At 34.9% G+C, this 43,464-nt stretch carries 35 protein-coding genes, 1 tRNA gene, 1 other RNA gene and 1 pseudogene; 24 read left to right on the forward strand and 14 right to left on the reverse strand.

The features are described 5' to 3' along the window. Positions 1–240: 240 nt before the first annotated feature. From KUA55_RS18455 to fghA, 3 genes and pseudogenes are all read left to right on the forward strand, one after another. Positions 241–707 (forward strand): annotated as a pseudogene (locus KUA55_RS18455) (DDE-type integrase/transposase/recombinase); the annotation flags it as partial. A gap of 264 nt (positions 708–971) precedes the next feature. Further along, positions 972–2,087, forward strand: a complete 1,116-nt coding sequence (locus tag KUA55_RS17370; RefSeq protein WP_218327645.1) for an S-(hydroxymethyl)glutathione dehydrogenase/class III alcohol dehydrogenase — start codon at positions 972–974, stop codon at positions 2,085–2,087. Between the two features lie 4 nt (positions 2,088–2,091). Then, positions 2,092–2,931 carry an S-formylglutathione hydrolase gene (gene fghA, locus KUA55_RS17375; RefSeq protein ID WP_218327677.1) on the forward strand — a complete coding sequence of 280 codons (840 nt, stop codon included), beginning with the start codon at positions 2,092–2,094 and terminating at the stop codon, positions 2,929–2,931. A gap of 960 nt (positions 2,932–3,891) precedes the next feature. Here the strand turns inward: fghA and ssrA are convergent. Both ssrA and KUA55_RS17385 read right to left on the reverse strand, forming a co-directional pair. Beyond that, positions 3,892–4,258: a transfer-messenger RNA gene (gene ssrA / locus KUA55_RS17380) on the reverse strand. A 63-nt stretch (positions 4,259–4,321) separates the two neighbouring features. Continuing rightward, complete coding sequence (locus KUA55_RS17385; protein ID WP_218327646.1) at positions 4,322–5,089, reverse strand: Cof-type HAD-IIB family hydrolase; 768 nt, start codon at positions 5,087–5,089, stop codon at positions 4,322–4,324. Between the two features lie 156 nt (positions 5,090–5,245). Here KUA55_RS17385 and KUA55_RS17390 point away from each other — a divergent pair, with 156 nt between their 5' ends. Then, a complete protein-coding gene (locus KUA55_RS17390; protein WP_218327647.1) occupies positions 5,246–5,965 on the forward strand; it encodes a response regulator transcription factor in 720 nt (239 codons plus the stop codon). After that, positions 5,965–7,425 (forward strand): sensor histidine kinase, encoded by a 1,461-nt coding sequence (locus KUA55_RS17395; RefSeq protein ID WP_218327648.1) that lies wholly within the window; start codon positions 5,965–5,967, stop codon positions 7,423–7,425. The genes KUA55_RS17390 and KUA55_RS17395 overlap by 1 nt, the downstream gene beginning before the upstream one ends. 39 nt (positions 7,426–7,464) lie before the next feature. Here KUA55_RS17395 and KUA55_RS17400 read toward each other — a convergent pair whose 3' ends face one another. From KUA55_RS17400 to KUA55_RS17410, 3 genes are all read right to left on the reverse strand, one after another. Further along, positions 7,465–8,907 (reverse strand): NCS2 family permease, encoded by a 1,443-nt coding sequence (locus KUA55_RS17400; protein WP_218327649.1) that lies wholly within the window; start codon positions 8,905–8,907, stop codon positions 7,465–7,467. A gap of 130 nt (positions 8,908–9,037) precedes the next feature. Continuing rightward, complete coding sequence (locus KUA55_RS17405; RefSeq protein ID WP_218327650.1) at positions 9,038–9,583, reverse strand: hypothetical protein; 546 nt, start codon at positions 9,581–9,583, stop codon at positions 9,038–9,040. Positions 9,584–9,805: 222 nt separating this feature from the next. Then, the gene (locus KUA55_RS17410) at positions 9,806–11,944 is read right to left on the reverse strand and encodes an LTA synthase family protein (RefSeq protein ID WP_218327651.1); all 2,139 of its coding nucleotides are present in this window, start codon (positions 11,942–11,944) and stop codon (positions 9,806–9,808) included. A gap of 187 nt (positions 11,945–12,131) precedes the next feature. Here KUA55_RS17410 and KUA55_RS17415 point away from each other — a divergent pair, with 187 nt between their 5' ends. Genes KUA55_RS17415 through ybaK form a run of 3 tightly spaced genes read left to right on the forward strand, consistent with a single transcriptional unit; the run spans position 12,132 to position 14,576 of the window. Further along, positions 12,132–13,301, forward strand: coding sequence for a class I SAM-dependent rRNA methyltransferase (locus KUA55_RS17415; protein ID WP_218327652.1), 1,170 nt, complete (start codon positions 12,132–12,134; stop codon positions 13,299–13,301). Between the two features lie 28 nt (positions 13,302–13,329). Beyond that, on the forward strand, positions 13,330–14,076 hold the full coding sequence (gene aroD, locus KUA55_RS17420; protein WP_246601601.1) for a type I 3-dehydroquinate dehydratase: 747 nt from the start codon (positions 13,330–13,332) through the stop codon (positions 14,074–14,076). A gap of 11 nt (positions 14,077–14,087) precedes the next feature. After that, complete coding sequence (ybaK, locus tag KUA55_RS17425) at positions 14,088–14,576, forward strand: Cys-tRNA(Pro) deacylase (RefSeq protein ID WP_218327678.1); 489 nt, start codon at positions 14,088–14,090, stop codon at positions 14,574–14,576. Here the strand turns inward: ybaK and KUA55_RS17430 are convergent. Further along, entirely contained in the window at positions 14,573–15,829 is a 1,257-nt protein-coding gene (locus KUA55_RS17430) for a BaiN/RdsA family NAD(P)/FAD-dependent oxidoreductase (protein WP_218327653.1), read from the reverse strand. The two genes, ybaK and KUA55_RS17430, sit on opposite strands and share 4 nt — an antisense overlap. Positions 15,830–15,924: 95 nt before the next feature. On the opposite strand from KUA55_RS17430, the gene gdhA reads away from it, so the two are divergent. The 3 genes from gdhA to KUA55_RS17445 all read left to right on the forward strand — a co-directional run bounded on the left by gdhA (position 15,925) and on the right by KUA55_RS17445 (position 19,165). Further along, entirely contained in the window at positions 15,925–17,274 is a 1,350-nt protein-coding gene (gene gdhA / locus KUA55_RS17435) for an NADP-specific glutamate dehydrogenase (RefSeq protein ID WP_218327654.1), read from the forward strand. A gap of 79 nt (positions 17,275–17,353) precedes the next feature. Then, positions 17,354–18,700, forward strand: coding sequence for a glucose-6-phosphate isomerase (locus KUA55_RS17440; RefSeq protein WP_218327655.1), 1,347 nt, complete (start codon positions 17,354–17,356; stop codon positions 18,698–18,700). A gap of 243 nt (positions 18,701–18,943) precedes the next feature. Continuing rightward, positions 18,944–19,165 (forward strand): hypothetical protein, encoded by a 222-nt coding sequence (locus KUA55_RS17445; protein WP_218327656.1) that lies wholly within the window; start codon positions 18,944–18,946, stop codon positions 19,163–19,165. Positions 19,166–19,198: 33 nt separating this feature from the next. Here the strand turns inward: KUA55_RS17445 and KUA55_RS17450 are convergent, their stop codons facing one another. Both KUA55_RS17450 and KUA55_RS17455 read right to left on the reverse strand, forming a co-directional pair. After that, on the reverse strand, positions 19,199–20,422 hold the full coding sequence (locus tag KUA55_RS17450; protein WP_218327657.1) for a glycerophosphodiester phosphodiesterase family protein: 1,224 nt from the start codon (positions 20,420–20,422) through the stop codon (positions 19,199–19,201). 341 nt (positions 20,423–20,763) lie between these two features. Next, the gene (locus tag KUA55_RS17455) at positions 20,764–21,363 is read right to left on the reverse strand and encodes a TVP38/TMEM64 family protein (RefSeq protein ID WP_218327658.1); all 600 of its coding nucleotides are present in this window, start codon (positions 21,361–21,363) and stop codon (positions 20,764–20,766) included. A gap of 160 nt (positions 21,364–21,523) precedes the next feature. On the opposite strand from KUA55_RS17455, the gene KUA55_RS17460 reads away from it, so the two are divergent. Both KUA55_RS17460 and KUA55_RS17465 read left to right on the forward strand, forming a co-directional pair. Next, positions 21,524–22,867 (forward strand): Nramp family divalent metal transporter, encoded by a 1,344-nt coding sequence (locus tag KUA55_RS17460; protein ID WP_218327659.1) that lies wholly within the window; start codon positions 21,524–21,526, stop codon positions 22,865–22,867. A gap of 16 nt (positions 22,868–22,883) precedes the next feature. Beyond that, a complete protein-coding gene (locus KUA55_RS17465; RefSeq protein ID WP_218327660.1) occupies positions 22,884–23,297 on the forward strand; it encodes a universal stress protein in 414 nt (137 codons plus the stop codon). A gap of 28 nt (positions 23,298–23,325) precedes the next feature. On the opposite strand, the gene KUA55_RS17470 is transcribed toward KUA55_RS17465, so the two are convergent. Both KUA55_RS17470 and KUA55_RS17475 read right to left on the reverse strand, forming a co-directional pair. Then, a complete protein-coding gene (locus tag KUA55_RS17470) occupies positions 23,326–23,784 on the reverse strand; it encodes a threonine/serine exporter family protein (RefSeq protein ID WP_218327661.1) in 459 nt (152 codons plus the stop codon). A 12-nt stretch (positions 23,785–23,796) separates the two neighbouring features. Then, positions 23,797–24,549, reverse strand: a complete 753-nt coding sequence (locus KUA55_RS17475; RefSeq protein WP_218327662.1) for a threonine/serine exporter family protein — start codon at positions 24,547–24,549, stop codon at positions 23,797–23,799. Positions 24,550–24,933: 384 nt separating this feature from the next. Here KUA55_RS17475 and KUA55_RS17480 point away from each other — a divergent pair, with 384 nt between their 5' ends. Further along, positions 24,934–25,506 carry a TetR/AcrR family transcriptional regulator gene (locus KUA55_RS17480; RefSeq protein WP_218327663.1) on the forward strand — a complete coding sequence of 191 codons (573 nt, stop codon included), beginning with the start codon at positions 24,934–24,936 and terminating at the stop codon, positions 25,504–25,506. A gap of 40 nt (positions 25,507–25,546) precedes the next feature. Continuing rightward, positions 25,547–25,634, forward strand: a tRNA-Ser gene (locus tag KUA55_RS17485). A 312-nt stretch (positions 25,635–25,946) separates the two neighbouring features. Here KUA55_RS17485 and KUA55_RS17490 read toward each other — a convergent pair. Beyond that, a complete protein-coding gene (locus KUA55_RS17490; protein ID WP_218327664.1) occupies positions 25,947–26,957 on the reverse strand; it encodes an LptM family lipoprotein in 1,011 nt (336 codons plus the stop codon). A gap of 1,294 nt (positions 26,958–28,251) precedes the next feature. Continuing rightward, positions 28,252–29,058, reverse strand: coding sequence for a Cof-type HAD-IIB family hydrolase (locus KUA55_RS17495; RefSeq protein ID WP_218327665.1), 807 nt, complete (start codon positions 29,056–29,058; stop codon positions 28,252–28,254). Positions 29,059–29,226: 168 nt separating this feature from the next. On the opposite strand from KUA55_RS17495, the gene KUA55_RS17500 reads away from it, so the two are divergent. Beyond that, on the forward strand, positions 29,227–30,429 hold the full coding sequence (locus KUA55_RS17500) for a multidrug efflux MFS transporter (protein ID WP_218327666.1): 1,203 nt from the start codon (positions 29,227–29,229) through the stop codon (positions 30,427–30,429). Positions 30,430–30,787: 358 nt separating this feature from the next. Here KUA55_RS17500 and KUA55_RS17505 read toward each other — a convergent pair whose 3' ends face one another. Continuing rightward, a complete protein-coding gene (locus KUA55_RS17505; protein ID WP_218327667.1) occupies positions 30,788–30,976 on the reverse strand; it encodes a YjzD family protein in 189 nt (62 codons plus the stop codon). 105 nt (positions 30,977–31,081) lie between these two features. On the opposite strand from KUA55_RS17505, the gene KUA55_RS17510 reads away from it, so the two are divergent. From KUA55_RS17510 to pyk, 3 genes are all read left to right on the forward strand, one after another. Continuing rightward, on the forward strand, positions 31,082–34,318 hold the full coding sequence (locus tag KUA55_RS17510; protein WP_218327668.1) for a DNA polymerase III subunit alpha: 3,237 nt from the start codon (positions 31,082–31,084) through the stop codon (positions 34,316–34,318). Positions 34,319–34,460: 142 nt separating this feature from the next. Beyond that, the gene (gene pfkA / locus KUA55_RS17515; protein ID WP_218327669.1) at positions 34,461–35,423 is read left to right on the forward strand and encodes a 6-phosphofructokinase; all 963 of its coding nucleotides are present in this window, start codon (positions 34,461–34,463) and stop codon (positions 35,421–35,423) included. A gap of 62 nt (positions 35,424–35,485) precedes the next feature. Then, complete coding sequence (gene pyk, locus KUA55_RS17520; RefSeq protein WP_218327670.1) at positions 35,486–37,270, forward strand: pyruvate kinase; 1,785 nt, start codon at positions 35,486–35,488, stop codon at positions 37,268–37,270. 116 nt (positions 37,271–37,386) lie between these two features. Here pyk and KUA55_RS17525 read toward each other — a convergent pair whose 3' ends face one another. After that, positions 37,387–38,166: an ABC transporter ATP-binding protein gene (locus KUA55_RS17525; protein ID WP_218327671.1), complete on the reverse strand. Its 780-nt coding sequence runs from the start codon at positions 38,164–38,166 to the stop codon at positions 37,387–37,389. 148 nt (positions 38,167–38,314) lie between these two features. On the opposite strand from KUA55_RS17525, the gene KUA55_RS17530 reads away from it, so the two are divergent. The 5 genes from KUA55_RS17530 (at position 38,315) to KUA55_RS17550 (ending at position 43,016) form a co-directional block, all read left to right on the forward strand. After that, positions 38,315–38,854 (forward strand): YceD family protein, encoded by a 540-nt coding sequence (locus KUA55_RS17530; protein WP_218327672.1) that lies wholly within the window; start codon positions 38,315–38,317, stop codon positions 38,852–38,854. Positions 38,855–38,913: 59 nt separating this feature from the next. Further along, positions 38,914–39,093, forward strand: coding sequence for a 50S ribosomal protein L32 (gene rpmF / locus KUA55_RS17535; protein WP_218327673.1), 180 nt, complete (start codon positions 38,914–38,916; stop codon positions 39,091–39,093). A 144-nt stretch (positions 39,094–39,237) separates the two neighbouring features. Next, positions 39,238–40,662, forward strand: coding sequence for an NADP-dependent phosphogluconate dehydrogenase (gndA, locus tag KUA55_RS17540; protein ID WP_218327674.1), 1,425 nt, complete (start codon positions 39,238–39,240; stop codon positions 40,660–40,662). 153 nt (positions 40,663–40,815) lie between these two features. Then, complete coding sequence (locus KUA55_RS17545; protein WP_218327675.1) at positions 40,816–41,502, forward strand: response regulator transcription factor; 687 nt, start codon at positions 40,816–40,818, stop codon at positions 41,500–41,502. Then, positions 41,499–43,016, forward strand: coding sequence for a HAMP domain-containing sensor histidine kinase (locus KUA55_RS17550; protein ID WP_218327676.1), 1,518 nt, complete (start codon positions 41,499–41,501; stop codon positions 43,014–43,016). The genes KUA55_RS17545 and KUA55_RS17550 overlap by 4 nt, the downstream gene beginning before the upstream one ends. Positions 43,017–43,464: the final 448 nt, after the last annotated feature.

Here is a 43,464-nt window from a genome sequence, read left to right on the forward strand (position 1 = left end):
TAATAGCAGTAAAAACAAAGAAAAAAGGAGTGGATTTCTCCACTCCAAAAAAGTCTAACTATTTGGGGTCACTACAAAAGTTGGAGAGTCTTTTTTTGGAGAATAGTTCTTAATACTTAATCTTAGTAGAAAATATAGCTAATAATTGATCAATTTTACAGTTTTTTATCCTAATCTATGCTATATGAGTAATCGAATATGAGAAGAATCATAATATATTTTTATAAAATCACTTATTTTTACCTTTCTTATCGTGGAACTATTGGTCCAATCGGAAAAAATCGCCTGCATCGTCATTTTTATACTAGTGTTTGTCATCAAAAAATTACGATAGATACGACTGAATTTAAGTATTTTGAAACAGATAATAAAGGAAATATACTTAAAAAAATTACTATTTAGAAACATTTATGGATATGTATAATAACGAAATTATTTCTTAGCGTATTTCTAAAAAAAAAATGCCAACGATGTCATGGAAGGATTAGGGAAAAGAATCCAGAAAACTAATGACTGTCTTTATCACGCATTTTTCACACAGATCAAGATTGAACCTATCAAATGAAAGCTTAGGGTTACAAACTAAAAGAACACAATATTTTTCAAAGCATGTCACGAAAAAAAACTGTTTAGATAAATCGATGATGGGAAATTTCTTCGATTTATTAAAACAAGAAGTCTTTCATGGCATAATTTACCGCTTATTTACACATGCAAATCTAATTATTTGAATTTATTAATACTGAATAATTTATCAGTATGAAACAATAATTTGTACTTAAATTGAGATTAAAAAAAATAATAATGAACTAAAACGTTGATATAGGCGAGAAAAATTAGATACTGATAAAAAAAGCAGTATTGTAATGACTTTTTGAGATGATATAGTAATCTAAGTAATAGATACAACCTTGTTAACTGTTACGAACTATAAGTAATAAATTTAAAAAAAAAGAAAGTTGGTAGTATAAATGAAAAGTAGAGCAGCAGTAGCATTTAGCCCAGGGCAATCGCTTGAAATCGTCGAAATTGATGTAGCAGATCCAAAAGCAAAAGAAGTCATGGTTAAAATTTTGTATACGTCTGTTTGTCACACAGATGCTTTTACCTTATCAGGTGATGATCCTGAAGGCGTTTTTCCAGTTGTCTTAGGACATGAAGGCGCGGGAGTAGTTGTAAAAGTTGGCGACGAAGTAACCTCAGTAAAAGTTGGCGATCACGTTATTCCTTTATATACACCAGAATGTGGTGAATGTGAATTTTGCTTATCTGGGAAAACCAATCTATGTTCAGCCGTTCGTGAAACCCAAGGCAAAGGGTTAATGCCTGATGGAACCACAAGATTTTCTTACAACGGAGAACCAATTTATCATTACATGGGAACGAGTACTTTCAGCGAATACACAGTAGTCAACGAAATCAATTTAGTAAAAATTGATGAAGCAGCTCCTTTAGATAAAGTGGGTTTACTTGGCTGTGGCGTGACAACTGGTTTAGGGGCCGTAAAAAATACTGCAGCTGTTGAAGAAGATGCAGTCACAGCAGTTTTTGGACTTGGAGCAATTGGTTTAGCAGTCATCCAAGGCTTAAAGAAAGCCAATGCTAAAAGAATCATTGCAATTGACATGAATCCTGATAAGTGGGAATTAGCGAAAAAAATGGGCGCAACTGATTTTGTTAATCCAGCTGATTACAATCGTCCGATTCAAGAAGTTCTTGTTGAGATGACTAACGGCGGCGTAGACTATAGTTTTGAATGTATCGGTAATGTTGAAGTCATGCGTTCTGCTTTAGAAGCTTGCCATAAAGGTTGGGGAGAAAGTATTATTATTGGTGTTGCAGGAGCAGGTAAAGAAATTCATACTCGTCCATTCCAATTGGTGACGGGACGTGTTTGGAAAGGTTCAGCCTTTGGAGGGGTCAAGGGACGGACGCAATTACCTGGCATGGTAGAAGACTTTATGCAAGGTGAGATTGACCTAGATTCATTTATTACCCATCATTTAAACTTTTCTCAAATCAATCAATCATTAGACTTACTTCATCGTGGAGAATCTATTCGGACAATGTTGACCTATGGAGAATAAGCAAATAGGTCTAAAAATATTAGAGCAACATCAGTCTTTTGGAGGACAACAAATAAAATACAGTCATGAATCTGCTATTTTGCAGTGTGAAATGACTTTTAGCTTATTTATCCCAAAAAAAACTGAAGAACAGAAAGCTGTACCGTTAATCTGGTTTTTAGCGGGATTAACTTGTACAGATGATAATTTTAGCCAAAAAAGTGGATTTCAAAAGTATGCCTCAGAAAATGGGGTGGCTTTTGTGATGCCTGACACTTCTCCGAGGAAAATCGAAGAAGACAGCCCTGATTGGGACTTAGGGCAAGGGGCTAGTTTTTATCTTAATGCGACACAGGAGCCATGGAAACGGCACTATCAGATGTATGACTACTTAACTAAAGAATTACCAGAGATTGTCTATAGTCTTGTTCCGAATTTTTCAGGACAAGAAAGTATTATGGGTCATTCCATGGGAGGACACGGCGCTTTAGTGATTGGACTTAAAAATCCTGAGCGCTTTCAAGCCATCTCAGCTTTTGCACCAATTTCTAATCCCATGAATGTACCGTGGGGACAAAAAGCCTTTGAAAATTATTTGGGATCAGATCAAAGCAATTGGGAGAACTGGGATGCAGCTAAATTAGTTGAGAAAACGGGATTTAAAAATTCTCCAATCCTGATTACTCAAGGATCAAAAGATAACTTTTATGAAATCCAATTGAATGAGGCAGCATTTTTAGCAGGGGCAAAAAAATCGCATACTTGTGTAACCTACCAGATTGAAAAAGAGTATGACCATAGCTACTTTATGATAGCAACCTTTATTGAAGAACATATCAAGCACCATGTAAATATCATTAAATAACGTTTAGGTGAAATGAGAATATCAAAAATTTCATTACATCCACATAAAGAAACAGGCGATTTTTCTGGTAGCATTTTACAGTGTCAATGGAAGAAAATCTAGTTCAAGACAAATCTTAGATTAGATGCCCATAACCATGATTTTTAATATCTAACTCTTGTTCATACTGAACTTTTAATGGTTGGTCAACACTGAGATTTGAAGTGTATGTCTCTTCATTAATTGAAGCAGGTATATCAATTTCATTCAATAAAAGGTATCAGAACTTCATTGATTGAAAAAAGATTACCCACTTACGATGTATTATCTCCTGACTTAATGGATTTAATTGCAACGTTACTAGCTATAATGATTATGTTGGTATTCACTTCTTTAATGATTTATTTCGATTAAAGTTGCGTCAATCATACTAAGTCCAAAAATCGAAGCTATTTTAGGAGCGATTTTTGGGCTTTTTAGTATCTTTAGAGCAATGTTTATTCTCCAATAATTTGGGATGTAAAAGCATTTTATCCTAAACATTATGAAATTGGTTTGCAAGAGTTGAATTGGAAATTCTTAAAGAGAAGAAATAGAGTTATCGAAAGATAAAGCTATTTCATTGATGCTTTATTTTATTAATATGGAAGATACTAGATATAGCAAGTAAAGTTATGAGGAAATAACCATATAAAAAATATTTGATCGTGCAAACACTGGAAGAGGTACTTTTATTCTTGCTTTAAAACAAGGGTGGACTTGTTAGAATTGATATGTGTAGACTTTCTTGAACATATGGAGTAGTTCTGCCAGGACTTGTATCGGTGGCACCTTGTACATATTTCAATATAGTAGAAGTTTTTAACTTCATATTCCAAAGATATTTGGCGTACTGGTTTCCTTTTGTATCAAATCAGTAAAATTTAAGAAAAAAAGAGCTAAAACCTATTAAATCAAGGTTTTAACTCTTAGAAAAACTACAGATGGAGACGGCGGGAGTTGAACCCGCGTCCAAACATTTTGCCACTTAAGACTCTACGCTCATAGTTATACCATTTAAAATTCGCTTAGTTTTCTGCCGTATAACAGGCCGCAAACTTTGCTAGTCTGATGATCTCTTTTTCAACTTACAGACGGAAAGTTAAAACGTATCCCACTTAGAATAGGACCCTTACCCGAGCACATGGGCGATACCGGGAGGATCTACGCTAACTGTTTTTAGGCAGCTAAAGCGTAAGAATTGTTGTTATCTTTTGCAGTTATATTTAACTGTAACGTTTTAACGTAGCCGTAACCTACGAAGCGCAACTCAAGCTCAAACAATGCCTGTCGAATCCTTAACGTCCCCGATAAGACAAATTTAGTGCAATAGTTATTATATCACTACAATAAAAAAAGTACAATCTAAATACTAAATCAAGTCGTAATGTTTAAGACCATTGATAATTCCGTGCTCGGTATTCTTAGTGGAAATAAAACTAGCGGCTGATTTGACTTCAGGTAGTGCATTTCCCATGGCAATTTGATAATTGGAAGATTCAAACATAGGCAAATCATTTAAGCCGTCACCAAAGGTAAAAGTCGGGATATCTTGTTGTAGGAAGTTTTTCACTTCATCAATCGCGGTTCCTTTTGAAATACCCTTATTTACAACATCAATACATTTGGGTCCATTTCTGAAAAAAGTTAACTCATCGGCAAAAGCTTCATGATAAAGTTCATCTAATTCATCAGTCAATACTAAAAGCATGTTGGTTTCATATTCTAAGAAAGCATCTGTTTTAATGGGGGGAACCACATTGTTAAAATATTGGTAGGAGTCTTTGACCAATTGATTGACGCCAGAAATGAACATTGTTTCATGAGAGTAAAAGGCCACTTCATGTTTGAGTTTGCGTGTGAAATCTAACATTTTTTGACAAGTTGCGATGTCAATTTTATTGGAAAATATCGTATCATTTTCATAAATTCCATACATACCATTCATTGTAATACTAGCATCGATATGAGCGGCCTTTTTAATCGCCTGTATTTCAAATTCACAACGACCTGTAGAAATAATTGGTAAGATATTATTTTCTTTTAAGCGAAGCATTGTTTGGCTAATTTCAGGTGTAACTTCTGATTGATCATTTAATAAAGTACCGTCTAAATCAAAAAAAGCAATGGCTTGATACATATTGGACACTCCTTCTCATTTTCTTCTTATATTCTACCAAATCATGAAGAAAATCCAAATACTTATCGAAACAATTCAGTAGTTTATAGCTGATAAACGGCTTTTAGAGTATACTAAGGTTATAAAAGTAAAAATTTGATAAGTGAGGAATTAAAAATGAATATATTAATGATTGAAGATAATGAATCAGTTTCAGAAATGATGCAAATGTTTTTCTTAAATGAAGGCTGGGAAGCAACTTTCAAATATGATGGTAAGGAAGGTCTGGATACTTTTCTAACTGATCCTGAAAAATGGGACATGATTACTTTGGATCTAAATTTACCAACAATGGATGGAATGGAAATCGGTCGTGAGATTCGTAAAGTCTCTAGTAGTGTGCCTATTATTATGTTGACTGCGAGAGATTCCGAGAGTGACCAAGTGATCGGTTTAGAAATGGGTGCTGATGATTATGTGACAAAACCATTTTCACCGTTGACTTTGATTGCACGGATTAAGGCTTTACACCGCCGCAGTGAATTAGGTTCTGAGGGAGAAGATGATGCAAAACAATCTGACAATTCTTTTGATATTCAGACAGATCACTTCAAAATGAATTTAAAAACGCGGGAAGCTTATCTAGAAGATAAACCGGTGGAAGGTCTGACGCCAAAAGAATTTGATTTATTGTATACGATGGCAAAAAAACCACGGCAAGTTTTCACTCGTGAGCAACTATTAGAATTGGTTTGGGATTATCAATATTTTGGTGATGAACGGACGGTGGATGCCCATATTAAAAAATTGCGCCAGAAGATTGAAAAGGTAGGCCCGCAAGTAATTCAAACTGTTTGGGGAGTGGGCTACAAATTTGATGATTCTGGAGTAGCCTAATGAAGTATCTTTACCAACAGTTATTGGCTTTTGCGGGAGTTATCTTATTGATGGTCATTACATTAGGCTTTTCTTTCACGCAGTTTACTCGTCAAACTCTGGAACAAGATAATTACAATCAGTTGGCTCGTTACGCGGAGGCAGTTGACCAGATGAGCCGAAAACTAAGTGAAGAGTCTCAATTCTCCAGTTTGACCGACGATGAACAATTTTTAGCTGCTTTAAGCTTAACGGAGCAAACATTAGATCAAGAAGGTGTTTCTTTAGTTTTTTACGATACCAACGGTAAGATTAAGTATCCATTAAGTTCCAGTACAATTTCTGACAAATTGATTTCCAGTAAGCAATGGCAGGCGTTAAAAAATGGTGAAAGCCAAAAAATGACCACTGAAAACAATGAGTATGGCGAATCACAGACAACTTCATATGCGATGGTTTCCTTTAATAAAAAGGGAAGTGGTTTTTATGGAGTATTAGTAATTAGTCAGCCAGCGACTAATGTTGAAAATAGTATCAACGCAATTCGCAGTAATTTGTTCAAAGGTTTCATTATTGCTTCGATTTTAGCAATTATAGTGAGTTATTTCTTTGCTACACGACAGTTAAAAAGAATTAAGAGTATTCGATCGGCTACTGATGAAATTGCTAAAGGGAACTTTGATATCCAAATTCCAGATCATGGGAAAGATGAGTTTGACGATTTGGCGAGTGATTTTAATTCAATGACGGAATCTTTAAAAGAATCAAATGAAGAAATTGAAAGGCAAGAGGAACGACGGCGACAGTTTATGGCGGATGCTTCTCATGAAATGCGAACGCCTTTGACCACAATCAATGGTCTGTTGGAAGGATTGCAATATGACGCTATCCCTGAAGATCAAAAGGCAAAAGCTATTAGTCTAATGCAAAATGAGACAGCTCGATTGATTCGTTTGGTTAACGAAAACTTGGATTATGAAAAAATCCGAACCAATCAAATCAGTATTATAATTAAAAAATTCGATGCAACAGAAACGTTGAGCACCTTAGTTACACAATTGGAACAAAAAGCTGCAGCCGCAGGAGATCAATTGATTTTAGAAACACAAGAACCTGTTACGATCTACGCTGATTATGATCGTTTTGTTCAAGTTATGGTGAACATTATGCAAAATGCGATTCAGTTTACTCAAGATGGTGAAATCAGGGTCAGCGTGTTCAAAAAAGACAAGCAAACGATTGTAAAAATCGCTGATACAGGAATTGGCATGAATGAAGAACAAGTAAAAAATATTTGGGATCGTTATTACAAAGTTGATCCATCGAGGAAAAATACTAAGTATGGGGAATCTGGCTTGGGTTTGTCGATTGTTCAAGAGCTAGTTCGTTTGCATAATGGGACAGTTGATGTAGAAAGTACGTTAAACGAAGGAACAACCTTTACTATAAGTTTTCCAGATGAAGAAATAAATAATGACTAAAAAAGGCTCGTAAGATAATTTTCTTACGAACCTTTTTTCTTATAATAAAGCTAAAATTGCAAAGTTTGCGATGAACAATGCATCTACCACCCATAAAACAGGTGAAATTTCTTTACTTTTAGAATTGATAACTTTGATTAATGTATAAGTTATGAAGCCTGCTGCGATTCCGTAAGAGATACTATAACATAACCCCATAAAAATACTTGCGAAGAAAGCTGGAATGGCTTCTTCTAAATCTAGCCAGTTAATATCAGCAAATGAAGCCAACATCATCACACCAACAATAATTAAAGCGGACGAGGTAGCTTGTGCGGGTACAACAGCAATAACTGGAGATAGTAAACTACTTAGCGCAAATAGAATGGCTACAAAAACTGAAGTTAAACCTGTTCGACCACCAGCACCAATTCCGGCAGCTGATTCCACATAAGTTGTTGTATTAGATGTCCCAAAGATTGCTCCGATTGAAGTTGCAATTGCATCAGCGAATAATGCTTTATCCATTTTTGTTTTAAAGCCTAAGGTATTTGCATTTTCAATGGCCATTTCATCTTCTTTAGAAAAGATACCTGTGCGACGCCCAGTACCAATAAAGGTTCCGATTGTATCAAAAGTATCAGATAAACTGAAAGCCAAAATAGTCATTAGAACTTGTGGCAATTTACTACTGTCGGAAAATAGTGAGCCAAGTCCTTCTGCACCAAAAGCTGCACCAAAAGTAGTTCCTAATGCGCCAATTGAGCTACTTAAGGAATTTGCTTGCCAATCGATGCTGCTAAATTGAACAACGCCCATAGGAATACCTAATAAAGTAGTTAATATAATTCCAATTAAAATAGCGCCACGAACTTTTTTGATTACTAAGATGATGGTGATAAATAATCCTAAAACCGCTAATAATACGGGTGCATTGTTGAAGTTAGCTAAAGCTGGAACAACACCTGATCCCATTGCTACACTTTGAATTTGGTTATCCGTAACGATGCTGCTTGTTACATCTGCTCCGGTAGCAGAAAAGGCTAATAACCCAGCATTTTTTAAACCAACGTAGGCAACAAAAATACCAATTCCTCCGCCAATAGCTTGTTGCATACTTTCAGGAATAGCGCGAATAATCATTTTACGAATTTTTGTTACAGTAATTAAAATATTAATAAGTCCACAAATAAAAACCATCGCCAAAGCTTCTTGCCAACTATAACCAAGACCAGCGACAACTGTGTAAGTGAAGAAAGCATTCAAGCCCATACCTGGTGCTTGCGCGTAAGGAACATTTGCAAATAACCCCATGACTAAAGTTCCGATGACTGAAGCAATAATTGTTGCTAAAAAGACTGCTTGAAACGGCATACCAGCTGAAGATAGTATGCTTGGATTAACAAATAAAATATAGCTCATCGCAAAGAATGTAGTAACGCCCGCCATTAATTCAGTGGAAACAGTTGTACCATTTTCCTTGAGTTTAAACAGTTTTTCCATTTATATGAAACGCTCCTTTTATATAATTGCATCGTTTAAGTAACGAATACTTTAAAAGTATATGCAAGGACTAGAGGTAGTTCAAGGAATATTTGAATAATAGAACAAAAAAAAAGATAAATGTTCGTGATTAGCGAACTTTTATCTTTTTTCTTTGGTAATTGATAAAAGAATAAACGGAAATGAGCAACAAAAGAAAAAGCAATAATATTCCAACTGTCTTACCGAGGGATTTAAAAAAAAGGTTTAACAAAGTAACTGAAGAAAGACTATAAGAAAGAGAGTTATCTATTGAGTAAGCAATGCCGCTTGTTCCATTACTAAGTACGTATGTTGGCAAATCATGAAACTGAGTCAAACCATATTGATAAATATTTTGTAGAATTTTTTCATAAAATGGTTCAAATAAAGCGAATAAAGTTGTTAATGCCAGGGCAGCAGCAAGAATGCAGAAAATTAATTCAATCCCGGTCGTATATATTGAAAGTCTCATATCCATCTTTTTTTGATGGGATTTTAATAATTTTATACTGAAAATCATCACTAATAATAAGCTTCCTAACAAAATGAAAACAAAAAACCAAAAGGAATAAAAGGTTTGAATTTCTGATAATTCATTAGCTGTAAATAATTGAACATTGCTAGCTTGATCAATTTGATTCAAGATTAATTTCATAATTAAGACGCTGGTTAGTAAAAACAGTAAGGTTAAGGTAGTTAGAAAAAGAATTGAGGCCTCTGCTTTACGGTTTTTTATCGTAGATACAACATTGTTAAGATAGCTCATACTTTTCACCTCACAAAATAGTATAAAAGAATAGTTTGAAAGAAGTATGAAGCTGATAAGAAAAAAAGGCGTAAAAAAAACTACCCAATCGAAATTGAGTAGTTTACAGATCTATTCTTCAGCGTTATCAGATGTTTCGCTGGAGCCATTTTCTTGTTGATATTGTTGGAAAGTTTTCGTGCTGTACAAACTTTGTGTCGTCTTACCACCATTTTTTGAGAAGATGCTAGTCGATTCAGCACCTAAGTCTGATTCGATTTGCTCCATTTTGCTGACGCTATCTTTATAATTATATTGGGATGAATCAATTGGTTCCAATCCACTTTCTGTGTAGAATCGTAAAAGGTCACCATTATTAATATCATCGGAGGTAGATAGTTGTTTGTCGACAGCAAGTTCCCATGTATCTAACTGTTGTTGCAGCTCATCATCTGGCTCTAAAATCATTTGGCCATTTGAATTGGAATAAACACTGCCACTATAACTTGTATATTCTGGTGTCATATAATCACCGTTACGGAAAGCAACTAGTTGATCATTTTCAGGAGATAATAAATCTTGACCCATTTGAATATATTTGCTTGTGTCAACGCCCAATAAGTGAAGTAAGGTTGGTAAAGCATCAACTTCACCACCATAAGTATGATTAATTCCACCATTTGTTTGGCCAGGAACATGAATCATGTATGGGACTCTTTGCATTTGTGCATTGTCATAATTCGTCCAAGTGTCAGAAGTTTTTCCGACTAACTCAGCTAAATCAGGATTACGGGATTCAGAAATACCATAGTGATCACCGTACATTACAATAATTGAGTTATCGTATAAACCAGTTTCTTTTAAGTAAGTGAAGAACTCTTCAACTGCTTTATCTAAATAATTCGCTGTTGCAAAGTAGCCATTAATTGTTTCATCACTTGTGTTCGCCATTGGGAAACCAGCTTCATCACCAGTTAACTGGCTATATGGATAGTGGTTTGTAACAGCAATAAACTTAGAATAGAATGGTTGTTGTAAATGTTCTAAATATTGAACAGATTGATTAAAGAAAGGTTTATCATGTAAACCATACTGGAATGAGTTATCATCGTTGACATCATAATAAGATGAGTCAAAGAAGTAATCATAGCCTAAATTTTTATAAGTTTCTGTTCGATTCCAGAAGTTCCCTGAGTTTCCGTGGAAAGCCGCTGAAGTGTAACCTTTTGTTTGATTTAAAATGCTTGGCGCAGCTTGGAAAGTATTTTCACTACCAAGTTGAGTAAATAATGATCCTTGATTTAAACCAAATAATGAAGTTTCCATCAAAGTTTCGGCATCAGATGTTTTCCCAGCCTTTACTTGGTGGAAGAAATTATCAAAACTGAAAGTACTATTTTCATGGTAGATACTGTTGATAAACGGCGTTACTTCGTGTTCCACACCATTTTCATCTTTTAATTTATAATCAATTAAGAATTGTTGGAAGCTTTCTAAATGGATAGTAATGACATTCCGTCCATCAGCAAGTCCATAATAGTCAGCATTTGGTGCTGCATAATGTTCGTTTACGTAAGCTTCAACGTCTGTTAAATCGTTGGCACTGGCTTCTGCTTTTACCTGATTAGTACGGTAAGTTTGAACGCCATCATAAACTGTAAAAGCATTAATTCCTAAATACTTAACTAAATAATCCCGTGAGAAGGTTCTAGTTAGTAAACCAGTTCGGTCAGCTTCAGCTAAAAATAAGTTTCCAGAAAAGATCATAACTGATAAGGCAGTTACGGCTAATGCCATTCTAGCTCTCACTGGTCTTTCTTCTTCTTTAATTATTTTCTTCCATAAAAGAATTGGAAGGATTAAAATATCAATCATGAAGATGAAATCATAAGGACGGAAAAGTCTTATGGCACTTTCGCCAAGTCCGCTAGCTACTTTACCAGCACCTAGCATTGTGTTAATAGTGATAAAATCAGTAAATTCGCGATAGTAGACAACATTTGAAAACAAAAGCAGAGTTGCTAAAGCATAGATAACGATCATCGTTCGATAGGCTGCTTTAGGCCGTCTAACATATAATGCAATCGACAATAGAAACATTGTTGTTGCAAATGGATTGATAAAGAGGATGAAATATTGCATTAAGCTTTCAATCCCCAAATTGAATTCAAATAGATAAGCAAATATACTTTTGGCCCATAGTAATAAGGTTAATAGACCAAAGAAACCTAATCGCTTATTTAAGATTGATGAAATTTTAAATTTTCTCAAAGTTAACTTCCTTCCTAATAAAAGGTTTGTTTAAATTTTTCATTTAAAGCACTTCCCTAGAGTTTACATGGATTTTATAATGTCGTCAATCTAATTTAAGTTGATCTAAAGCCGACTTAAAAAAAACTTTATAAGCGTATTCACTTAAATATTTTGTTATACTTGAAAAGAAACGAGGGAAACAAATTTGAAAATACAATTAACAAAAAAGGCGAGTCAAAAAATTAGAAAGAAAAATCCACTGATTCAACCTGAAGATTTGCAAACAAAAATAAGCGATATACCTAAAGAATATCTGACTTTTTTAGACGAAAGAGGAGAGATTTTAGGTACAGGCTATTTAGGAAAACAAAACAAAGGAATCGGCTGGTTAATTAGTTACGAAGCTTTGAAAATTAATAAAACGTTCTTACATGAGTTATTTCAGACAGCAGTTACTAAGCGAAAGAAATTTTTTCAAAACAATGAAACGACAGCCTTTCGTTTATTTAATGGTGAAGGTGATGGCTTTGGTGGTATCACTATCGATTATTATGCCGGTTATTTAGTGATATCGTGGTATAACGAAACGATTTATGCCTTGAAAGAAGAATTATTGCTAACAATTTCGGAAGTCTTATCAGATAATCTTGGCATTGTCGAAAAAATTCGTTTTCAATCGGATTTACCGGAAAGTAATTGGTACATCGGAGAGAAACCTGCAGAACCTTGGCTAGTTAAAGAAAATGGTATTAATTATGCTACTTACTTAGATGAGGGATATATGACAGGAATTTTTCTTGATCAAAAAGAAGTTCGCAAACGTTTGGCTTCAGGACTTGCAAAAGAAAAAAAAGTCTTAAATATGTTTAGCTACACCGGTGCTTTTTCTGTTGCAGCAGCTGTTGGCGGGGCAGCAGGAACAACCAGTGTTGATTTAGCTAAACGCAGTTTAGATAAAACCAGAGAACAGTTTGAAGTGAATCAAATTTCTTTGGAAAAGCAAAAAATAGTAGTGATGGATACTTTTGAATATTTTAAGTATGCTAAAAGAAAAGGTTTTAGTTATGATTTAATCATCTTAGACCCACCAAGTTTTGCTAGAAATAAAAAGAAGACATTTTCAGTGACAAAAGATTATGGCCGCTTGATTGCTGAAAGCTTAGAAATATTAAATCCAAAAGGGCAAATTATTGCTTCCACTAATGCGTCAAATTTAACATTAAAGAAATTTCGACAAAGTATTGAAAAGAGTTTGGACGAACAGGGTGTAACCTACCAACTAAAAGAAACGTTTCGTTTGCCTCAAGATTTTCCAGTAGCGGCGTTTGAAGAAAGCAATTATTTAAAAGTACTATTTTACGAAATTAAAAAATAAAAAATGATCGTGGGGAATGAGTAAGATGATGGCTGTTCAAATAAGAGATATGCGATTGGATGCAGGAAAACCAAAAATTTGTGTACCAATTATTGGTGAAACATTTGATGAAATTATGTCACAGGCTAGTCAAGCAAAAGTCAATGGAGATATAGTTGAGTGGCGGGCAGATTATTATAAAAATCTGCAAGATGATGAAGAATTATTGTTGACATTATTGGCTTTAAGAGAAGAGCTGCGCAACATTCCGTTGATTTTTAATTTGCGAACTGTTGAAGAGGGTGGACAGGCAGATCTGCCATTAAGTGAGTATCGCAGAATTAATGAATTTGCAGTGACTTCTCGGTCCATTGATGTGGCGGACATTGAGTTAACCCACGTAGATACGTTGGGAACAACCTTTATTCGCTGGATGCAAGCATTAGATGTAAAAGTAATTCTAAGTGATCATAATTATTCTGAAACACCGGAAGATGCGGTTTTATTATTCCGTTTAAATATGATGGAACATTGGGGGGCAGACATTGCCAAACTTGTAGTAGTTCCGCAAAATCAATCCGATGTGATTCGATTAATGAGAACGACGTTAAAGGCACAAACCTTTGTAAACTTACCGATTGTGAGTGTATCACAAGGAAATCTTGGAAAGCTATCGCGAGTGGCTGGCTATTTAGATGGCTCTTGCATGACTTATGGACATTTACCTGGCTTAGCTTCTGCACCAGGTCAATTAGAAGTTGAAAAGTTAAAACTATTTTTAGATGAATTTAGTTAGAGGTGGAAAAAATCGCTAAGAAAAAACAAGTAAAAACAAATGCGATTCGTTTGATTGAACAGAAAAAAATTTCTTATGTAGAACATCAATATGAGTGGTCTGAGAATGATTTAAGTGCCCGCCATGTACCTGAACAAGTTGGGATAGAGGCGGCGCGTATTTTTAAAACACTAGTGGCGGTTGGAAATGCCAGCGGACCAATCGTTGCAGTGATACCTAGTGATCACGAGCTAGACTTAAAAAAGTTAGCCAAAGCATCAGGTAATAAAAAAGTTGAAATGCTTCATGTAAAAGATTTAGAAAGTTTGACTGGTTACATTCGAGGAGGCTGTTCACCAATCGGGATGAAAAAACTATTTCCGACTTTTATGGCAGTAGAAGCTGCAAGTTATGACACAATAACTGTCTCGGCAGGCAAACGTGGCTTACAGATAGAAATTGCCCCAAATGCTATTCTGGAAATAACAAAGGGGCAAACAGTAGATTTAATTCAAAATTAAGCAAAACTCTGATAAGCGGCATGGGTACCAGCAACATGTCCCGTGCAAAAAGCAGCAGTAATGTTAAAACCACCTGTATAACCATTAACATCGAGCACTTCACCGGCAAAAAACAAGCCGGTGATTTTTTTGCTTTCAAGAGTTTTAGGTGAAATCTCTTTTAGTTCGATACCACCGCCAGTTACGAAAGATTTTTCTAGACCTAATGTTTTTGTGGCGGTCATTTGAAAGTTTTTGATTAAGTTGATGAGCTCAATCAATTCATGTTCGTTTACTTCGCGATAAGTTTTGTTAGTTAGCATTGCTTTTTGAAGGAAAAAATTTAGTAAACGCTCAGGAAGTAAAATACTTAGAGCATTATTTAGCTGTTTATTAGAGGTTTCACCCAATTCAGCTATTTTTTCTTTCACTGCTTCCTCAGATAGTTCTGGTAAACAATCTAATGACAAAGTTACTGTAGATTGTTCTCGTAATAATTGATTTACAAATCCTGAACAGCGTAGGGCAGCCGGACCGGAAACACCAAAATGAGTAAATAATAAATCCATTTTATGGGCGGTAACTTCTTTATTATATTGATTTAGAACGGTTAAACGAACGTCTCTTAAAGATAGTCCTTGCAATGTTTTATCAGTAATAAAAGAATCATTTAAAAAGATAGCAGACTCAGTCGGATAAAGTGGAGTGACGTGGTGACCCAGAGTTTTTGCCATTTTATATCCATCACCGGTAGCTCCTGTGTTTGGATAAGTCATGCCGCCTGTGGTGACAACAACACATTTTCCGCCAAAATCACCCTTTTCAGTTCTAACACCTTGAATTTTTTCCCCGTCAGAAATAATCTTTTCGATAGCTGTGTTAAAGAAGATGGTCACATTTAGATTTTCTAATTCGGCTAGCAGCGTTTGAACAATGGTTTTAGCTGAGTTACTGACTGGAAACATTCGGCCGTGGTCTTCTTCTTTTAAAGCAACACCATGTTCAATAAAAAAAGTCATAATGTCTTGATTGTCCCATTGGCTAAAAGTACTATATAAAAACTTCCCATTTCCAGGAATGTGGGTAATTAAGTCATCGACAGGACGATTGTTGGTAACATTACAACGACCGCCGCCAGTCATGAGTAGTTTTCGACCTGGTTTTTTATTTTTTTCAAACAAAGCGACTTGAGCGCCATTTTCTGCTGCAGCGATGGCGGCCATCATACCACTTGTCCCAGCACCGATGACAATCACATCAAATTTTTTCTTCATATTTTTCCTCCGTATTGTGAATTTTTTTAATCTTTAAAAAATTGCTATACAAGCCCACTATATTAAGCTAAACTTATTATTATTTTGAAAGGATGATGCACGTGAATACCCAAGAATACATTGATAAGTTAATAAATGATTTAAAAGCCAAAGATTCTCATGAAATTGAGTTCATTCAGGCAGTTGAAGAGTTTCTGCCTACTATTATACCTTTTTTAGAAGACAATCCTACATTTATTGAGAAAAATATTTTGTCACTTATTTTAGAACCTGAGCGTGTAATTCAATTTAGAGTCCCTTGGCAAGCAGATAATGGTGATTGGCATGTGAATCGTGGCTATCGAGTACAATTTAATTCAGCCATCGGTCCATATAAAGGCGGGTTAAGATTTCACCCTAGTGTAAACCTGAGTATTTTAAAATTTTTAGGTTTTGAACAAATTTTTAAAAATAGTTTAACTAACCAACCAATTGGTGGTGGTAAAGGCGGTTCCGACTTTGATCCTAAAGGTCGATCAGATAGTGAAATTATGCGTTTTTGTCAAAGTTTCATGACTGAATTGCAAAAGCATATTGGTCCTGATTTAGATGTACCTGCTGGTGATATTGGTGTGGGTGCTAGAGAAATTGGTTTTTTATATGGTCAGTATAAACGTTTGCGACAATCAGATATGGGTATTTTAACCGGTAAACCAGTCGGTTTTAACGGAAGTTTGATCCGAACAGAAGCAACGGGCTATGGTTTAGTCTACTTGGTTCATCACCTATTGAAAGATAAAGGAGATTCTTTAAAAGATAAGACAGTTAAATTATCAGGTAGTGGAAATGTCGCGATTTACACTATTGAAAAAATTCAAGAATTAGGTGGAAAAGTGCTAACTGCTTCAGATTCTAGTGGTTTTATTTATGACTCAGAAGGCATTGATTTAAAACTTTTAAAAGAAATAAAAGAAGTTCGGCGAGGCAGATTAACCGAATATATCGAGCAAAGACCAAATGCTAGTTATCAAACAGGTAGTGTCTGGGATTTCTCTGTTCAAGCGGATATTGCATTACCATGTGCAACACAAAATGAAATTAATGCGGTTCAAGCGGAAATTTTAGTAAAAGATGGTATAAGAATTGTTGCTGAAGGTGCAAATATGCCTTCAACTAATCAAGCTCTTGAAGTTTATCAGGCTGGAAATATTTGTTACTTGCCAGCCAAAGCAGCAAATGCCGGTGGTGTAGCTGTTTCAGCTTTGGAAATGAGTCAAAATTCACAACGACTTTCTTGGACTCGTCATGCGGTAGACGAAAATCTTAATTTAATTATGAAAGATATTTATGAAACAATTTCTGAAACAGCTAAACGTTACGCAACTGCTGGAGATTATGCTGCAGGTGCTAATATAGCTGGTTTTGCTAAAGTTGCTGAAGCGATGTATGCACAAGGTTTGGTATAAAAAAGTTCTGGCTTGAAAAATTATGAAAATAAACGTAAAGTAATAGCTGTATAATAGTAATCATCAAGGAGGAAACAAAATGGCACACATTCATTTCGATCATTCGAAAGTAACACCTTTTATTAACGACCATGAAGTTGAATTTATCAAGAGTCAAGTGGCATTAGCTCACAAAGAACTACACGAAGGTACTGGAGCTGGCAATGACTTTTTAGGCTGGATTGATTTACCAGTAAATTATGATAAAGATGAGTTTGCTCGTATTAAAAAAGCCGCTGAAAAAATCCAATCTGATTCTGAAGTTTTAGTGGTTATCGGAATTGGTGGTTCTTATTTAGGTGCTCGTGCAGCGATTGAATTTTTACATCAATCATTTTTCAATGCACAAACAAAAGAAGACCGTAAAGCACCACAAGTATTCTTTGCTGGAAATTCAATTAGCTCAACATACATTGCTGATTTAATCGAAGTAATTGGGGACCGAGATTTTTCAGTTAACGTAATCTCGAAATCTGGTACAACTACTGAACCAGCGATTGCTTTCCGCGTATTTAAAGAATTATTAATTAAAAAATATGGCGAAGCAGAAGCAAATAAACGAATCTATGCAACAACTGACAAAGCGCGTGGTGCAGTGAAAATTGAAGCCGATGCAGCTGGTTGGGAAACTTTTGTAATTCCTGATGATGTTGGTGGACGTTTTTCTGTATTGACTGCAGTTGGTTTATTACCAATCGCTGCCAGTGGTGCGGATATTGACGCCTTGATGCAAGGTGCGGCAGATGCACGAACAGCTTATTCAAGTGATAACCTGGACGAAAATGAAGCTTATCAATATGCTGCATTGAGAAATATCTTATACCGTAAAGGAAAAGTAACTGAAATTTTAGTTAACTATGAACCAGGAATGCAGTATTTAAATGAATGGTGGAAACAACTTTACGGTGAATCTGAAGGAAAAGATTTGAAGGGCATTTATCCATCAAGTGCGAACTTCTCAACAGATTTACATTCATTTGGTCAATACATTCAAGATGGTCGTCGCAATATATTTGAAACGATTGTTAAAGTTGATCAACCTAGAAAAGTTATCGAAATTCCAGCTCAAGAATCTGACCTTGATGGTTTAGGTTACTTAGAAGGAAAAGATGTCGATTTTGTAAATACAAAAGCTTTTGAAGGAACTTTACTTGCTCATACCGATGGTGGCGTTCCAAACTTTGTATTACACATTCCAACAATGGACGCGTATACTTTAGGATACACCATGTATTTCTTTGAAATTGCAGTTGGTGTTTCTGGCTACTTAAACGGTGTCAATCCATTTAATCAACCCGGTGTGGAAGACTATAAAAGAAATATGTTTGCTTTACTAGGCAAACCTGGCTTTGAAGATTTAGCTAAAGAATTAAACGAACGTCTATAGAATAATACTGAGAGCCTGCCAATCATTTTTTCGATTGGTAGGCTTTTTGATGCTTAAATTAAATTTAGGTAATAAAAAGCATGCTTGATTAAAGATAACATTTATTATTAAACCATTTGTTTTTAAAGTAGTCTAATTTTTGGCAAAATATCCTTTTTAATTAGTAAATTTATTTGTGAAAAGCGTTTTCAATTTATTTATAATATGTTATTATAAAAAACGAAATGAACGGAGGGGATTCAGATGGAAGAAATAAAAATCGGTGCTCAGTATAAATGTTTACCAGTTGGTTCTCAGCGGGAAGTGATTGGTGTTGTTGAACAGTTATACACGAATATAGCAGTCATTAACGTAACTGAATGTGATCCATGCGATGAATTAATGGTGCAAGAGTTACAGAATCGCATGGTTGTTAAATATCAAGACATAAAAAAATCTATTTCAGATAAATCATTAGCATATTAAAAAAAGTACTTTTCCCTTGGAAAAGTACTTTTTTTAATAGAGACGCAAGAAAAACGCAGCGAAATTTTGAAGGGTGGCTTGGCTTTTTAGTTTGGATAGATCGTCAGTCAGTAAGCCGTTAATGGCTAAACTTTTTAATTGAGAAGCTTCTTTTTTTGTATGCAATGTCCAAATTAAAATATCTTTGTTTTGATTTTTTAAAGCTTGAATTATATAAGGATTAGCCGTTCGCTGTTCGATATTGATAAAATCCAAATTGTTTTTTGGTACGCCGAGAAAATCAAAAGGTAAAATATAGCCAACTTGATTATCAAAAAAGTATTTTTTTGTTTCTTCAGAAACTTTAAGGCTCATACTTTGTAAAAAATGATTAGACAATTGCTCTTTAAATGGAAGTAGCGCTGAAACAATTGTTTCTTGTGTTTTTGTTGAAGGTTTTAATTCAATCAGCAGTTTTTGTTCTAATTGATTGGCCTGAACTAAATAATCAGAAAATAGACTAATTTTATCAGTATAATTGTTTTCTTTTAATGTTAATTGTTGAATTTCTGGCCAAGTTAGTTGATCTACGTTGAGATCTCTTCCTGTTAATTTTTTTAAATTTGGGTCATGGACGACTACTAATTGGTGATCTGAAGTTTCTTGAAGATCAATTTCGACGAGATCAGGTTGCCACTGGAGATTTGTATCAGTTAATCCGGTAATTGTATTTTGAATGGCATTCTTTTGACTTATACCGCGATGAGAAATACTATAAGGCTGATTGTTAGGCTGAAAAGCAGTTAAATCGCTATGATAATTTAAAATAGTGATAGCGATTAAGCCTAGCACACTCAACAATAACCAATGACAATCAAAAACGTCATTTACAATTAGTTTTTGCTGATTTAATAATTTAACAATCAAGAGAGCAAAAAGAACGTTGCCGATTAATGCATAAATTAGTAAAGCAAATATTAGTGAGTACTGGTGACTGAAAAGTGTTAACAATTGTTCTCCAAGTTTTATCCGCACTAACCAAATGATAGCTGTCAGCAATAGCATTAATCCACCAAAAAGAATTTCCTTCGGCCAAGGCTTTTGAGAAAATTTCCAACTATTGATCAAACCTCTGATTATAGTATCACCATGAGTTAAATTTGACGGAAAAAAAATAAATCGAGTAGTAAGATATAAGATAATTAAGTAGATAATAATGACAATCGGAATGATTTGCCATCTTTTAGCAAATACAGTAGACAGTATATTTGCAGGCAAAGAGAATCGCGCCAATAAAAGTTGATAAAACTGGGCAAATAATAAAGGAGACCAAATAAATATTAGTCCGGAAGAAGCCAGCCAGCCTTTGAAAAAATTCAAGTTGCAGGTCGGCTTTTTTGTCTCTATCATTAAGAGTATTAGTCCATAGATACTCATAAGTAAAACAAATAAAAGCAAACTACCTAATAAAGGTAGCTTAGTATTTTTTAAAATAAAAAAAAGCACTAGATTGACGAAAGGTAGAAAACTAGCGAATAATAGAAATATTTTAAAATTATTTAATTTAGTAGAAAACATTTAACCAACAACCTTTACCTAAAAATAAAACCCACTATTGATTAGTGGGTTAGTAATTGTGACAGTAATTGACCGCCTTGTAATAGAGCTAAACTATACAAGAAAATTGAAGCAGGTTTAGCTAATAGAATAATCGCTGTATATTTTTTGAAAGACATATTTGTTAAACTAGCCATCAAACATAAAGCATCATCTGGTGCAACTGGTAAAAAAATCGCGATGGCAAATATCTTTTCAAAACGAGATTCATTATCCAACATGTGACTATATTTATCAAATATCTTTTCACTGACTAAATGTTCGATCAAAGGTTTTCCATAATGCCGACCTAAGGCAAAAAGGATTAATGAGCCTATACAAATACCGACATAATTATAAACAAATCCCCAATAGGGACCGAAGATAATGACTCCAGCAGCTAAACTTATACCCCCTGGAATAATCGGGATGACGACTTGAATAATTTGAATCAAGACAAACACGAGAGGACCAACAATTGCTGATTGACCAACTAATTGTTGTAAAGCATTCATATCTTTAAAGACACCTAATTGATAAAAGTAAATTGCCAAACTAATGGTCACGGCAATTCCCATCAATGAGATAATATTTAATAATTTTCTAGATTGTGCAATGCTCATTTCTTCATCTCCTTTGTGCTACATTTGCAGTATAAAGGATTATTGTGTAATTTGTATAGGACTTAAGACCTAAATTACGCAAATCATGAACTTTTTTAAATATTTTACAGTTTTTTTAACTTAAGCTATGCTTAAAGAAAAACAATAAGGGGAAATACCTTTGACTAAAAAGAAAAATCTGATACATGAGTCTGACGGCGTCAGTTTAGAAGAAATAAATGGAACAGTTGTTGTTCCGAAAGATGCTAGCTTTTGGCGGAAACTGCTGCTTTACAGTGGACCTGGTGCTTTAGTTGCAGTGGGTTATATGGATCCAGGTAATTGGATTACATCGATAGCAGGTGGAGCATCTTATAAATATAGTCTGTTGTCAATTGTTTTAATTTCTAGCTTGGTTGCGATGCTCTTACAGAGTATGGCGGCTAAATTAGGCATTGTAACTGGAAAAGATTTGGCGCAAATGACCCGTACGAAAACTGGGAAAGCTTTAGGTTTTTCGTTGTGGGTTGTAAATGAGATGGCCATTATGGCAACAGATATTGCTGAAGTCATTGGTGGGGCAATCGCCTTACAATTATTATTTGGTTTACCATTGATTGTTGGGGTATTGATCACTACTTTAGATGTTTTACTATTGCTACTTTTAACTAAATTGGGATTTCGTAAGATTGAAGCAATTGTAGCAACTTTGATTTTTGTCATTTTTTGTGTTTTTGGTTATGAAGTTGCCGTGGCTGATCCTCATTGGGGAGAAGTGATTCGCGGTTTTATTCCTACAACTAAAATTGCGACGGATCGCTCGATGCTTTTATTAGCGCTCGGTATTGTCGGTGCAACGGTAATGCCTCACAACTTGTATTTGCATTCGTCAATCTCTCAATCACGAGATTTTGATCGAGATAATCCAAGAGAAATGAAAGAAGCAGTCAGATTTACTACCTGGGATTCTAATATTCAATTGACGGTCGCATTTATCGTTAACTGTCTACTATTAATTTTAGGTGGTGCTTTATTTTATGGCACGAATTCAGATTTAGGGAAATTTGTTGATCTATATGATGCTCTACAAAATCCAGCAGTCGTGGGAAGCATTGCCAGTCCGTTGCTAAGTACTTTATTTGCTGTCGCATTATTGGCCTCAGGACAGAATTCAACCATTACTGGTACATTGTCTGGTCAAATTGTCATGGAAGGTTTTATTCGTTTGAAAATTCCTTTATGGATGCGGCGTGTTGTCACAAGACTTTTAGCAATCATTCCAGTAATCATTTGCGTCATTCTGTATGGTGGAAATGAAGAGGCGGTTGAGAATTTGCTGTTATATACACAAGTGTTTTTAAGTATCGCTTTACCTGTTTCAATTATTCCGCTAACCATTTTTACTAGTGACAAAAAAGTAATGGGAGAGTTTGCAAATCCAAATTGGGAAAAATATCTTGCTTGGTTTATTACGATAGTATTAACAATTTTGAATTTATTTTTGATTTATAGTACTTTAAGCTAAAGAAAGAAGGCATAAAATGTTTGAGAAAATATTGGTCGCAGTAGATGATTCAGAAGATTCACTAAAAGCATTTGATTATGCAGTTGATCTGGCCAGCCGATTAGGTTCAAAAATAGCGGTGGCAACGATATTTGAAATTAATCGATTGAATGTTTATGAATATTTGCAGCCAGAGAATTTACGGCAAAAAAAAGAAAAAGTGGTAAATATATCCGAAGATTATATGAAAAAGGCTGAAAAAGCAGGTATTACTGTCGAAAAGGCTTACGTGGATGAAGGCGATCCAGCTCATGTGATTGTAGAAGAAATCATTCCCATTTTTCAACCGGATCTACTAGTTTGTGGTGCCTCTAAGAAAAAAAGTTTTATTCGTTCTGAAGCAAATGAGATGGCTCGCATGGCAGAATGTTCAGTATTGATTGTAAAATAAGAAGACGTTAGCTGGACTCAATGTCTCGCTAACGTCTTGTTTTTTTTAGTAGATTTTGTCGTGTTCGTTTTAAAATTCCTTCAACTAAATTAGTGAACATAAATCCTAGAGCAATAGCTCCTGCCGTAACTAAGACCACTACAATATTTTCCATCGCCGCGGTAAAATTCTGATTCATCATTTGTCGAACCGCCATATAAGCTGGGCCACCAGGTACTAAAGGAACCAAACTAGGTACGTTAAAAATAATTACTGGCATAGACATACGGCGTGAAAAGAAAATACTGATTAGACCAATTACTGTCGCAGCGCAAAAATTAGCAATTCCAGCATTTTGATTAAAATACGTTTCTAATCCCCAGAAAGTCATCCAACCACATGCCCCTGTAAGACCAGTCGTTAAAAATGCACGGCGAGGAATATTAGTTAATACACCAAAAGTTATCGTGCTAATCATACTAAAGAAAAAATTGATAAGTATAGTCAAAAAGTTTCCTCCTTAAAAAAAATGAAAAGCAACAATAATTCCGCCGCCAATGGCTCCTGCAACAAAGAGCGCTTCCGTAGCGCGAGCAATTCCGCTAATTAAATGACCAGCCATAATATCTCTAAAAGAATTGGTAATTGCTAATCCAGGAACCAGAGGCATGATAGAGCCAATAATAATACTGTTCACATTCAGTGCCCAACCTAGTAAAACAAAAATATTTGCTAGCGCACCGATAATTAGTGCGGCAAAAAAATCATTGAAAAAATACATATGTAATTTTTTTCCGAAGAAATTATGAACAGTAAAACCCAGTGCACCAATGATAAAAGTTGGAATAAAATCTCGCCAGTCTCCCTGTAAAATAATCATTAAAGTACAACTGACAATCCCTGCTGCAATCACATTCCACCAATAAGGAAAATCCGCTGTATTATCATCTACAAAATCTAATGCATAATATAAATCTCGTAAAGAAATTTCTCCAGATGCAAACAAGCGTGAACCACGATTGACCGCTGCAACTTTTTCTAGATTAATTGATTGGCGAGTAATCTCAATTAATTGACTTTTTTCTTCAGACGGTGATCCTACAAACAAACCTGTTGCAGTCACATATGTTTGAATATCCTGAAGTCCAGCGTTTCTTGCAATTCGTTTCATTGTATCTTCCACGCGATACACTTCTGAACCAGACTCCATCATTATTTTTCCAGCCCTTAAGCAAGTACTTAAAATTAGTTGTGTGTAGCTACTTTGCTCCATTATTTCACCGCCTTATTCCAATAGTAGGGAAAAATTTGAGTTTAGGCAAGAAAAGTTTTTCTAGTGAGATAAAAATTTGAAAGATAGTGGAATAAAGTAACATGAAATAGTAAAAAAATACATTCATTCTCAATCACTCAGAAAACGACCAAATAGAAGAAAGCATAACGCCTACATCTCTGGTTGAAATTATATAAGATTATTTATAAAGATTATAAAAACGATTTCAATAGCTATTTTACAGAAAACACTCAAGTTAGAATCTATTTAATAAGAAATTTTACATTTTTTGAATAACATTTAAGATAGGGGTTGCCAAACTAAATACTTTGAGTTTAAAATAAAATTACAAGAAAAATAATAACACCTCAGGAGGAAACGTTGATGAGAAGAAAAGTGTACACAAAAGATCAGATTTTGAAGGCCGCTTATGAAGTTGTTGAAGGAGAAGGCTTTTCTGGATTCACCGCCCGAAATATTGCTAAAAAAATGGGAATCAGTACACAGCCAATCTATTTGGAATTTAAAAATATGGGTGATTTAAAAAATACTTTATTAGATGAGATTTGTAACCATCTATATTACGATGTTTTTCCAGAGGTACGGACTGGAGATACGATTATTGATTTAGGCTTAAATTATGTTTACTTTGCCAAAGAGCAAAATAATTTATACAACGCTCTTTACGTACAAGAATACGGTGGTGGGAAAAAGATGCATGATTTTTCTTACAAGTATTTCCGACAATTGGTTAGTGAGCACCCTAAATATAGTAAGTTAGATGAAAATCATATCAATGCTTTACATGTAGGTAGTTGGATTACGGTTACTGGGATTGCAACATTGATGTCTTCAGGAATCATTTCGCCAACACAAGATGAGATTGTTCACTTGTTGAACCGTGCCATCGAAAATGTTTTAGAAAAAGAAGATACATCAGTCTTAGATTCTTTATAATTCTTGACATTTACTTTCAAAGAGGTAAGATAATTTGTGCGGAAGGTTGGCAGAGTGGTAATGCAACGGACTCGAAATCCGTCGAACCGGTTCATCCCGGCGCGCAGGTTCAAATCCTGTACCTTCCTTATATATCTTACAAATAATGCTAGAAACATTGATACAGAGCAATTCTGTTAATGTTTCTAGCTTTTTTTTGTAATTGACTAACTTTCGAGATAATTCACTAGTTCATTCACGTTTTTACGATTTTTTTGTTATATCCAACAGTTATAAGTAGTCTGAATTTCTCGCTTGGTAACTTTTCGACAGTTTCTTTTTCAATTGCCATTTGTATCAATTCTTTCAATTTGATAAAATAGGCATAATTAAATAAGCTTATTCCTTAGGTTAATTTATTCTGCACAATCTGACTCTTGGAGGGGTGGGATTGTGTTTTTTTATTGCAGATCTATAGTTGCATCATATTCATGATAAGCATTATCATCATTAAAATCATCAGTATCATAACTGCTATTAAATTTTAACCGTATTTGGTTAATATCAGTAACGTTTTCTAGGTTTCTTAGTGGAAATGAAGCATAGCCATTAACTTTACTACCACTAAACAAATCTCCAGCGAACGATTTCATGTGGTAACTGCCTTCAGTTTGTTCACCTGTATTTGTATTTAAAGTTGCATATTCCGGAAAAATGCCAACATCTCTTGAAGTATTATCAATGTTAAAGTGAACCATGATAAATGCTGGGTATTCTTCATCAGAGTAATCTTTGAAGTCTTCAACTTTTAGTATACTTACTTCATCAATTGAGACGTTAACCCCAGACCAAGAACTATCCGACCAATTAGTGGCGTAATCTTTTTGATCAATAATTTTTGTTTTTTCTGCACCATTATTAGTAGCTAAATAACTAAATTTCTTATTATTTTTTAAGAGTGAATTATCTTTTTTCTCAGATTTTGATGATGAATCAGATTCATCGTTACTTTCCTTTTTATTTTGTTTATTTTTTTCAATTGGTTTTAATACCATCTTCTCACTTTCTGAAGAATCACTTATTTTTTCAGGTGTTAGGATAATATTTTTCCCTTCACTCCCAACCAAGTATGTTTCATCTTCTGAGTTATCTTTATCGTCGCTCTTCCATGTCAGCTTGTTTTTATCTAAAGTATACTCATATTTAAAATTCATTTCATCGATAATACTTTTAGCAAATTCTTCTCCAATTGATTCCATTTCACTTTTAGCTGAAGATTCCATGTTATTTGAATCAATTGAAAATGTTATAACATGATCAGAAAAGCTAAGGATCATTGATGGATAATCACTTTTCTCAGATTCTACAATCCAATCATTTGCTTTTAAATCTGCTGTTGATATGTTCCTTCCGCAAGCCGCTAAACTAAATACTGCAATGAGCGTTAAAATACTACCAATAATTTTTTTCATTTCTTTCTCCTTTAGGTTCATAATATTTATTTTAAAAGCCTAGTTCATACCAACAAAAACTGTGAAAGGCTTTAAAATACACTTTTTTAAAATTAAGTAAGAAAATTTTTAACACAAGGTATTAAATTGTTCTTGTAACCAAGTTAGTTAGTAAAAAGGCTACAACTAAAAGACCTAAAAACCGTTCCCCAACGTTCATTAGGCTTTATTGCATTTTTTTAACTTTGCGTTAATTTTAACATCACGTGTTAAAAGAGTCGATGAATATTTCGATTTGCTAACTTATTTGCTTTCAAAATAAATATGAGGAGGCGATATTATGCCGGATACAACAAATTTACGAGAGCGAATTATCAAGTTTAAAGAAGCAAACAAACTGGTTTAATTAATGTTAGTAAGTTAGAAGTATTTTCAGCTTTATCAGGTAAAAGAACTGACCCAAAGTCAAATTTAATTATTTCTATATTAAAACAAGCATTTGGCGTTAAGTGAGGAGGATTTGTCAATGCAACAATTCGTTTTGATTTCATTGGATGATCTGAAAGTATTGATATCAGAAAAAGCTATTCCAAATAAAGTGTGGAACTCGCAACATGTTGCGTAATATTTGAAAGTCACATTACCAACTTTATTTAAAGAAACAAGAGCAGGAAAGATACCTGGTGTTCAGGTTGGAAGTACAGCTTAATAGCCTTATTTTGTAGCAAAGAGGGATTGAGATGCAGTTATGATCAAATAATTTCAATTTCAAAGGTAGGTCTTTAATTCAATGTCGGAGACAACAATTACAAGTTGATGGTGATGCATTGAATAAATCAAAATTAATGACTGTCTATCAAAAGGAACAGATAAGTAAAGATCAAGAGGATTTAAGGGCTTTTGAGCTTGAGCTAGGATGAAAAATTTAAATGAAATAGATTAATTTCTCAGTAATTATGATGTGTTTATTAGCCACGTCGGTAATGGCTTTATATAATATTTGGATTTCATATGGCTACATTATTTTAATAAACAAACAAATTAACCACCATGGCTTATTGAAGTTTTTGCCCCAGCAATTGATCAAATCGCATGATTGGTAATGAGGAATTTTGTTTTTTGTAAAGGGGAATCTTTGTTAAATAAAGGCTTATGACAGCCAACTTTAAGTGTTTAAGGTTCCTATACCTTCCTTATATTTTACTTTTTATATTAGCTAGCAATATTGATAGCACTACTGTTGATATTGTTAGTTTTTTATTTAATAAAAAAACAGCCTGAAAATTTCAGACTGTTAAGTACAATTGTTAAATGATTATAGATCCAAATATTTTGTTAGATAATCTGCTAGACCATCTTCAGAGTTTGGTTTATCAGTAATATCATTAGCGACACTTTTCACTTGGTCAGTTCCGTTTGCCATTGCAACACCCCAGCCGGCATATTGCAGCATATCGACATCATTGTGTTCGTCTCCAAAAGCAATGATATCTTTCTTGTCCATTTGGAATTCATCGATTACCCGTTCTAAACCATGGGCTTTTTGAATACCTTTAGCTACTACTTCTAAAATTGATGAAGGACCGCCCCATGTATTGACTTCAATCTCTTGACCAAATTGATTTTTTAGTTCATTAGAGACACTGACTAAATTTTCAGGTTGGCTACGAAGAAGCATTGAAGTAGGATTGCTAGTTAAAGTATCAGTGGTTAATAGATTATCTAAAGTTGCTTGTTCAGAGGCGAATAGACCCTTATCAAAGAAATTTAAATCATCAATAAAAAAGGTATTTCGATTTTCTGCAGCAATAAAGTCTAATTTGAGATTCTTTTTTTCAGCCAATAAGTCAAAAACAATTTTACGATTTATTGCAGTTTCTTGTTCGCCTTTCCATTGTTTGCCAGGAAGATGAACTAGAGCACCATTAAAATTAATCATGGGTGAAGTTAGCTTTAATTGGTGATAAAATTGTTGGCTCATGCGGTAAGGTCGACCAGTTGCAATGACAACTTGATGGCCGTCTTCAACAGCACGTCGCAAAGTTTTAAATGTTTTTTCTGTAATGATTGAATCTTGATTTAAAGTAGTACCATCTAAGTCAATCGCGATTAATTTTTTCATGTAATCTCCTCGTTTCAATTTGTTTAAGTCTAGCATATTGTAACGAAAACACAACTATATCAGGCTTTTTTTCAGTTTCTTGCAAATTTTTTAAGATTTATTGTCTAATTCTAAAGATAGCAGTATAGTATAATTGAGTCATTTTGGACTAGATAGGGAGCGAAAAAAATGAAAGTTAATTGGCGAAGAAATCTCTTCGTTACGTGGATTGGTTGTTTTTTCACTGGCGCCAGTTTTAGTTTGGTTTTACCATTTATTCCAGTTTATGTGGAGCAATTAGGAACCCCAGCGTCTCAAGTAGATATTTTTGCAGGACTAGCAATTTCAGTAAATGCCTTAGGAGCAGCTATTTTTTCTCCATTGTGGGGAAATTTGGCGGATCGAAAAGGTCGAAAAATGATGATGGTACGTGCCGCAGCAGGGATGACGATAACTATGGGTTCGTTAGCATTTGTGCCAAATGCCTATTGGTTATTGATTATGAGATTTATGACTGGAGTCTTGGCGGGCTACATACCAAACGCAACTGCCATGATTGTCTCACAAACACCAAGAGAAAAAAGCGGTTGGGCGCTTGGCACTTTATCAACCGGTGCTTTAGCCGGAAATTTAATTGGTCCATCGATCGGCGGGTTATTGGCCCAATTATTTGGATTAGAAAATGTTTTCTTGATTACCGGTGCGATTTTATTCATCTGTATGATTTTAACTATCTTTTTAGTACAAGAGAATTTTGTTCCAGTGAAAAAAGGCGAGATGATTAGTATTCGAGATCTAACGAAAAAAATAGATCATGTCTCTGTTTTGATCGGTTTATTTATTAGTACTATGATTTTACAGCTGGGAATTACCAGTATTAGTCCAATTTTGACATTGTATATCCGGCAATTAAATAGTCATGGTGGCAATACTTTGTTAATCAGTGGTTTTATCGTTTCAGTTTCTGGGATTTCTGCAATCGCTTCTTCACCGACATTGGGAAAATTAGGCGACCGTATCGGCAATCATAAAATTTTAATTTTTGGCTTGGTCTTATCCTTCTTATGTACTGTGCCAATGGCATTTGTGCAGACGCCTTTTCAATTAGGCGTATTGCGCTTCTTCCTGGGATTTTCTACAGGAGCTTTAATGCCATCTATTAATACGTTGATTGGGAAAATGACCCCAAAAGAAGGCGTCAGCCGTGTTTACAGCTATAACCAAATGTTTAATAATTTTGGACAAGTTATCGGCCCAATGTTGGGTTCTGGAGTTGCAAATACCTTCAGCTATTCAATGGTATTTATTGCGACGAGTGTTTGTATATTCGGAAATATTCTTTTGAGCCTCTTTAATTTTAGAAAATTATTATTCAAAAAAACTGCTAAATAAAAAGCAGTTTTTTGTGATTTTGCAATAAATTAGCAGTGAAATAAATGACTTGTTGTTTGGATTAAGGGGATTAAAAAATGCAGAAAAGTATTTTTAAAACATCAGAATTTTGGGTAGCAGTTCTTAACTTGGTAGTGATGCTATTAGCATTATTTGGTCAAACACGAACGACCATCGTCTGGGTTACAGTAGTTATATTCTTGCTGAATTTTCTTATTTGGATTTATAGGGCATTTAAAAAAGTGAATCTTATAAAATAGAAGAAGTATTTTCAACGATGAAAAACAACCATCGTATGAAACTAGGAAAAAAATAAAAAACCAGTTACAATAGAGTAACTGGTTTTTTGTTGAAAAAATTATGCTTTTTTTGTCATGTTTTGTTTTGGCTTAACGAAGCTAGCAACAATAATTGCCATTAGACCAACAAAAAGTGAAATGCCGGTAGATAATGGGAAATTGTAAGCACCGCTTTGTAAGGCGCTACCAAGATAGCAAACTGCCTGACCAATTAAGAAAGCCCAAAAGAAAGTCACTAAATATTTCATTTGAGACACCTCTTTTCTCATATTTTCTAGTTCAGTTTAGCATTATTTTCTGAAAAGTAAAGGAAAGTCTCAAGAGATTGTTATAGTTTAAACTTGGAGGATTCTATGAAATTACCACAACTATATACGAGAACTTCATATTCTTTGTTAAAAAGCACCTTAACCGTTGATTTCTATGTAAAAAAAGCTAAAGAACTAGGTTACTCAAGCATAGCGATTACTGATGATGATGTGCTTACTGGGGCTGTTGAATTCTCTTTAGCTTGTCAAAAATATCAAATACAGCCGATTATCGGTTTAAATTTAAGTTTTTCTTCTATTGAAGAACGCCATATACTATTATATGCCAAAGATTTGCTTGGTTACCAAGAATTGATGCGAATTTCTTCTGAACGAATGATTGCGGAAAAAATTTTATCCTTAAAAGATCTCAATATCCAGTCTGACCATTTGATAGCAGTCCTGCCAACGTTTATTTCTGAAGAAGAAGCTGATCAGTTACTTTTATCTTTTAAGGAAATCTATCAAGGTATTTCTAGTAATCAAGAAAATATAAACAGTAAGTTACCGCTAGTTGCGCTTCACGAAGTCAATTATTTAGAGCCTCAAGAGGCTTTTGCAATAAAAGTGATGGATCATTTACAAAACGGTACCCATATTTCGAATGAAGAATTACATGTAACAGAAGGTCCAAATTTTTTAACGTCTCATGAAATTTTTGCTACTGCTTATAATGATCATCCGGAAGCGATTGGAAATGCCCAAAAAATAGCTGATGCATGCCAACTAGAAATTCCCTTACATCAAAAACTTTTACCCCATTATCCTGTCCCTGATGGGGAATCAGCCGATAACTATTTAGAGGAATTATGTTGGGAGAAATTATCTGAACGTGTGGAAACTGTTACGGAGGTATATCATGAACGCTTAACAATGGAATTATCCATTATTCATCGAATGGGTTTTGATGATTACTTTTTAATTGTTTGGGATGTGATGGATTATGTTCACCGCAATCAGATTGTTAGTGGTGCTGGACGGGGTTCAGCAGCAGGATCGCTAGTAGCTTATGTTTTAAATATCACAGATGTTGATCCGATTAAATATGATTTATTATTTGAACGATTTTTAAATCCTGAACGAAATTCGATGCCAGATATAGATTTGGATATTCCTGATAATCGACGCAATGAAATTCTACATTATGTTAAAGAAAAATACGGTCGTTTTCACGTTGCGCAAATTGCTACATTTGGTACAATGGCAGCCAAAATGGTTCTGCGTGATGTTAACCGGGTATTTGGGTTATCGCAAAGCGAAGCCAATCGCTGGTCAGCAGCTATTCCCAATCAATTAAAAATTACCTTGGGCCAAGCTTATGAGCAATCGGATCGTTTGCGAAACTTAGTGAATCAAAGCGAACGGAATCAATTATTATACCAAACTGCTTTAACTTTAGAAGGATTACCTCGCCATGTTTCTACCCATGCTGCAGGAGTTGTTATTAGTGATCAAGACTTGGTTAATTTAGTTCCTCTGCAAAATGGCGCGGAAGATATTTTATTGACGCAATTTACGATGGGAGACGTTGAACGTCTTGGTTTATTAAAGATGGATTTCCTTGGTTTGCGTAATTTATCAATTATTGACACGACATTAAAAAACATCCAACAGTTTAATCATGAAACACTTACGTTAAACCAAATTCCATTAGATGATCCAGCAACTTTAGAACTTTTTCAGCGAGGGGACACGGCAGGCGTTTTCCAATTTGAATCTGCTGGTATTCGTAATGTTCTAAAAAAATTGGGACCGACTTCAATCGAAGATATTGCCGCGGTGAATGCTCTATATAGACCGGGTCCAATGCAAAATATCGATACTTTTATTGCTAGAAAAAAAGGAAAAGAACCTATTACTTATCCTGAAGCGGCGCTCCAACCAATTTTAGAAAACACCTATGGCATTATTGTTTATCAGGAGCAAATTATGCAGGTTGCTGCTAAAATGGCTGGCTTTAGTCTAGGACAAGCAGATATTTTAAGACGAGCAGTAAGTAAAAAGAAAAAAGACATCTTAGATGAAGAAAGAGAACACTTTGTCAAAGGTTCTATGGATCAAGACTATAGTCAGCAAAGTGCGGAAAAAGTCTATGATTATATTGAACGTTTTGCCGATTATGGTTTTAATCGTTCCCATGCTTTTGCTTATTCTTTTGTAGGTTATCAAATGGCGTATTTAAAAGTTCATTATCCCGGTCCCTTCTATACCGCTTTATTACAGTCTGTTCGTGGTGATAGTAAAAAAATGCGGGAGTATATTGCTGAAGCAAGTCGTGCAGGGATTGATTTATTGGGTCCAGATATTAATAAAAGTCAATTTAGTTTTACTCTGATAGATAAAAATTTAATGCGTTTTGGTTTAGATGCAATTAAAGGTATTCGACGTGATTTTGTGGCAAATATTTTAAGTAGTCGCAATCAAGGTGGTTCATTTAAGTCTTTAGACCAGTTTTTACTGAGAATTGATGAGCGATGGTTAAAATATGACTACATTGCACCACTCATTTATATTGGCGTTTTTGATAATTTGCATAACAATCGAAAAGAACTATTAGCAGAATTAGAGGGCAAGTTACAAAATGTTGTATACAGTGGAGGCAGTTTAGATCTATTAAATATTATGAGTTTGAAAAAGCAAGAATTAACTGATTATGATTTAGCTGAAAAATTAGACATCGAAGAACAGTATTTAGGTTTTTATTTGTCTGGGCATCCAACAGAGGGTTTTCCTAAGTTAAATAAACAGCGCAATATTCAATCAATTAGTCAATTAGCAGTCGGTAGTCAGGCTGAGATTTTATTCTATTTAAAAGAAATTCGTGAGATTCGTACAAAAAAAGGCGAAAAAATGGCCTTTTTAACCGGCAATGATTTAAGCGGTGAAATTTCTGCAACCGTATTTCCACAGTATTATCGCCGTGTTCGTGAAAATTTGTCGATCAATCAAGTTTATTTATTAAAAGGAAAAGTAGAGCGAAGTAATTATGATCAAAGTCTGCAAGTTTTGGTAGAGGAAATAACCTTGGCGGAATCAGTGGAGAATACTTTATCTGATCAAACCCTTTATTTAAAAGTGACAAAAGACCGACCAGTCAAAGAAACTGAGCAATTGATTGCTGATATTTTAAAAAAATCAGCGGGAAATATCCCAGTGATTATTTATTTCGAGTCAGACGGTCGAAAGATTGCGCTGAGTAGAAATTTTTGGATAGGTCGTAATGAACGGATATTAACTGAATTAGGTGACATATTAGGGGGAGAAAACGTCGTATTAAGATGATTTCATCTGATTTCCAAAAACTTTTTACCGTTGGAAAAGCTTACATCTCAATTGATGGAGGACTTTTCTAACTTTCTTTGATAGAATAAATCGTGAATCAAATTGATGGTTGTTAGTTTGAAATATAATTTGAGGTGAGAAAATGAAACGCATAGCAATTTTAACTAGTGGTGGAGATGCGCCGGGTATGAATGCAGCAATCCGTGCTGTTGTTCGTAAAGGGATCCACGATGGACTTGAAGTATACGGTATTAACTATGGTTATGCCGGTTTAGTTGCTGGTGATATTCGTCGTTTAGATATCGCGGATGTTGGAGATAAAATTCAAAAAGGTGGAACGTTCCTTTATTCTGCTCGTTATCCTGAATTTGCTACTGAAGAAGGGCAATTAAAGGGTATTGAACAATTGAAAAAATTTGGTATTGAAGGATTAGTTGTTATCGGTGGAGATGGTTCTTATCACGGTGCAATGGCGCTGACTCGTCATGGTTTCCCAGCTGTGGGTATTCCAGGAACGATTGATAATGATATTCCGGGAACGGATTTTACAGTTGGTTTTGATACAGCTATCAACACGGTCTTGGAAGCAATTGATAGAATTCGTGACACAGCAACATCTCACGTACGGACTTTTGTTATTGAAGTAATGGGTCGTAATGCTGGCGATATCGCCTTGTGGGCAGGTGTAGCTGGCGGAGCAGATGAAATTGTTATCCCAGAACATAATTTTGATATGGAAGCTATCGCTAAAAAAATTCAAGCTGGCCGTGACCGCGGGAAAAAACATTGTCTAATTGTTTTAGCCGAAGGTGTAATGGGCGGTAATGAATTTGCTGAGGAATTATCAACATATGGTGATTTCCACACGCGTGTATCTATTTTAGGACACATTGTTCGTGGTGGTTCCCCAAGCGCACGTGATCGGGTGTTAGCTAGTAAATTTGGTGCATATGCGGTTGAATTACTAGAAGAAGGTAAAGGCGGCTTATGTATTGGGATGAAAAATAATGAAGTTGTTTCAGCCGATATTATTGAAACTCTTGAAAACAATAAGCATGTCCCTGATTTGTCATTGTTTGATTTAAACAATACAATCTCATTTTAATCTCGTTAATAAATAGTGAAACTATTTAATTATAAACAATCAAGAATGGAGCGTTTTACGTAATGAAAAAGACCAAAATTGTTAGTACATTAGGACCAGCAAGTAACTCAGTAGAAATTATTTCACAATTAATCGAAGCTGGGGCAAATGTATTTCGTTTTAACTTCTCTCATGGTGACCATGCAGAGCAATTAGAACGGATGGAAATGGTACGTACAGCAGTGAAAGAAACTGGTATGGATGCTGCCATCTTATTAGATACAAAAGGTGCGGAAATTCGTACGACTGTTCAAGATACAACAGAAGCTGACTACGGTCGCGCTGGTTACATTAAATTTGAAGTAGGCGATCAAACACGCATCGCTATGGATCCAGAATTAAAAGGAACAAAAGAAAAAATCTCTGTTACTTATCCAGGGTTATTTGATGATGTTCATATTGGTGGTCATGTACTATTTGATGATGGCTTAATAGATATGGAAATCCTTGAAAAAGACCAAGCCAACCGTGAATTAGTAGTAGTTGTTAAAAATGCTGGTATGTTAGGTTCTCGTAAAGGTGTGAATGCACCAGGCGTTTCTATTTCATTACCTGGTATCACTGAAAAAGATGCTGATGATATCCGTTTTGGTTTAGATAATGACATCGACTTTATTGCAGCAAGTTTTGTTCGTAAAGCACAAGATGTTTTAGATATTAAAGAAATTTTAGAAGAAAAAAATATGATGCACGTTCAAATCATTCCGAAAATTGAATCTCAAGAAGGTATCGACAATATCGATGAAATCTTGAAAGTCGCTGACGGAATTATGATCGCCCGTGGAGATATGGGTGTAGAAATTGCACCAGAATTAGTACCTATGGTTCAAAAACGCATCATCAAAAAATGTAATGCTGCTGGTAAATCTGTTATTACTGCAACTCAAATGTTAGAAAGTATGCAAGAAAACCCACGTCCAACACGTGCAGAAGCTTCTGACGTTGCCAATGCTGTCTTTGATGGTACTGATGCAACAATGCTTTCTGGTGAGTCAGCAAATGGTGACTACCCAATTGAAGCAGTTGGTACAATGGCTAGAATCGATATGGAAGCTGAACAAGCATTATCAGAATTAGGTTCATTCCAAATTAATCATTTTGATAAAACAGACGTAACTGAAACAATCGGTTTATCTGTTGCCCGTGCAGCTAAAAACTTGGGCGTTAAAACAATTGTAGCGGCTACTGAATCTGGTCATACAGCCAAAATGATTTCAAAATATCGTCCAGATGCTGATATTTTAGCAGTTACTTTTGACGAAAGAACAAAACGTGGTTTAATGTTAAACTGGGGTGTTTTCCCAACTGTTGCTGAAAAACCTTCAACAACTGATGAAATGTTTGAATTAGCAACTAAAAAAGCGGTTGATTTAGGCTTTGCTAAAGAAGGCGATTTAATTTTGATCACTGCTGGCGTACCAGTTGGTGAACGTGGAACAACTAACGTTATGAAAGTTCAATTAATCGGTTCTAAATTGATTGAAGCACAAGGTGTTGGTGAAAGAACAGTTGTTGCCAACGCTGTTGTTGCTGGCTCAGCTGAAGAAGCAAACAAAAAAGCTAAAGATGGTATGATTTTAGTTGTACCAACAACTGATAAGGACTATATGCCTGCGATTGAAAAAGCTTCAGCTTTGATTGTAGAAGATGGTGGTTTAACTTCTCACGCAGCTGTTGTAGGGATTGCTCAAGACATTCCTGTTATTGTAGGTGCCAAAGATGCTACTGCAACTGTTATTGATGGCGAACTAGTTACTGTTGACCCTCGTCGTGGTATTGTATACCGTGGAGAAACAACAGCAATCTAATAGTAAATAAAAACTCGAAAACCGCTAATTATGCGGCTTTCGAGTTTTTTACTTGTTCATTATTTGTAAGATACTGAGTAAGTTTAATTATTTTTGATTGGTTAAAATTAAATAATTTAGTCTCCTGGTAAAACCATCAACCGTTCAGGTGTAATTTCTTGAAAACGGATTGGTCGATTATAAAATTTTGACAGTATTTGTTTATTAAAAAGTTTATCGCGAGTATCATTTGCAAAAATAGTGCCGTCTTTTAACAACATAAGGTGTTGGAAAATTGGTAAAAGTTCTTCTGTATGATGAGTAACAAAAAGTAAGGTTGGGGCATTTTCTTGTGTCGCTAACAACTCAATCTTATTTAGCAACTCTTCACGGGCAAATAAATCAAGACCATTACAAGGTTCATCTAAGATTAATAGTTCTGGTTCTGCCATTAAAGCCCGGGCAATCAAGACAATTTGTCGTTCGCCTTGTGACAACAAATGATAGGTTTTTCCAATTAAATGACTGGCTTCAAAGAGCCCTAGTAAAGATTTCGCTTTTTTTAAATCTTCTGGTTGATATTTTTGATAAATGCCTATGCTGGCAAATTTTCCGGAAAGAACGATCATTTCAGCTAGTTCATTGGTACGAATGCGGTATTGAAGAGCGGTGGATACCCAGCCAATTTTTTTCTGTAATTCTGGGATTGAAGTTTTCCCAAATACTTCACCCAAGACGGTTAATTTTCCGCTGCTAGGCCATAAGGAACCTGTGATTAATTGCAGTAGCAACGTCTTGCCAGCACCATTTAATCCTAATATTCCCCAATGCTGTCCTGTTCCCATCTGCCAGTTAATTTGTTTTAATAGGTTTCTTTTTTCTCTTGTAAAAGTGACATTTTCAAAAGATAGTATCATTGTCAAACCCCCTCATTTTTTAGCTAGTTTAGCATAAATTGAAACGAAAAAAACAATTTATCGGAATATTTCAAGGTGTCAAGAAAATTTCATTGACAACTAAATTTAACACCTGTATAATAGCGATTGTTGCTTAGAGGTGATGAAGATGAAATGGTCGATTGGTGAATTGCGTCGTTACCAAGATGAGCCTTTAAATTTTTCCGAAACTGTTGATGTTAAGAAGAATTTGATGGCCCGAGATAACGAAATTTTAGATGTGCAACCAGTTGCTGTGACAGGTATTTTATCTGTTGCAAAAAATGAATATTTGTTACATTATCAACTAAAAACTGTTGTAACAGTTCCTTCTGCTAGATCGCTTGAACCAGTTGAATTGCCATTAGACTTGTCAGTTGACGAGATTTTTATGACACGAGAAAATTGGTCTGATTTAGAAGATCGGGATGAAGAGGTTTTAGTGCTTGATTCTGATTCAATTGATTTAACTAATTCGATTGAAGACAACATTTTACTGGCTATTCCTTTGCAAGTTTTTTCAAAAGAAGAAGAAGCTGCAGATGAATTACCAAAAGGAAATGATTGGCAGGTCATTAGTGAAGAAGACTATCTACAACAAAAAAATCAACAACCAGTTATTGATCCTCGTCTTGCAAAGTTATCTGAGTTATTAAATGAAGAAGACTAAGTAGGATTGGAATAGATGTATCTTCATGATACAAATTTTTTAAGGAGGTGGAACACCAAATGGCAGTACCAGCTAGAAAAACTTCAAAAGCGAAGAAAGCAAAACGCCGTACACATTACAAATTAACTATCAAAGGATTAAACGAATGTCCTAACTGTGGTGAAATGAAAAAAAGCCATCACGTTTGTGCCAACTGTGGCTACTACGATGGGAAAGATGTAATGGCTAAAGAAGCATAAGCATTTTTTGATAGAGCTTATTAAACCCCAAGACTAACCATGGAGTCTTGGGGTTTTTCTTTTAAAAAAAACCAATTCATTTCTCATTTATTATTTGTTAAGCTATAATAAGTTTGATATGAGCTATATTTAGGAGGTCTTTGTATGACAAAACAACAATTTGGTGTCGTCGGAATGGCGGTAATGGGAAAAAATTTGGCTTTAAATATTGAAAGTCGAGGATATTCAGTAGCACTATTTAATCGAACAGGTGCAAAAACGGACGAAGTAGTGACAGAACATCCAGATAAAAATTTAAAAGCTACTTATACAATGGAAGAATTTGCAGATTCAATTGAAAAACCGCGCCGTATTTTACTAATGGTTAAAGCTGGTCCAGCAACAGATGCAACAATTAAAGAATTATTACCTCATTTAGACAAAGGTGATATCTTGATCGACGGTGGAAATACCTTCTTCCAAGATACCATTCGTCGAAATGAAGAATTAGCTAACTCTGGTATTAATTTTATCGGTACGGGTGTATCCGGTGGCGAAAAAGGAGCATTAGAAGGTCCTTCAATGATGCCTGGGGGTCAAAAAGAAGCGTACGACTTAGTAGCGCCGATATTTGAACAAATTGCTGCCAAAGCAGATGAAGATGGCGAACCATGTGTAACTTATATTGGACCAAACGGTGCCGGTCATTATGTAAAAATGGTGCATAATGGAATTGAGTATGGTGACATGCAATTAATCGCTGAATCATACGATTTGATGAAACAATTACTAGGCCTTTCAGTTGAAGAATTGGCTGATGTTTTTAGTGAATGGAATAAGGGCGAATTAGATAGTTATCTGATTGAGATTACTGCTGATATTTTGACTCGTAAAGACGATGAAGGCACTGGCAAACCAATTGTTGATGTTATTTTAGATGCAGCAGGTAATAAAGGAACTGGTAAATGGACGTCACAATCTGCTTTAGATTTAGGGGTACCTTTACCATTAATTACTGAATCTGTGTTTGCTCGTTTCATTTCAGCCTATAAAGAAGAACGAGTAAATGCTAGTAAGGTTTTAGCAGCACCAGCTGAATATAAATACGAAGGCGATAAAACTGAATTAATTGAAAAAATTCGTCAGGCTTTGTACTTTAGTAAATTAATGAGCTATGCACAAGGATTTTCTCAATTAAGAACCGCTTCAAAAGAATATGATTGGGATTTGCCATTTGGTGATATTGCAAAAATCTGGCGTGCCGGTTGTATCATCCGGGCTCGTTTCTTGCAAAAGATTACTGATGCGTATAAAAAAGATCCAGATATTGCTAACTTAATGTTGGATGATTACTTTAAAGATATTGCTGCAAAATATCAAAAAGCCGTTCGTGAAGTTGTGGCCATTGCGGTTCAAGCAGGGATTCCAGTACCAACTTTCTCTTCAGCAATTACCTACTACGACTCTTATCGTGCTGAACGCTTACCTGCAAACTTGATCCAAGCGCAAAGAGATTACTTTGGTGCCCACACGTATGAACGAACAGATAAAGCAGGAATCTTCCACTATAGCTGGTACCACGAAGAATAATTAACCAAAAATAACTAGGGAATTTCAACAAAATGATCTTCCTTAGTTTTTTTATCTAAGATTTCATGTTAGAATTGACTATAGCTTTTTGAATGATTTATGCCTATAATAACAAAGGTTTAATCAAATCAAAATCGGAGAGGAATTAATTTAATGAGCAATATTCTGATTATTGAAGACGAAAAGAATTTAGCCCGTTTTGTGGAATTGGAATTAAAACATGAAGGTTATGAAACAGAAGTTCACTATAATGGTCGAACTGGTCTAGAGGCTGCCCTTGAATCAGATTGGGATGCTATCTTACTTGACTTAATGTTACCAGAACTAAATGGGTTAGAAGTCTGTCGCCGCGTACGACAAGTTAAAAATACGCCAATTATCATGATGACTGCAAGAGATTCAGTCATTGACCGCGTTTCAGGTTTGGATCATGGTGCTGACGATTATATCGTAAAACCATTTGCGATTGAAGAGTTACTAGCTCGTTTGCGCGCACTATTACGTCGAATCGATATTGAAGGTGATAAGAATGTTGCGAAACAAACAACTATCACTTATCGCGATTTAACAATCGAAAAAGAAAATCGTGTTGTTCGTCGAGGTAGTGAAATCATCGAATTAACCAAACGTGAATACGAATTACTATTAACCTTAATGGAAAATGTGAATGTTGTATTGGCACGTGACGTATTATTAAACAAAGTCTGGGGTTACGAAACTGAAGTTGAGACAAACGTAGTGGACGTGTATATCCGTTATCTACGTAATAAAATTGATGTACCAGGCGAAGACAGTTATATCCAAACTGTTCGTGGAACTGGTTACGTTATGCGCTCATGATAAAAATTTTCAATAAAGACAAAGAACTGCAAGGGCCTTCTCTCACTATTAAGTGGGCCTTTACTAGTTCTTTCTTTATATTCGTAGTATTTACCATTTTTGCGGTAATCACTTATAAGTCGTCTGTGAATTTAATCGTAAATAAAGAACGAGTGAATATTGCCAACACGATTTCCGAAGTTTCTTCTCGTTTGTCAAACGCTGACGAAGAATTGACTTTGGTAAACACCTACCGGACTTTAACAGAATCCACCAGTAGTGATACAGCTTTATATGATCAAAACATGACTTTAGAAGGCAACATTATGCGGATTGATAGTTTTATTTCTGAATTAGGACAACCGCAATTATCGCTCTCTATTTATAATTTAAATAAGAAATTGGTATTTAAAACCCAAGATGTCTATCAACCATTGGTTCAAAAAAAAGAAATGGTACCTAAAATCGTGACTTTAGATGGAGAGAATGGCTTTTTATCAGTGGAACCTGTTTACTCAAAGGAAAGCAAAGAAAAAATTGGTTATGTTCAAGTGTTTTATCAATTAACTGATTTTTACGAAATGCGCAGTAAGTTGTTACTCACCTTGATTGTGCTGGAAATTGTTTCACTAGTGGTTAGTAGTATTTTAGGCTTTATGCTTTCTTCATACTTCTTGAAACCTTTGAAACTTTTACGAGATACAATGGATCGCATCCGGCAAGATCCGCAGGCTGAAGTCCATGTACCCGAAATCAATTCAAATGATGAGTTGGCGGATCTTTCATCTATGTTTAATGATATGATTGATCGGATCAGAATGTATGTAGAACAGCAAGAACGTTTCGTTGAGGATGTTTCCCATGAATTGAGAACGCCGGTTGCTGTAATTGAAGGTCATTTGAACATGTTAAATCGTTGGGGAAAAGATGATCCTGAGATATTAGAAGAATCAATTGCTGCGAGTTTACAAGAAATCAATCGGATGAAGAGTCTTGTTCAAGAAATGTTAGATTTGTCACGAGCTGAGCAAGTAGATGTCTATTATAGTAATGAGGTTTCTAATGCTAAAGAAGTGACTTACCAAGTATTTAATAATTTTAAATTACTATATCCAGAATTTACATTTACCTTAGACGATGATTTGGTTCATGAAAAGGTTCTAAAAATTTATCGAAACCACTTTGAGCAAATTTTAATCATTGTGTTAGATAATGCGGTGAAGTATTCAACAGAGCGTAAAGAAGTACATCTTTCTATATCTTCAACATTTAATGATTTTGAAATTGCCATTCAAGATTTTGGTGAAGGTATCCCGAATGAAGACGTAGACAAAGTATTCAATCGTTTTTATCGTGTTGATAAGGCACGGGCAAGAACAAAAGGTGGTAATGGTTTAGGCTTGTCGATAGCTCATAAACTTTTGGAAAGCTATAAAGGAAGAATTACAGTAGAAAGTTCATTAGGAAAAGGGACAATTTTTAGAATTTACATCCCAATTCAAGAAATAAAAATAGATGATGAAACACAAAATTAGCTTCAGAGTAAAATCTGAGGCTTTTTATTTTATAGTAGAAACGAAAGATGAATTACGAAATTGTTTGCAATGGATGTTATTCATGAATATTAATCGAACAAAATAATAGAACTTTTAGTTTTCGTTCGGTTAATAAAAAATGTAAAAAAATATTACTTTTTTGGTTGCATTAAGAAGGGAAGATTGCTATATTATTATATGTCCCATGAGGGAAGAAACTTCTTGAAATCAAGTGTTGACGGATGGTTTCGCTTATGGTAACTTATAAAAGTTGTTGATTTAATCCAGCAAATTTGTTTTTTTATCTTAAAAATATTTCAAAAAAGTGTTGACTTTAATTTTGAAATCTGATAAGATATAAAAGTTGCTGGTGCAACAGAAATAGACCTTTGAAAACTGAACGAATAAGACGAACCAAATGTGTAGGGCGTTCCTATTAATAGGAACA

The sequence above is a fragment of the Enterococcus alishanensis genome (assembly GCF_019218635.1).
Taxonomy (GTDB): Bacteria; Bacillota; Bacilli; order Lactobacillales; family Enterococcaceae; genus Enterococcus_A; species Enterococcus_A alishanensis.

Excerpts from the sequence above, each read along its gene's own strand:
- KUA55_RS17480 (WP_218327663.1), top strand. The coding sequence starts at position 24,934 with ATGAGAAGAAAAGTGTACACAAAAGATCAGATTTTGAAGGCCGCTTAT.
- KUA55_RS17400 (WP_218327649.1), bottom strand. The coding sequence starts at position 8,907 with ATGGAAAAACTGTTTAAACTCAAGGAAAATGGTACAACTGTTTCCACT.
- KUA55_RS17405 (WP_218327650.1), bottom strand. The coding sequence starts at position 9,583 with ATGAAATTAATCTTGAATCAAATTGATCAAGCTAGCAATGTTCAATTA.
- KUA55_RS17500 (WP_218327666.1), top strand. The coding sequence starts at position 29,227 with ATGAAAGTTAATTGGCGAAGAAATCTCTTCGTTACGTGGATTGGTTGT.
- KUA55_RS17475 (WP_218327662.1), bottom strand. The coding sequence starts at position 24,549 with ATGGAGCAAAGTAGCTACACACAACTAATTTTAAGTACTTGCTTAAGG.
- KUA55_RS17490 (WP_218327664.1), bottom strand. The coding sequence starts at position 26,957 with ATGAAAAAAATTATTGGTAGTATTTTAACGCTCATTGCAGTATTTAGT.
- aroD (WP_246601601.1), top strand. The coding sequence starts at position 13,330 with ATGGCTGTTCAAATAAGAGATATGCGATTGGATGCAGGAAAACCAAAA.
- KUA55_RS17430 (WP_218327653.1), bottom strand. The coding sequence starts at position 15,829 with ATGAAGAAAAAATTTGATGTGATTGTCATCGGTGCTGGGACAAGTGGT.
- KUA55_RS17440 (WP_218327655.1), top strand. The coding sequence starts at position 17,354 with ATGGCACACATTCATTTCGATCATTCGAAAGTAACACCTTTTATTAAC.
- pfkA (WP_218327669.1), top strand. The coding sequence starts at position 34,461 with ATGAAACGCATAGCAATTTTAACTAGTGGTGGAGATGCGCCGGGTATG.
- KUA55_RS17455 (WP_218327658.1), bottom strand. The coding sequence starts at position 21,363 with ATGAGCATTGCACAATCTAGAAAATTATTAAATATTATCTCATTGATG.
- rpmF (WP_218327673.1), top strand. The coding sequence starts at position 38,914 with ATGGCAGTACCAGCTAGAAAAACTTCAAAAGCGAAGAAAGCAAAACGC.
- KUA55_RS17545 (WP_218327675.1), top strand. The coding sequence starts at position 40,816 with ATGAGCAATATTCTGATTATTGAAGACGAAAAGAATTTAGCCCGTTTT.
- KUA55_RS17385 (WP_218327646.1), bottom strand. The coding sequence starts at position 5,089 with ATGTATCAAGCCATTGCTTTTTTTGATTTAGACGGTACTTTATTAAAT.
- gdhA (WP_218327654.1), top strand. The coding sequence starts at position 15,925 with ATGCACGTGAATACCCAAGAATACATTGATAAGTTAATAAATGATTTA.
- KUA55_RS17510 (WP_218327668.1), top strand. The coding sequence starts at position 31,082 with ATGAAATTACCACAACTATATACGAGAACTTCATATTCTTTGTTAAAA.
- pyk (WP_218327670.1), top strand. The coding sequence starts at position 35,486 with ATGAAAAAGACCAAAATTGTTAGTACATTAGGACCAGCAAGTAACTCA.
- KUA55_RS17530 (WP_218327672.1), top strand. The coding sequence starts at position 38,315 with ATGAAATGGTCGATTGGTGAATTGCGTCGTTACCAAGATGAGCCTTTA.
- KUA55_RS17465 (WP_218327660.1), top strand. The coding sequence starts at position 22,884 with ATGTTTGAGAAAATATTGGTCGCAGTAGATGATTCAGAAGATTCACTA.
- KUA55_RS17370 (WP_218327645.1), top strand. The coding sequence starts at position 972 with ATGAAAAGTAGAGCAGCAGTAGCATTTAGCCCAGGGCAATCGCTTGAA.
- KUA55_RS17445 (WP_218327656.1), top strand. The coding sequence starts at position 18,944 with ATGGAAGAAATAAAAATCGGTGCTCAGTATAAATGTTTACCAGTTGGT.
- gndA (WP_218327674.1), top strand. The coding sequence starts at position 39,238 with ATGACAAAACAACAATTTGGTGTCGTCGGAATGGCGGTAATGGGAAAA.
- KUA55_RS17495 (WP_218327665.1), bottom strand. The coding sequence starts at position 29,058 with ATGAAAAAATTAATCGCGATTGACTTAGATGGTACTACTTTAAATCAA.
- KUA55_RS17395 (WP_218327648.1), top strand. The coding sequence starts at position 5,965 with ATGAAGTATCTTTACCAACAGTTATTGGCTTTTGCGGGAGTTATCTTA.
- KUA55_RS17390 (WP_218327647.1), top strand. The coding sequence starts at position 5,246 with ATGAATATATTAATGATTGAAGATAATGAATCAGTTTCAGAAATGATG.
- KUA55_RS17525 (WP_218327671.1), bottom strand. The coding sequence starts at position 38,166 with ATGATACTATCTTTTGAAAATGTCACTTTTACAAGAGAAAAAAGAAAC.
- KUA55_RS17550 (WP_218327676.1), top strand. The coding sequence starts at position 41,499 with ATGATAAAAATTTTCAATAAAGACAAAGAACTGCAAGGGCCTTCTCTC.
- KUA55_RS17505 (WP_218327667.1), bottom strand. The coding sequence starts at position 30,976 with ATGAAATATTTAGTGACTTTCTTTTGGGCTTTCTTAATTGGTCAGGCA.